Origin of the sequence: Rhizobium sp. AC27/96 (assembly GCF_001692325.1) — a bacterium.
Lineage (GTDB): Bacteria > Pseudomonadota > Alphaproteobacteria > Rhizobiales > Rhizobiaceae > Rhizobium.
In genome coordinates this window covers 1-53974 of the sequence record NZ_LXKN01000073.1, presented here as the reverse complement: position 1 = coordinate 53974, position 53974 = coordinate 1, and the positions used below count along the sequence as shown (strand labels likewise).

Here is a 53974-nt window from a genome sequence, read left to right as displayed (position 1 = left end):
CTGTGTCGGCCTCCTCCTGGCCGCCCTTTTCGCCAGCCAACTGTCCCGAATTGGGCGTATGATGGCGCTGGCAGCCATCGGTGCGGCGGTCTTCGCCACGGTATTGGCAATCGCGCCGCAATGCCTGCGCAACCCGCTTGCCGATCTCGATCCGATGCTGGTGGATCTTTGGCTGAGCAAGGTGACGGAGGCGCAGTCGATCTTTTCGGTCTTCCGCACGCAGCCCGATACTTTCGCCGCGTTCTACGCGACCGGTTTTCTTGCGATGATTGTCTGCTCGTTCCGCATGCTGCGTGGCGACAGGGTTCGCTTGCATGCGGTGCTGATGGCCTTGATTGCCGTCAACTGGGCGATCACGCTGGTGCAGGTCCGTGGCGCGGAGTTTTCCAATCTGCTGGCCATTCCGCCGTTGGCACTGCTGCTGGCGGAGCTGCGCCGGATATCGGCGGCCGATAGCGAAGATGTGGGAGCAGCCTTCTTCTATGTGGTTACGGCATTGATGTCAGTGCCGGTTGTGTGGGCTGTCGGCGGTACGCTTGCTCACAAAGGCGTCGTCAACAGCTTCAGCGTCGCCGCTCCGGCCAAGGCAGAAGAGACGGCGGATTGCGCGTCGCGAGAAGCGCTGGCGCCGATTGCGGGTCTTCAACCCGGGGTCATAGCCGCCGCATCGAATATGGGAGCGCCGCTCCTGCGCTTCACGCCGCATCGCACCCTCTCCGGCCCTTATCACCGCGATCCGGATGGGATGCTGGCCGAGCTGCATATCGGCCTTGCAAAGCCCGTGGAGGCGGAAGCGCTTCTGCGTGAGGCGCATGTGACGCTGGTCGGCTTCTGCAAGGGCGATCCGCAGGTGGAGCTGTTGTCCGAGCGGAACCCTCAGGGCCTCTATGCCCAGCTCAGTGCCGGCCGCGTGCCGACCTATCTGGAGCCCATTCCCGCATCGACGAAATCGGATGTGCAGTTCTTCTATTTCAAGCCGCAGGAGTGATGCCCAGCACTTTCGGGAAAGTGCGCAGCGGTTTGCCGTCCGGAGTTGCTTGGGAATAATGGCCTCGGGTGCCGGCGCGATCTAGGCGCGGCGGCCGTGTTCCGTGCTGTCGATGGCAACGAGATAGCCGATGAAGCCGAGATTGTAGCCGCCCAAGGCGATAAACAAGGTCGTCAGCGGTGGCGGGACGAGGGACAGGACGACGGCTGCCATGAAGGCGATGCTCAACAGCGCCACGCCGAGCATTGCAGCAATCGTCGAGCGCTGCAGGCCGGCGGCAATTCCGATGATCGTGGCGGTCACGAATATCATCGATCCATATCCTCTTTACCAAGAACCAGTTTGCACAGGTTTACGCGTGGATGGCTAAGAAAGGCTTTGTCGACAGGGTTAACGTTTGCTGAAGCGCTACTGTTCCGCGCGTCTCATGAGAACGCGCGAAGGATGCAGCAGCCTCTAAATCTGCGCATAATCGCTGGTTTCAAACGATTCCGATTGAAGGGGTTATGCGCTAGGCTCCGCATTTCCGGCAACATCGGTTAGAAAAAGTCATGAGCAGCTTTTTTGAGAATGATTCGCCGTCGAACCTGACGGAATATTCCGTCTCGGAATTGTCCGGGTCGATCAAGCGCACGGTTGAGACTGCGTTCGACCAGGTGCGCGTGCGCGGCGAAATCTCCGGCTATCGCGGACCGCATTCCTCTGGTCATGCCTATTTCTCGCTGAAGGACGACAGGTCCCGCATCGATGCGGTGATCTGGAAAGGCACATTTTCCAAGCTGAAGTTCCGTCCCGAGGAAGGGATGGAGGTCATCGCCACGGGCAAGGTGACAACCTTCCCCGGCTCCTCGAAATATCAGATCGTCATCGAGACGCTGGAGCCGGCCGGCGCCGGCGCGCTGATGGCGCTCCTGGAGGAACGTAAGCGCAAGCTTGGTGCCGAAGGTCTTTTCGATCCCGAGCGCAAGCGCCGGCTTCCCTTCATGCCAAAGGTGATCGGCGTCGTCACTTCGCCGACCGGCGCCGTCATCCGCGATATCCTGCACCGTATCTCCGATCGTTTTCCCGTGCATGTGCTGGTCTGGCCAGTGAAGGTACAGGGCGAGGGCTCCGGCGATGAAGTGGCAAATGCCATTCGCGGCTTCAATGAATTCGCTGTGGATGGTCCGATCCCGCGCCCGGACGTGCTGATCGTCGCGCGCGGCGGCGGCAGCCTGGAGGACCTCTGGAGTTTCAATGACGAGGCTGTCGTCCGTGCCGCTGCCGCAAGCGAGATCCCGCTGATCTCGGCAGTCGGTCATGAGACCGACTGGACGTTGATCGACTATGCCGCCGACGTGCGCGCGCCGACGCCGACGGGCGCGGCCGAAATGGCTGTGCCGGTGAAGGCCGAACTGGAAGCCCAGCTCGCCAGTCTCTCTGCCCGCCTGCAGGGCGGAGTCAGCAGGCAGATGGACCAGCGGCGCCAATCGGTGCGGGCGCTGCTGCGTGCGCTGCCTTCGCTTGACCAGATCCTCGCCTTGCCGCGCCGCCGCTTCGATGAGGCCGCCGCAGGCCTCGGCCGTGGTCTGGAACTGAATACGTTGAACAAGCGCCGCTCCTTTGAGCGCATGGCCTCGCAGCTGCGGCCGGATATCCTGTCGAACCGCATCGCCGAGCGGCGTCAGCAGCTCAACGAGCGCATGACGCGGGCCGAACGCACCATCGAGCGCATGATCGATCGTTCCCGCGCCCGCATAGACCGCGCGGACGCCGTCTTCGCCACGCTGCCGTCGCGCCTGGAGGCGCAGACCGGCCGCGCTCGTGATCGTCTGGGCAATCTCACCCGCCAGGCCGATACGGCAATCCGCCATCAGCTCACTCGCGCCCGCAGCGAACTTGTCGCGCAGGAGCGCATCCTGCAGTCGCTCTCCTACAAGAATGTCCTGAAGCGCGGCTATGCCGTGGTGCGAGATGAGGATGACCGGCCGGTTTCCCTTGCTGCCGCGCTTAACGCGGGTGCCGCGATCTCGATCGAATTTGCCGACGGCCGCATTGGTGCGGTCACGGGCGATGATGCCGCAACACCATCGCCAGCCGGTGGTGCACCGTCGCCGAAAAAGCGCAGCACAAAGCCGGCTGAAGGAGCTGCTCCGCCAAAACAGGGAAGCCTGTTCTGATGCGTATTCTGCTGGTTCTTGCTCATCCGTTGGAAGATAGCTTTGCCGCGTCAGTGGCAAAGCTTGCAGAGGAGACACTCGCTGCCGGAGGACATCAGGTCGATCTGCTCGATCTCTACCGCGAGGGCTTTGATCCGCGCCTCTCCGAAGCCGAGCGGCGCGGCTATTTCGACCAGCCCTATGACACGTCTGATGTCGACGATATCGTCACGCGGCTGCGGGCGGCCGAGGGGCTGATACTGGTCTTTCCGCAATGGTGGTTCAATTTCCCGGCCATTCTCAAGGGCTTCTTCGACCGCGCCTTTGCGCCCGGTGTCGCCTTCACCCACGATGCCGCCGGCGGCCGCATCGTGCCGAAGCTCACCAACATCCGCCTGTTCTGGGCACTGACCACGACGGGTTCGCCCTGGTGGATCGTGCATCTTTACATGGGCAATCCGGTGCGGCGCTTGCTGAAGCGCGGTATCGCCGCCTTCTGCGCCAAGCGGCTCAATTTCCGCATGCTGGCGCTCCACGACATGGACCGCGTCACCGATACCGCCCGCAAGGCGCATCTCGCCCGCATCAGGAAAGCGCTGGCGACGATCTGATGTCGCGGTTTCCGTCAAGAAATTTGCCGCGGTAGGGGATACCGCGGCACGATCGCATTCGAATGCCCGGGCCTCCTCAGGCCCATTCGCCCTTGCGCAAAACAGGGACGCGCGAACCATCCGGCTTGATGCCGTCGACATCGACCTTGTCGGAGCCGATCATCCAGTCGATATGGATCAGGCTGGAGTTGCCGCCCTGCGCCTTGATCTGTTCCTGGGAAAGCGACGCTCCGTCGAGGAAGCACTTCGAATAGCACTGGCCAAGCGCAATGTGGCAGGAGGCGTTTTCGTCGAACAGCGTGTTGTAGAACAGGATGCCGCTTGCCGAGATCGGCGAGGAATGCGGCACCAGCGCCACTTCGCCGAGCCGGCGCGCGCCTTCATCGGTGTCGAGCACCTTGTTCAGCACTTCCTCGCCACGCGTCGCCTTGGCCTCGACGATCCGGCCGCCTTCGAAGCGCACCTGGATATTGTCGATCAGCGTGCCCTGATGCGAGAGCGGCTTGGTCGATGAAACATGGCCCTCGACGCGCAGCGCATGCGGCGTGGTGAACACTTCTTCCGTCGGGATGTTCGGATTGCAGGTGATGCCATTCTTGGCCGTCGAGGCACCGCCATGCCATTCATGACCATCGGCAAGGCCGACCTTCAGGTCGGTGCCCGGACCCTGGAAATGCAGGGTGGCGAAGCGTTGGCCATTCATCCATGTCGAGCGCTTGCGCAGATTGGCATTGTGCTCGGCCCAGGCGGCAATCGGATCTTCAACATCGACGCGCGAGGCGGAGAAGATCGCCTTGGCGAGCTTGGCGACGGCGATCGCTTCCGGATCGTTCGGGAAAACCAGCTTCGCCCAGGAGGGGTTCGGATAGGAAACGATGTTCCAGTTGATGTCGAAATTCGAGATCTTTTCCAGTGCCGGCTTGTAAGCCGCCGAATTGGCGCGATTGGCACGGGCTACCTTGGCCGGGTCCTGATTGGAGAGCAGCATCGGGTTGTCACCGGCAATCGCAAGCCGCGCGGTGTTGTTGGAGAAAGCCTTGGCCATGCCCTCGTAAAGCCAGTTAGCGGCACGATCGAAGCTGGCATCATGACCATATTCGTAGCGGGCAAGCGTCGTCTCTTCATCCGCATAGAAGGTGGAGACGAGACCTGCGCCGACCTTGTAGGCCTCGCGCGAGATCAGGCGCACCAGCGGCATCGCCGCGACCGGCGCGGTGATCAGCAGGTCCTGACCAGACTGCAGCTGCAACCCGACCTTGACGGCCACCTCCGCAAGCTTCTCCAGCTTGGCGTGATCGACGGGATGATGGTTCTGGGAGGCTGATGTCATGGTGGGACCTGCTTGGCTGATATCGAACGATGGTCTGAAGACTTAGACCGCTTTGCGGCGAAATTGAAGGCGGTTTGTCAGTTCGCATGGCCGATCAGGCAATCAGTGAAGCCGCCTTTGCTTTCAAGGCGGTCAATGCGTCCTGTGGGCTGAGCCGCACCTGCAGACCGCGCTGGCCGCCGTTGATATAGACATAGGCTTCGGTCATCGCCTGCGCCTCGATGGCTGTGGGAACAAGTTTTTTCTGGCCGAAGGGGCTGATGCCGCCGACATGGTAACCCGTCAGCCGCTCGGCATCGGCGGGCTTCATCATGCTCGCCGATTTACCGCCGAAGGCCGTAGCCAGCTTCTTCATGCTGACTTCGTGGTCGGAGGGTACAACGACACAGACCGGCTTGCCGTCCACCTCGGCCATCAAGGTCTTGAGCACCCGATGCGGCTCCTCCCCAAGCGCCTCCGCCGCCTGCATGCCGACACGCTCCGCATTCGGATCGTAGTCGTAGGCATGGACGGTGAAGGCGACTTTCGCCTGGGTCAGCACTTGCGTGGCACGGGTTGTTTTTGACATGGGCGTGTCTCTAGGCGGCCTTGCCGAATGCAGCCGCGTAAATATCGGGCTTGAACCCAACGAGCAATTTGCCATCCGCTTCCAGCACCGGGCGCTTGATCATCGAAGGCTGCGCCAGCATCAGGGAGATGGCCTTGTCTTTCGTCAGATCGGTGCGATCCGCCTCCGGCAAGGCCTTGAAGGTCGTGCCGGCGCGGTTGAGCACGATTTCCCAGCCGGCTTCCTTCGTCCAGCGTTCCAGATGGTCGCTGTCGATGCCAACGGCCTTGTAGTCGTGGAAATCATAGGCGATGCCGTGGCTTTCGAGCCAGGTGCGGGCCTTCTTCATCGTGTCGCAGTTCTTGATGCCGTAAATGGTGATCGTCATGGCGAATCCGTCTCTTGCTGTTGGTTAGCGGCATAGCACGCAAGTAAAGTCGGATAAAAGCCGGGCAAGGGGCGAAGCGGTTCGCTGCCGGTTGCGACAACGGCCGATTCTCCTGTAAATATGCATCATGCATATTTATGGCGGTGGATCAGGGCATGGCGACGGATAGGGAAACATTGCGGCTGGAAAACCTCTTCGGCGCCATGAGCCTTGCCCTGGTGGACAAGATGGAAAAGGCCTTTGCCGACGAAACCGGCCATGGGCCGAGTGCGATTGCCGCCATCATTCAGATCGGCACCGAGCCGGGCCTGACGATCGAGACGCTGCGCAGGCTGATCGCGCTCTCCCATTCCGCGACCGTGCGCCTTGTCGACCAATTGGTGGCGTCCGGTCTTGTGCTGCGAGCCGGCGGTGTCGAGGGCGACAAGCGCGCCCGGTCGTTGCAGCTGACCGAGAGCGGGCAGGCACTTTTCGACAAAAGCCTCGCTGCTCGCCGCGCTGTCATTCATCGTGCCTTTAAGGTGTTGGGAGCCGAAGAAACCGAGCAGCTTGGCCGCCTGTTGGAAAAGCTGCTGCCGTCCCTAGTCGATCTTGGCGACGATCAGGATGTGGTCTGTCGCGTCTGCGACCAGGGCGTTTGCGATCAGGAGCGGTGCCCCATCGCCTTCATGGCATAGCGGCCGAACAAGCATCCTTGACATTTACGGAACATCTATGCAGACTGCATACATATATATGAGGGGCGCGGCCTAAAACACTGCCGTCGTCGCTCTAAGCATCGCCTACATCACCTTGATCGGAGGCATGATCGTGACAGGAAAACGCAAAATCTTCACCAGAGCGGCCTTGGCCGGCCGCATGGCCTTCCGGTTCGTTCTGAGCCAGATCTGTTGCTTCGGTACGCTTCTGAGAGAGGCGGCCGCGATCGCCTTCGCCATGCGATGCAAGGTGATCGACGGCCGCTAGGGAAGGGCTAGTCTTCCAGCGTGCCCGGCTTGCGAGTGGCGACACTCGGCTTGTCGCAGCCGATCTTCATCAGGTCGCCACGCCGGCGCACCAGCCGATCGGAGACTCGGGTGACGATGAGGCCGGCTTGCGGCGCACGGACGTCGATAGTCCCATCCGGCATTCCGGGCGCGGTGATGATCGTCGCCAGCAAGTCGCCTTCCGCAACACGCTCGCCAATATTGCGATGGAAGAGCACAGTGCCTGCCTGCGGCGCGCGGATCATCTCGATATTGTCGAGCGGCACGGCCGGTCCGGTGAAGGCCGAGAGATTGACGCTTTCGTCGCGCACGGCGCCTCGGGCGGCAAGGAACCGCCACAACCCTTCGGCATCCCGCTTTGCCATCTCCGGATAGACATCGCGTGTCCCGCGCAACTCGACCGTGACCGAAAGCTTGCCCGGCAACGGTACTTTCTTCTCGCCCGGCACTTCATATTTCCAGGCGAAGCTCACGGCCTCTTCGAAAGCCGAGCTTTCGCCATCCGAAAGCAGCACCGCTTCCATTTTCAAGGCTGCCGCGAGGTCGGCGGCCTCGGGCCAGAAAGCCTCATCGATATAGGCATATTGCAGGGATTCGTCGTCGCAATGCAGGTCGATCACCAGATCCGCACCGAGCGCCATATTAATCAGCTGGCGCTTCAACCGGTCAACGGCGGGATAGCGTTCCAGATTTTCGATCAGCAGGTCGCGGTCGCGCAGCGAGATCAGCGGGAAATCGCGGTTGAAGTTGGTGCGCGAACCCAGATCGAAACGGCCCTGCATCTCGCCGAAATGCGATTGCGCTGCGCCGATCGGGTTCGCATGCGGCACGACGATAATGTCGCTGAGGATAGCACCTTCCGTTTCCGCCTGCCGCAGTCGCTCGCAGAGGAAATGCGCAAGCGCCGTTCCCGGCAGCTCGCCGGCATGGAGCGCAGCCTGGATGTAGATCTTCGGCGCTTCAGGCTTGTTGCCGGAAAAATGCAGTACCGGCAGTCGCCAAGCAATCCCCGGAGTATCGCCCTCGATGACAATTTCGGTGATGTCCATATTGAGGCTTCCTCCTGATTATTATGATTGTCGACCTTACCAAGCGGCAGCCGCATCCTGCAACCATTGCTGCCATCGGCGACATGGGCGGCGATGCCGATGGCTTCGGAGAGGTGTCAGGGGTTGCTGTGTTTGCGCAAGCCGAGACTGAGGATAAGGCTGAGCAGGACGGCGGCGACACCGACGAAGAAGGGTGCGGAGTAACCGAGATGATCGGCAAAGAGGCCGGCGATCGGGCCTGTCGTGCCAAGCGAGATATCGAGGAAGATGGAATAGAGGCCGAGCGCGACGCCACGGTTCTGCGGCGGAATGCGGATCATGGCCTCGTTGCCGAGCGCCGGAAATACAGGCGCGAAGCCGGCACCGGCCAGGGCTGCGCCGATGATGGCGACGGTCGGCGAGGGTGCGAATGCGATTGCGGCAAGGCCGATGATTTCAACGACAAGCGAGATGCGCGTAAGCGGCAGGCCGCCAAACTTCGCCACGGCTTGAGCAAGGCCAAGCCGGACGCCCATGAAGGCAAGGCCGAAGGCGCTGAGTGCAAAGGGGGCGCCCTCCCAACCGCGACTGTGGAAGAACAGTGCGATGAAGGTCATGACCACGCCGAAGCCACTGGAAGCAAGCGCCAGCGCCACGCCGAATGGTGCCACGCGGCTCAGCACCTGGCCGGTGCCGATGCCCTTTTCCTTGACGCCGGCAACAGGTGGCCGCGTTTGCGCCAGCATCAGCCCGGCAATGGCGAGCCCGACGGTAAATATGCCAATGGCGAAGAAGCCATATTGCCCTTGCAGCCAGGCGCCAAAAGGAGCGGCGAGCGCGATGCCGCCATAGGTGGCGATGCCATTCCACGAAATGATCCGCACGGTTTCGCGTGATCCCATCAGGCCGATCGCCCAGGTGATGGCCGCGGTGCTGACCCAGCTTTCGCCGATACCGAGTGTCAGGCGACCGGCAAGCAGGAGTGAAAGGCTGGCCGCCGGAACATGGATCGTGAATGCGGAGGCGAGCGTCAGCATGCCGGAGAGGCCATAGGCCATAAAACCGAGCAGGACCGAACGGCGCGGCCCGTATTGATCGCACAGCCGCCCCACCTGCGCGCGGCTGACGATGGTCGCCACATATTGCGTGCTGATGGCAATGCCGGCCCAGACGACGCCGAAGCCGAGGCCGCTATCGACATAGGTCGGAAGCACCGCAAGCGGCAGGCCGATGGCCAGGTAGCCGAAGAATGTCAGCGCAACAATGGAAAGGAGGCCGAGGGTAGAATTGGACCGGATGGTCTGGGAGGCAGTGTTCACGGGATATCGCCTGCGGGCACCGGAAAGCGCGGTGTCCATGCTGTTTGCCACGAAGGCTCGGGGGGTCGTATCGGATCAAATGGCGGCGATAGCCGAATGGCCGCGCGTCGTCATGGCAAACGAATATCAGGCAAAAGCCAGCAAGGTCAACGAATTGCTGCCTTGCAGCAAAAACCATTGACGGCATGGGATGAATATGCGTGTAGCCGAAAATTCTGTCCTCCGAACGGGGCCGGCGGCCGGCCCCGTTCGGATGAGGCTTACATCGTCAATATGACGCTGGCCGTCGTCCGCCCGGCCTCGAGGTCGGCATGTGCCCGTGCGGCATCCTTCAGCTCGTATTCGGCGCCGATCGGGTTGATCAGCCCGGCCTGCAGATATCCCATCAGGGCCTGGGTGCCCTGGCGATAGAGCTCGGGATCATTGGCATAGGTCAATACACTGGGACGAGACAGGCCGATAGCGCGGGGCGCGGTCAGTTCCTCGATCTGGATCGGCGGGATGGGGCCGGCCGCCTGGCCGAGGCTCGCAACCATTCCGAAGGGGCGGACGGCGGCGAGCGTCTGCGACAGCATGGTGCCGCCGATCCCGTCGATGGCGAGATGCACGCCGCGCCGATCTGCGATCTGACGGGCCTCTTCCACCCAATCTTCCGATGTGTGCAGAAGCACGGTGTCGGCACCGGCCTCATAGGCAAATCCGGCCTTGGCTTCCGAACCGACGGTGGCGATGACATTGGCGCCCAGCCGCTTGGCAAGGCGGGTGACGAGCTGGCCGACGCCGCCGGCTGCCGCATGCACCAACACCCATTCGCCCGCTTTCAGCGGATAGACCTTCTGCAGCACCATATGCGCGGTGAGCCCGCGCAGCATCGAGCTGCCCGCCACCCGTTCGCTGACGCCCTCGGGCAGCTTCACCAGCCGCTGCGCCGATAGCGTGCGCATCTCGGCATAGCTGCCGAGCGGATGGCCGATATAGGCGACGCGGTCGCCCACCTTCAGCTCTGCGACATCGGGGCCGATCGCGTCGACGACACCTGCACCCTCGAAGCCGAGGACACTCTGGCCGGGCGGCAAGGGATAGAGCCCGGAGCGAACATAGATATCGACGAAATTGACGCCTGAAATACTTTGGCGAATTCTTGCCTGGCCGGGGCCTGGCTCTGTCACGGGGAGATCAACGGCTTTCATGGCCTCGGGTCCGCCGGGGCCGGTGATGGCAATCGCTAGGGGCATTAAGAAGTCTCCTTTCCGGAGATCTTTGACCACAAAGTTCCGCCTGAATAAATTCGGTATGAGCTCACCGTATCTGTGCAATAATGCACAGATGATCGACTGGCAGGACTTGCATCATTTCGCCGCCCTGGCGCGGACAGGCTCGCTCTCGGCGGCAGCGCGTGAACTCGGCGTGGATCACGCAACCGTCGGCCGCCGTATTGCCGCGCTGGAACGCTCGCTGGACCTGCGCCTGATCGACCGTCGGCCGCGCACTTCGCCGCTGACGGCGGATGGCCGCGCCATCGCCGAACTGGTGGCGGGCATGGAAGACAATGTCGAAGCGATCCGGCGCTATTCGAAAAGCGCTGTCGCCGGGCTTTCCGCCGCCGTGAAGATCAGCGCGCCACCGTCGATCGCCGCCCATCTTCTGGCTCCCAAAGCCGTCGCCTTTCGGGCCGAGCATCCGGATATCACCTTGACTATCGCGGGCGTTACGCGCCGCGCCGCCCTCAATTACGGAGAAGCCGATATCGCAGTGCGCATGACGCGGCCGGAAGAGAGCGATCTGCTCGTCCGGCGTATCGGTGTCATGCGTTTCGGCCTCTATGCCATCCCGGCTGTGGCGCAAATGCCGGAGGAGGAATGGTCTTTCATCGGCTACGACGCGGCCATGGAGCATCTGACGCAGCAGACCTGGCTTCGCAGCCTGCTGGAGGGCCGTCCGATCGTGTTTCGCGCCACGGATGTTTTCGGCCAGCTCGAGGCGGCCCGTGCGGGCCTCGGCGTCGTCGCGCTTCCCGCCTTTCTGGGAGACGCTGAGGCAGGGTTGACCCGTCTGCCGGTGGCTGTTGCCTCACCGACACGCGATCTATGGCTCGTGACCTATCCGGATCTGCGCCGCTCGCTGGCTATCCGCGCCGTCATGGATTTCGTCACCGATGTCATCGGCAAAAGCTGCCCCTTGCGCGATGGCGCCGAGGCGGCGACCTGAGGCCCGGTTTCTCTGGCTGATTTTCTTGTTGCAGCCTTCTGGCGAATCTCTATCCATAAATGGATGAGCCATCCTTTTGGTCGGTGATCGATGACGAAGCTGGGCAGTTGGTTCGTGATGGACAAGGCGGATCTGGTCGCCGGCATATCCGTTGCCGGCCTCATGCTGCCGGAAGCCGTTGCCTATGCGGGCATTGCCGGCCTGCCGCCGCACCGGGCCATCCTTGCCGGCATTGCCGGATGCTTGATCTACGCCATATTCGGCCGCAGTCGCTTCGCCATCGTCTCCCCAACATCCTCGTCCGCCGCGATTCTTGCCGCAACGCTGGCGGTCGTGCCCGGTGACGCCACGGTGAAGGCCGGACTGGCCACCGTCGCCGTTGCGCTCGCCGGCGTTTTGTTCGTGGTTGCCGCCGTGCTGCGCCTTGGCGGCATCACCGGCTTCATCTCGCGGCCGGTGCTGCGCGGCTTTGCGCTGGGCCTCGCGATCACCATCATCCTGCATCAACTGCCCATCTTGGTAGGCGTGCCCGCGCAGGGCTCCAATATCCTCACCTATGCGGCGTCGCTGTTCGGTGCGGTTCTGCAGTGGAACCCCATTAGCGTTGCGGTCGGCGTCGTCGCGCTTGTGGCATTGCTGCTGCTCAAGAGGCTGCCGGGCGTTCCCGCCGCCTTCCTCGTGCTTGTTGCCGGCATTCTCGCCTCCTACCTGTTCGGCCTCGAGGCACATGGCGTCAAGCTGGTGGGATCGATCGAGATCCTGCCGCAATGGCCGTCGCTGCCGGATGCCGGCTGGGCCGCCTATTCACGGCTGGTGCAGTTTACCGTGCCTCTTGTGCTTATTCTCTTTGCCGAATCCTGGGGTACCATGCGGGCGCTGGCGTTGCGCTATGGCGAGACGCTGAAGGTCAACCGCGAGCTCGGCGCGCTCGGCGCCGCCAATATCGCCAGCGCCCTCGTGCAGGGCATGCCTGTCGGCGCCGGCTTTTCGGCAGGCTTCGCCAGCGAGGCGGCAGGTGCCAAGACGCGGGCAACCACCGTCTTTGCCGCCATCGGCCTTGCGATCCTCATTGCCTGCGCAAGTCCGCTGGTGGCGCTGCTGCCCGAGCCGGTGCTGGCCGCAGTCGTCATCGCCGCGCTGACGCATGCGCTCGATCCCAGCCCGATCCTGCATTTGCGGCGGCTGCACCGCGATTTTTACGTCGCGCTCGGTGCTGCGGCAGGGGTGTTGGCTTTCGGCGTACTGAACGGCATGCTGCTGGCGATCGCGCTATCGCTCGCCGCCATGATGCATCGATTGGCCTCGCCCTATGTCGCCCGTCTCGGGCGCCTCGGCAGCAGTCACAACTTCGTCGATGTGGTCAGACATGGTGATGCATCCGAGATACCGGGCATCGCCATCTGGCGGCCGGGCGAAACGCTGTTTTTCGGCAATGCCGACACAATCTTCAGCGAGATATTGTCGCGCAGCCGCGGCGAGGCGGGGCTGCGGGCCGCTATTCTCAGCCTGGAGGAAAGTTCCGATATCGATAGCACGGCGATGGATGCCCTGATGGAGTTTGACGGCGCCATGCAGCGCGCCGGCATCCGCGTGCAATTCGCCCGCGTCCATGATCGCGTGCGCGACCTCATGGCCCTGGCTGGCGTCACCGATCTCGACAGCCGCTGCAGCTTCAGTGTCGATGATGCTGTGGCGGTGGTGCTGGCATCCACAGGAAACGCCGAAATCTCTCCAAAAGCCTAGACGCCAGACCTAGAATAGTGACCAATGCCACACATGGCCATGTTCGCCCTCTCCCTGGAAGCTGTTCACCAGCGTAAACGTCTTAACGGTCCACACTATCGGCTTTTCCAGCATCACTTCTGGCAGGGCACGCCGACAATAAAACAGTGTCATGTGTGGCGCAAAGTTGTCGAGGACGTCACTGTCGAAGCCCAAGCTTTGCATAGCAGTTGCCAGTTCCTGGCGTAATATTTTTAGGCCAATATTTCCCTGCCTGCACCAAAGCACGTATTGGCGGCTGTTGCCGTTGCTGAAGGTGGCGACGCGATCGAATATCAGCTCAAATGATGGCAAGTGGATCGTAGATGCTGCCTGCATCGCGGCGAAAATGGCCTCTTCGCGAGAGCGTGAAGCGATGTCGATCGGATAGATGCTCGCGTGATAAAGATCGTGCTGTCTCGGCTCACGCGACAATCCGTTTCGTCGACTTTGGTCCCACGTCAAGCTAGCCGTTAAGTTAGCGATTTCAGGGTCCGGAAGCGCTGCAAAATAGAGGGCCTGCCCACGCCTCGGCACCACTTTAGTTCTCTGTATTCTTGGCGGTTCGCCAAGATCGAACGAGAATTGTCCGCTAGGATGCATGGCACTATTCAAAGCCAGTTGGCTTTGCCTCTCATCAATTTGGGATCGTCCATACTCTAGCGTCGACAGTATTTGATATCAAGAACAAATGAAGAACATTTGCCAAGCTGCCGCACACTCACCGTCACAGCATCTCTCATCTGAAAAGACGATCGAATAAAACACCCGCTTGACCTGTTCATCATCCGCCAGGGGTGTTTTCGCCTTTTTCAAAGGAATGGTCTCAAATGTTGACGAAAGCCATCTTCTCGATTGCCTTGCTTGCCCTCATCGGTCTCGGTATTTCAGCTTGCTCCACGTCGGATCAGCATGGGTCCGGTGGTGGCATGACGCTGAATTCGCCTCCGACCGGCGGTGGATATTGATCCCTTAAGTACAAACTAGGATTGGGGCGCCGTCTTGGTAGCGGCGGCGTTTTCCTCAACAGTAAAAAGCAGGCGACAGCGGCCCTGCGCAAGAATCGGGTTGAATTCCCCGCCCTGCGGTACGATTTTCATGGCAAGTGGAAACACGGAGCTTCCGTCATGAACGAGACAAGGCAAGATTATCTGATCTTCGAAACCGCGGGCGGTTTTTGCGGTATTGCTTGGAGCGATCTCGGTGTCATACGCTTCCAGCTGCCGACGAAAGATGCCGGCGCGACCGAGCGGCTGCTTCTGCGCCGCGTCCCCAATGCGCATCCCGGCACGCCGACGCCGGAGGTTGCCGAGGTCGTCGCCAAGGTGAAGCGGTATTTTGCGGGCGAAGAAATCGATTTTTCCGGCGTCAGGCTCGATCTTGGCGAGCAGGATGCGTTTTTTAAGCAGATATACGATGCCGCGCGGCAGATCGGCTGGGGCCACACCACGACCTATGGCACACTCGCCAAGCAGCTTGGCGCCGGGCCGGAGGCCGCCCGCGATGTCGGCCAGGCCATGGCAAAGAACCCGGTCGCACTGATCATCCCCTGTCATCGCGTTCTGGCGGCAGGCGGCAAGATCGGCGGCTTTTCAGCGCCCGGCGGCTCGAACGCCAAGGCCCACATGCTGGAGCTGGAGGGCGTTCAATTGGCGCCGCCAAAGCCGGTGCAGCACTCGCTGGGATTCTAGGCGGCAGTATTGCGCCGGACGTGTCCCGTCAGTCCTTCGCCAGCCGGCGGGCGCGAGAAAACAGCAGCGTTTCCTTGTCGTTGAGGCGCACCGGTTTCGGGTCTCCGTAGCCGGCTTTCTCTGCGACGCGGATCGAGGCCGTATTGTCGGGCGCGATCAGACAGACGCTGTGGTCGAAGCGTGGCTGCTCGTCGAGCCAGGCGGTGGCCGCCGTCAGGGCTTCTGTGGCAAGTCCCTTGCCATGCGCCCATGCTGAGAAGGCCCACCCCGCCTCCGGAATGCTCTTGATGGATGGTTCCATGATGCGATGGAAATCGGCAAAGCCGAGATCGCCGACATAACGGCCGGATGATTTCTCGCGGACCGCCCAATATCCATGCCCCAGAAGCGGCCAGAGGCCGTGATAGGACAGCATCCGCATCCAGGATTCCCGTGATGTCGATACCAGATTGCCGAAGATGTGCTTCACGACAAGCGGGTCACTCCACATGGCCGCAAGCGGTTCGAAGTCATCAAGCGTATGGCCCGTCAGAAGCAATCGCTCGGTTTCGAGTGTCGGCGGAGATGTGGCTGGTTTCATGCGGGCTACTCTTTCCGGTTAGCTCGGGGAGTTTTGCTGCAGGCGTTCGGCGAGAGCATCCAGGTCCGGCAGGAACCAGACTTCGCGCCCCTTGTTGGCTTCATAGACGAAATCCCGCAAGGCATTGCTGCCGGCGACCCATCGGGAGATATCGCCGATGACGACGAGTTGAGAGCGATAGTTGACGAATTTCTGGATAATGCCGCCGGCAATGCGGTTCGAGAGCTGGAAGAAATCCTCGTTCAGCCGCGATACCGGAACGACCACGAGGGTGGCCTCGGCGTCCCATGCCGCGCTGATCCAGTCGTTCACGTCTCTTTCGCTTGTGAGAAGCGTGCCGCTGTCGTCGCCGATAATGACCTTGCGGCCGGAGAAGTCCTTGATTGTAAACATGCTGTTCGACTTTGCCTGCCGTTATAAAGATCAGTGCCTGCCATCGGGCCGTGTGGCCGGGGCGTGATAGCTATCATCTAGGGCACTCGGAGCCTAGAGCCTAGATTTAAGGCTCTGGCGCGGATGAGACGCCGTCGATCCGGCCCGGAGCTGCAGGAAACTAGGCGCGATCGTCAGGCTCGAAGGATGTTGGAAGCCCCTTGCCGGGCAGCCGCAATATGGCGGCGACCAAAGTGTCGGGGTCCTCGCCCGGATCGAACTGCCCGTCGATCATCAGGAGCGCCAGGCCGTGAGTTAATGACCATAGGAACAGCGCCGCTGTGCCGATCTCTTCGGGCGGCATGCGCTTGGACAGGCCGGTTTTCAGAACCTCATAAGCCTCGGAGCGCAATGCACGTATTCTATCATCGGCGGCAAAAGCTCCCCTGAACCCTTCACCGAACATCAGCCGATAGAGGCCGGGGTTTTTGCGTGCGAAGGCGACATAGGCCATGCCCGCGGGTCCCAATTGCCCCTTCGCATTGCTGGGGGCGGCTTGCAAACACTCCGCCAGCTCGGCAAATCCTCGTTCGGCAAGCGCTACCGCTATGTCGTCCAGTCCGGAAAAATGATGATAGGCAGCGGGTGCCGAGACGCCGACGCGGCGGGCTATTTCCCGAATGCTGAGTGCCGTCGGCCCTCCTTCTTCGAGCAGGGTGCGTCCGGCTTCGAGGAGGGCGTTTCGCAAATCTCCATGATGATAGCGCGCCGGCGGCGTGCCGGCCCTTGTTGTCGTCAACGCGTTTTTCCCTCCATCTTTACGCCGTTAAGATTATCGGCTAATTCTCTTCGGGCTGCAATCCTGCCGTTACGGAGTTCCGGCGATGCCTCATATTCCGGCCTATGTCTATGGTCTGTTTCTGCTGCTGCTCTGGATGGGCGTCTCGCGATGCCTGCCCCGCACGATCCGCGTCGAACGTCTCGTCATAATGCCTGTGATCATGACCATACTGAGTGTCCGCGGCTTTGAGGGACTTTTCTCGCAAGCGAGCGTGCTCGATTTGGCGTTTGCCGCGGCGGGCCTATGCGTCGGCATGACGATCGGCTGGCGGCATGTCAGCGCCTGGAAAATTGGGGTCGACAGGGCGAGGAGATCGCTTTCCCTTCCTGGCGATATCATGATGCTCGTTATCATCCTGACGACTTTCGCGTTTGAATTCCTGCTGCATGTCGGCGCGGAGATGCATGCGGCCTGGTTTTCGGCGCCGGTTGTCCCGCCTCTTGCCGCTGCAGTATGGGTTGGCTTCACCGGCATGTCGCTCGGCCGGAGCCTGCACCTGCTGTCGCGCTACGTGAACGTGCCCGAGCCGTCTGCGGATCAATGGGGCTAGGCGCCCACCGCCATCGCCCTTACCGGCCGAGCCTGTCGGCTACGAGGTCCACCAGCGCGCGCAGGCGCGGCATGCGGCGCATGTCGCGATGATAGCCGATCCACGTATCGCGGCCCGGCGGCGGCTCGCCGAGGTCGACGAGTTCCACGCCCGGTGTGGCATCACCCAATGGACGAGGGAGAACAGCGACGCCAACCCCGGCGGCGCAGAGGCGGGCCTGAACCTCTCTGTTGTTGCTTCGGCTGATCACCGAGGCTCTCGGCAGCTTTTGCTCAATCCAGGCCACGTCAGGCATGCCGCCGAAGGCGGTGTCCATAAGTACGAGATTGGAGCCTGCGCCATCGCCCGCAACCGGATGTACCTCGCCCTTCCTGATGTAGACCCCATAGGGAATATGCAGCAGCCGGCGTGAGACGACCTCGGGCTCATCGAAAGCCTTGATCCGGAACACCAGGTCGGCTTCCCGCCTCGGCAGGCTGTAGAGGCGAGCATCGGTCAGAAGCTCGGTGACGACCTTGGGGTGGCGGCTTGCGAACTCCGCCAGCACCGGCGCCAGCATGGTGACACCGAACCAGTCCGAACACGAAATCCGCAACAGCCCGCTGAGCGCGGTTTCGGCTCCGGCGAGTTCCCGCCCGATGGCGATCGCTTCCTCTTCCATCCGTTCGGCATGGGCAAGCACGGCCTGTCCCTCGTCTGTCAGTACAAAGCCGTCGCTGGTGCGCTGAAACAGCCTTTGCCCCACGGCGTCTTCGAGCGCCCTCAGCCGCCGCCCCATCGTCGGTTGGGTTTGCCCCAGTGTGCGCGCCGCCGCGCCGAGGGTACCCTCCCGCGCGATGGCGAGAAAAATGCGAAGGTCACTCCACTCCATGGCTTCAATCCAAACAAAAATGCATGAAGAGCGAACAATACTTATGATTTCCATGCAAACAAGAGAAGAGCATCCTTGCAGTCAGATTAGAAAGGTTGCTCCCATGAAAGCTCTTATTGTCGAACATGCCCAGGGTCCGTTCACGATCAAGGATGTTCCCACGCCCACGCCAGGCCCCGGTGAGGTCCTGGTCAAGATCCACGCAAGCGGCGTGAACCCGCTCGATACGAAAATCTGGGCGGATGCAGCCGCCCACGCCCATCACCCCTTGCCGGCCATTCTCGGTATAGATCTGGCCGGCACCGTCGAGGCGGTCGGTCCCGGCGTCAAAGCCTTCTCCATCGGAGACGAAGTCTATGGCATGACCGGTGGTGTCGGTGGCGTGCAGGGATCCCTGGCAGAATATGCTGCCGTCGATGCCAGATTGATCGCAAACAAGCCTGCAAATCTCTCGATGCGCGAGGCGGCCGCACTTCCGCTGGCGGTCATCACCGCCTGGGAGGGCATGGTCGACCGTGTCGATGTCAGGGAAGGCGAGACTGCATTGGTGATCGGCGCTGCCGGCGGGGTAGGGCATGTCGCTCTTCAACTCGCCAGCGCCCGCGGAGCCATAATTTTCGGTGTCGATCGGGCCGAAGCTGCCGACTATCTGCGATCGATCGGCGCAACGCCCGTCGACCGCAACACCGCTGTCGGCGATTATGTTCGCGATCTGACCGGCGGCCGGGGTTTCGATGTCGTCTATGATTGCGTCGGCGCGCTGGACGACGCATTTCTCGCGGTACGCCGTTTTGGCCGGGTCACCAGTTCGCTGGGTTGGAGCGCGCATTCCCTTGCGCCACTTTCCTTCCGCGCAGCCACCTATGGCGGCGTCTTCACCTTGCTGCCGCTTCTGACCGGTGAGGGTCGCGAGGCGCATGGACGAATTCTGAGTGAAGCGGCAAGACTCGCCGAGGCAGGCAAGCTCATGCCACGCCTCGATGAGCGTCGCTTTTCGCTGGATCAGGCTGGCAACGCCCACGCACTAGTCCGTGAAGGATCGGCGCGCGGAAAAATCGTTGTTGAGATAGAGGCGGCGAATCCCGGCTGAAGAGGGCCCGGCTATTCGAAAGAGGCCGTTACCCGATCCATTGCCAATTTCATCTCGCGATAATGCTCGGTCAGCCTCGCGAGATCGAAAGCCCTGTTGAGGCCGCTTGGATTGGGCAGCACCCAGACTGAGGCGCCCGCAAATCCATCCGGCTGATGGCCCCACTCGATTTGCGGGCGAAGGCTGATCGCCGCATAGGCGGCCTTGCCCAGAAATGCGAGGTTGGCGGGAGCGAGCCTTCCGATCTTCTCTTCCAGTATGGGAGCGGCGGTGACGTAATCGTGCTTCGTAAGCTCGCTGGCGCTTTTTGTCGGGCGTGAGACCGCCGATGTCAGCCCCAGCCCATATTGCAGCATCTCGCGCTCTTCCTCCGCCCGCAGCAGGCGAGGGGTAAATCCGGCGAGATGCAGGACCCGCCAGAAGCGGTTGCTCCGGTTCGAGAAGTTGTGCCCGTCGCGATGGGCTGTGAGGGCCGGGTTCAAGCCGCAAAAAACCACGGAAAGGCCGGGCGCAAGAATTTCCGATAGTCCGGCGACCGGCGCCGTGATCCCGGTCTTGCCATCTATGTCGTCAGCTATGGAATTATCCTGCATCTCAGATCTTCCTGCGGGGGCAAGGCGGCTTCCCCTTCAGTAGCAGATTATTGGCGCAAATCGCCCATCGCGTATAGCGGCCGAATTTCCATCTCGCTCGGTCCCGGCATCTATCGACGTAGTGAACCGCTGTGGGCGCCAATGGCTGCGATGATTTCATCCCAATCCCCGGGATGAATCTCATGGCCGCCGCCCTCCAGACGCACAAGTTCCGCACCTTCGACGGTTGCCGCCAGCAATTCGCCGTGCTCGACAGGGAAGATCGGGTCCGCCGTTCCGTGGATGACGAGAAGTGGCGGCGCCAATTCGGCCAGCCTATCCTTCCATGCGTCGCCTCCCTTCAGCATGAAGTGATTGGTGGCGCTGACGAAATTCCTGGCGCGCTTGACGTCCCGCTCCACAAGAGTGCGGGCAGCCGTCTCGTCATGGGGGTGCCCCGTGCTCGCAATCATCCGCGCATCCCTGACGATGAAGTCGATGACCTGATCATTGTCGGTCCAATCGACGCTCTCGCCTGCCGATGCATGCTGCATATAGGCATCGCTGGTCTGCGGCAGAGAGGAGGTGTCGATGCCGACCGGCGTCGTTGACATCAGCGTCAGCGTTCTCACACGCGTTGGATGGGCGAGTGTTCCGATCTGCGCGATCATCCCGCCCAGCGACATGCCGATCACATCGGCGCTGTCGATGCCGTAAGCGTCGAGCACATGAATTGCATCCTCGGCCATATCGTCCATGGTGTAAGGTGGGCTGCCCGGTTCGTAGAAGGTCGAAAGGCCGGTGTCGCGATTGTCATAGCGGATGACATAGCGGCCCTGGGCGGCAAGCTCACGGCAGAACGCCTCCGGCCACCACAGCATCGAGGCCATGGCACCCATGATCAGCAGGGTAGGTTGGTGGGCCGGGTCGCCAAAAGCCTGCGTGGCGATCTCAACGCCGTCAGCCATGATGATGCGCTCATTCATTTCAATGCTCCTCCCCCGCTGAATCTGATTGCATTTTGCAATCGGTTTGCTTATTACATAACCGATAGCATTTTGCAATCGGTTTTCCGAGGGTATGATAGACGCGACGAACGCTGAGGTTGCGCCACGAGCGTGACCATGGAATTTATGGGGCTGTCGGAGACTTGTCGTCATTCGCGGCATCATGCTCGCCAACCCATGAAGCCGCCGCGGACGCGATGAAAACGAAGGCCCGTCGAAGGACCGAAACAAACCAGGTGAGGGTGGAGATGTTGAATCGTGCCGACTTCTATGATGCGGAATTGAAAAGACACAATGCGCATCTGCGCGCGGCCGCCGGTGTTGGAATAGGTGATCGCGTGCTCGACATCGGTTGCGGGGCGGGGCAATCGACGCGCGAAGCGGCCAGTGTCGCGGCGGAAGGCGAGGCGGTCGGAGTGGATACGTCCCCGGATATGCTCGAGGTGGCGCGACAACGTTCCGATGAATCGGGCCTGCGAAATATTAGGTTTGAGCTGGGTGATGCCCAGCACCACGCATTTCCCGCTGCCAGCTTCGACCTCTGCATCAGCCGCTTCGGGGTGATGTTCTTTGCCGATCCCGCAGCGGCCTTTGCCAATATCGCCGGCGCGATACGCCCGGGCGGGCGAATCGCTTGGATGGTATGGCAGAGCCAGGAGCAAAACGCGTGGTCTGGCGCCATCCGGCAAGCGCTGGCCCCGGGAACCGCGATTTCCACGAATGCCCTCACGCCGTTTTCACTTGGCGATCCGGCCATTGCTACAGGGCTCCTGAACGCCGCCGGTTTTGTTTCGGTCGATTTTATCGACGTCCGCGAACCTGTCTTCTATGGCCCGGACGTCGACACGGCGTTTGACGCGCTCATCAACCTTTATCTGGTGAAGGACGCGCTCGCACGAACCGGCGAAGCACCCGGCGCGGCAATGCAGCGGCTGCGTGATTTGCTAAAAGCACATATGACTCCGGAGGGCGTATTCTTCGACTCCCGCTCCTGGATTATCACCGCTCGACGGGGATAGGGTAAAAGGCCGGAGCAATATCCGGCTGCCGTCGTTATCATTTGATTATTTGGATATGCTAACGCTTTGTTATTGCCATGCTTTGGAACCAATGATGCGCGAGATCGTTGATATATAACTTTGTTACGACGGTGACGTCGTGCCCGGCCGGCTGGGTAAGCGGCGCTCTTGAGGAATAGCTCATCATGAAGATTTCGTCCGGATTTCGTTCAGTCGCGGTTGCCGCCATCGCCGCCGCAGGAATTAGCTTTGCCAGCGTCGCGCATGCCGAAAGCGGCACGATCCGTTTTTCCGTCTATAAGGCCGCCTTCTTCGTCGGCGGCTCCGGAGGCGAGGGCACGCTGACCTTCCGCGGTCACCGCTATCCCGTGTCGATCGGCGGTATCTCGGGTGGTCTCGCCTTCGGTGCCTCCAAGACCTATTTCCAGGGCACCGTGCGCAATATTCGCCGCGCTCAGGATGTATCGGGGATCTACGGTGCGGCCGGTGGCGGTGGCGCGGTCGGCAAGGGAGCCCAGATGATTGTCATGACCAATGACAAGGGCGCTCAGCTCGAGTTGACGGGCCGCCAGGTAGGCCTGCAGGTCAATGCTGATATCAGCGGTCTGAGCATCAAGGTCAAGTAAAGGCGTCACTCCAGTCGCCAATTCCCCGGATGAGCCCGATTTGCCGAATTCGGCAAATCGGGCACTTCTGGGAAAGTCGCGTTTGGGGATGCTGCTCGCCCTTTATTCCCACTCGATCGTGCCCGGCGGCTTCGAGGTGACGTCGTAGACCACGCGGTTGATGCCGCGGACTTCATTGATGATGCGGGTCGCGGCGCGGCCGAGAAATTCCATATCGTAATGATAGAAATCCGCCGTCATGCCGTCGACCGATGTCACGGCGCGCAGTGCGCAGACGAATTCGTAGGTACGGCCATCGCCCATGACGCCGACGGTCTGGACCGGCAAGAGCACGGCGAAAGCCTGCCAGATGGCGTCGTAGAGGCCAGCCTTGCGGATTTCGTCGAGATAGATGGCGTCGGCTTCGCGCAGGATCTCCAGCTTTTCGCGGGTGATGCCGCCCGGGCAGCGGATGGCAAGGCCCGGACCCGGGAAGGGATGACGGCCGATGAAGCTATCGGGCAGGCCGAGCTCCTTGCCGAGCGCGCGCACTTCGTCCTTGAAGAGTTCGCGCAGCGGCTCGACGAGCTGCATCTTCATGCGCTCCGGCAGGCCGCCGACATTGTGGTGCGACTTGATGGTGACCGAGGGGCCGCCGGTGAAAGAAACGCTCTCGATCACGTCGGGATAAAGCGTGCCCTGGCCGAGGAAATCGGCGCCGCCAAGCTTCTTGGCTTCCTCTTCGAAGGTCTCGATGAACAGACGGCCGATGATCTTGCGCTTGGTCTCGGGGTCGCTGACCCCTTCCAGCTCGCCGATGAAGCGGTCGGAAGCGTCGACATGCAGCAGATGCAGATTATAGTGCTCGCTGAACATGGCGACGACATTGGCCGCCTCGTCCTTGCGCATCAGGCCATGGTCGACGAGGATGCAGGTCAGCTGATCGCCGACGGCTTCGTGGATCAGCAATGCGGCTACAGAGGAATCAACGCCGCCTGACAGAGCGCAGATGACGCGCTTGTCGCCGACCTGATCGCGGATCGCCTGTACGGCCTTGGCGCGATAAGCCGACATCGACCAGTCGCCCTTGATGCCTGCGATATTGTGAATGAAGTTGCCGATGAGCTTGGCGCCATCGGGCGTATGCACGACTTCCGGATGGAACTGCACGCCGTAATATTTGCGCTTCTCGTCGGCGATGAAGGCGTAAGGTGCGTTCGAGGAAGTGGCGACGACTTCGAAGCCATCGGGTAGCGCGGTGACGCGGTCGCCATGGCTCATCCAGACCTGATGGCGCGAGCCGGAGGACCAGAGGCCTTCGAACAGCGCGCAATCCTTGTTGACGTCGAGGAAGGCGCGGCCGAATTCGCGGTGATGTCCGCTCTCCACCTTGCCGCCGAGCTGCATGCACATGGTCTGCTGGCCGTAGCAGATGCCGAATACGGGGATACCGCTGTCGAAGATGATCTGCGGCGCTCGCGGCGAGCCTTCATCCACGGTCGAGGCCGGGCTGCCGGAGAGGATCACGGCCTTCGGCTGCAACCGCTTGAAACCGGCGTCTGCGGATTGGAAGGGGACGATTTCGCAGTAGACGCCCGCCTCGCGCACACGCCGTGCGATGAGCTGCGTCACCTGGCTGCCAAAATCGACGATGAGAACGGTGTCTGGATGTGCTGTCTGGGTCATGGCGAGCCTTTAATGAAAAGCGCTTTCGCTGGCAATCGGGCAAATCACGCCAGAGCCGATTTTATTGTCCCGATTGTCCTCACATAGGGCGGTTTTGATCCGTTAAAACCAGAATACGCCATCTTCCAGTGCGGTAAACAGCCCGTCGACGGCTTCGGAAAGCTTGCGGTCGATCACATGCAGATATTCCGTCCAGTCGGAAATGCGCTGCAATTCGACCTGCCCATCGGAAATCCCACGCAGGCCGATCAACGGCCGGCCGTATGTCTGGCAGGCGCGCAGCACGGCGAAGGTTTCCATATCGACCATGTCGGTGCCGATGCGCTGATAGGCTTCCGCGCCGGAAACGATATTGCCGCCGGTCGAAAGGCTCGCTTCGGCAATCGCGGGAATGCGCAGGGGCAGTTCGAGCGTGGCTGGCAGGTCGAGGAAGGGCGTGCGCCCCTTCTCGAAGCCGAGCGGCGAGGCATCCATATCGCGGTAGGAGACGGAGCTGACCTGATAGACTTCCGTTTGCTCCAGCTTGGCGGAGCCGGCCGAGCCGAGCGAAACCACGAGATCGGGCAGGTCGTCATGGGCTTCGAGCTGGGCGAAGGCGCGGGTCAGCGCGATTGCCGCCTCGACGGGCCCGACGCCGGTCATCAGCGGATCGATGCGCGAGCGCAGGAAGGGGCCGTATTCCGCGTCCGCGGCCATGACGAACAGGATCGATTTGCCCGAGACGCGCTTCAATTCGAATTTCATCCGCTAATTCCCTCTCTGCCCCGGATGACCATCATCGTTCCGGTCATCGAGGCAATCAGCTTGGCCGGTCCGTCGCCGATCGCATAGCCGCGGCCGTCGGCGACGATGATCGTCGTTCCAGGCTTGGTGACATCGCCACGAAACAGGAAACGTTCGCCGCGTCCCGGCGACATCAGGTTGATCTTGAATTCGATTGTCAAAATAGATGCGGAGGGATCAATGACGCTGTAGGCAGCAAACCCGCAGGCCGAATCCAGCGCGGCGGCGATGATACCGGCATGCAGAATGCCGTGCTGCTGTGTCAGCTTCACGTCGAAGGGCAGCTCGATCTCGACGGCACCATGTTCGACGCGTGTCAGTTCCGCGCCGATGGTCGCCATCGCTGCCTGCCGCTCGAAGCTTGTTCTGATGCGGGCCCGAAAGTCGCCGCTGTCTGCCTCTGTCATGCCGTTCCCCTTCGCGGGTGCGAAATTGGCATGGAGAGGCGGTTTGGACAAGGGTCAAGACTTGGAAAAGAAGCACCTCTGACGGGTCTATTGCTGACGTCGAATTTCCTCCGTCGCCGGGGCATGCTATCCGGAACAGGAAAACTTGCTGCAAGGAGCATCGATGACCACGATTCTGCAATCGGTGGCGGCATACGAGAGCTGGATGAAGGCGCAGCTCGGCAGCGATCTGGTCGAGGCGGGCCTGGCGAAAAAGCACAAGCTGATGAAGAGGGACAGCTTTTCCTTCCTGCGCGGAACCTATTGGCGCTGGGCCGAAATCATCTTCGATATTTGCCCTACTCTCGCGAGCGCGCCGCAGGTACTGGCAATCGGCGACACGCATCTGGAAAATTTCGGCACCTGGCGCGATGAAGAGGGGCGGCTGGTCTGGGGCGCCAATGATTTCGACGAGGCGGCCGTCATGCCTTATGCCCTCGATCTCGTGCGGCTGGCGACGAGCGCAATGCTGGCGAGAGGCAGTGTCAGTCCGACACCGCGCGCCATCGCCGCTGCTATCCTTGCGGGCTATCGCCGCGGCTTGCAGCAACCATCATCAGTCATTCTGGAGCGTGACTACAAATGGCTGCGCAATGAGGTGCTGCTCTCGAATACCGAGCGCAAGGCCTTCTGGGAGAAGTATCGCAGCCTGCCGTCGGCGAAAGATCCTGTGCCGGAACCCTATCTGAAGGCGCTGCGCCGGGCGTTGCCGGATCCGATGACCGCATTCGAAGCCAGGCCGCGCACGGCCGGCACCGGCAGTCTCGGCCGTCCGCGCTTCGTCGCCTATGTCGAATGGCGCGGCGGCCCGGTCCTGCGTGAGGTCAAGGCGCTGCTGCAGTCGGGCTGGTCGCTCAAGCATAATCCGTCGGACGAGGCTGTTCATACCGGTGTTATCGCAGCCGGCCGGGCGCGTTCGCCCGATCCACGCTATCAGGTGAGCGGAAAACTGCTGGTCCGGCGCCTGTCGCCCAACAGCCGCAAGATCGAAGTCGATGGCGACGCCGAGATGCTGCTGTCGACTGAGATGCTGGATCTCATGGGTTTCGAGATCGCCAACTGCCACGCGGGCGATGCCTCGCGCATATCGGCTATTCTCGCCGATCTCGATACGCGCGGGGCGGATTGGTTGCGGACAGCGGCCAAGGCGGCCGCTGTCGCTGTCAATGCGGAGCAGGCTGAGTACACCAGGAAAGGCTAGCTCAGCGGTAGCCCATCGGCCTAGTGCCCGGCGGCTTCGAGGATCAGATGGGCGATCGTATCGGGGTGGGAGATCAGCGCAAGATGGCTTGCCTTCACTTCGATGGTCTTGGCACCCATGCGCTTGGCCATGAAACGTTCGAGGTCAGGATTGATCGTCCGGTCTTCGGTGGAGACCGCATACCAGCTCGGCTTTGAATGCCATGCGGCCTGGGTCGTCTTGCCAGCGAGGAGTTCCTTGTGGAACGGCTGCTGCACGGCATAGAGCACCTTGGCCTTGGCCTCGGGCAGATCGCCGGCGAAGTCGCGCAGGAAGGCTTCCTCGCTCAGGCGGCCTTCGTCACCATCAAAGACGATGCCGGCGGATGCCGGCGGCGTCGGATAGGTCTTGGCAAGCGCCGTGTAATCTTCGCCAGCATCGGGTGCGCGGGCCGCAACATAAACCAGCGAAGAAACCTTCGGGTGCATGCCTGCCTCGGTGACGATCATGCCCGAGAATGAATGACCGACGAGCACGGTCGGGCCGTCCTGGCGATCGAGAACGCGCTGGGTCGAGGCGACGGCGTCCGGCAGCGTGGTCAGCGGGTTCTGCACTGCGGTGCAGTTCAGCCCCTTGGCCTGCAATCGCGCGATAACCTCCGACCAGCAGGAACCATCGGCAAAAAGCCCATGCACCAGCACGACGTTGCGCGCCTTTTGTGGTGCGGAGACGGCCGCGCCGGTGCCAGTGGCGCTAGTGGCGGCCATGCCGCGGGTGGAAACGAGAGAAGCGGCGGCACCGGCGACAAGTGCGGCCGAGAAATTCCGTCTGGTTATCATCATGGTCCTGATCCTTTGCGTGGGAGGGGCGAAATCGACGGCAAAGGGCCTTCCGGCCGAGATGCTGGGCGACTGGTCTCTCGGGATGTTATTCTGGTGGGAAGCTCATTCCGTCCGAAGCGTTCGGGTGAAATGGGCTCTGCTTGCATTCTGATTTGGCGCTCCGGCCACTCTGCGTATGCAGAAGATGGTCGTGTGAGTATTTTTGTATTCTCGTCGTTGATAATGGTCAATGATTGGATGCGTAACAGTTGCGTGATGACATTTTTGCATGCAAGATGTCGTAGTGGTAGCGCTATTGCATACAAAGTGGCACCGAAATGCCCTGAGGTGGAAAATGACCAATGAACTCGAGGATGCCGCCGATGACCGCGAGTTGCTGTCTGACCGTATCCGCAATGCCTTGGCGGATGAGATCGCAACCGGACGCCTGGAGGCTGGCGCTGCCCTTGATGAACAGCATCTTGCCGATCGCTTCGGTGCTTCCCGCACGCCGGTTCGCGAGGCGCTACGGCAATTGGCGGTGAGCGGTCTGGTCGAGGTGCGGCCACGCCGCGGGGTCGTCGTTGCCCGCATGACGCCGGAACGCATCATGGAGATGTTCGAGACGGTCGCGGAGATCGAGGCCTTGTGCGTGCGGCTCGCCACCTATCGCATGACGCCGCTTGAGCGCAGCCATCTGATCGAGCTGCACGATGCATCAGAGGCGATCGTCAGGAAGGGTGACTTCGATGCCTATGATGCGTTCAACCGCGCCTTTCACGAGGCGATCTATCGTGCGACGCATAACAGCTTTCTGGCCGAACAGGCGATTGCCATTCATAGCCGCCTGACCGCCTTCCGCCGGGCTCAGTTACGTCAGCACGAGCGCCTGGATCGTTCGCGTGCGGAGCATGAGGCCATCATGCAGGCGATTGCCGAAGGCGATGGCGAGCTGGCGTCGCGGCGCATGCGAGCACACATGCTGAATGCGGCGACGGCGCTACGCCGCTTCATAGAGGCCAGCAAGCCGGTCTGAGCCAGGATCCAATCAACCGCGGGCGATGCGGACGATATGCTGATCCCAGGCGACGTCGCTATGCTCGCCCAGGAAGTCGCCCTGATAGGAGGACACGGCAAAGCCATGGCTGGCTGGGGCGATGCCGGCCGCATCGGGCACGTTTTCTACCTTCAGCACCCTGCCGGTTCTGGCATCCAGCGTCACCGATGTCCCCTCGACCGGCGACGTCACACCCACGAGGTTTTCGGCACGGTTGACGGCGATGGCACCGACATAGTTGCCGAGCGCGCGAGTGGTGTCATCGGGCAGGGAGACGAAGGTCAGATCCTCGCCCCTGGCGAAATGGCCGACGAGCGGCGGCAGATCGTTGCGATGGCCCTCATACTGGCAGGCGAACCAGACCCGGCCGCTCGCATCGATATCGACATGCCGCGTCGATACCTGCGCATATTGTGCCGGCAGGACATGTTTCTCGATCAGCCGGCCGCTTGCCGCATCGATCAGCGTCAACGATGGTTCCATATGGTCGAGATTGAGCTTGGTGCGGCCGAAATCCGGATGCGTTTCGATACCGCCATTGGCGACGATCAGGTACTTGCCGTCATCAGAAACGGTCATGTCATGTGGCCCGACGCCATAGGTCTCATATTCGCCGATGCGGGCAAAGCGGTTGCGCGCATCATAGAGCCCGATGATGCCGCGATTGTCGTCGAAGTCGTTCTCGCTGGCATAAAGCAGCCTGCCATCCGGCGAAAACGTGCCGTGCCCATAGAAATGCCGGCCTTCTTTGGCGGTGATGACGATCGGTTCGGCCTTGTTCCAGGGATCGAAGATCATCGCATAGGTGCCGGGCCGGCGGGCGAAGGCGACGGTCTTGCCCGTCGCCTTCGAAAAGGCCATGCCATGAGCGCGGGCGGGCAGGGCCACCTGATCGACGATCCGGCCCTTCTCGGTCACCGTCGCCACGGCAAAGGAGCCGTCGGCGGCGCGAATGCCCGAGGCGTAGACCGCATCTGCGCGCTCGAGGGCCATCAGGGCGCCGGGCTTGAGCGCCGCTAGGAAGGTCAGCCCAGCAGCCTTGACGAAAGCTCTCCGATCGATCAGCCCGCTGCGCATCCCGGTCAGTCCCCGTCGGCGAAGGAGAAGCCGGCGGAAAGGCCGATGGCGCCGCCATACTCGTCGCTGAAGGCGGTGGTGAGATCGCGGCTGACGGCAAGCAGCTTGTCGATCTTGGCGCGCTCCGCATCGTTGCCGAGAGCCGTCTCGATGTTGGAATTGATCGTCGGTGCGGTCGTCGCAAGCTCGTTCAGCAATCCGTCGATCTTGGCGGCGGCGTCACGCTTGTTCGCCGGCAGCAGGCTTGCCATGTCGGCTTTTTCCCAAAGGGTCTTGAGGCCTTCGATGTTGCCGGTGAACGAGGTCCAGGTGTTGCCGGAACGCCAGTAAATCGCCATCTTCGGCCGCGCCGATGCGGGGTCGCCCTTGTAGAAGGTCTCCAGCCGCTGATCGCGGACATTGGCCGCACCATGCACGAGGATGCCGAGGAGCGCCGTGACCGCTTCCTTGTTGTCCATGAAATCGTCGCTGGACTTGCCCGGAAACTTCCAGGATTTCTGCACGCCATCGGGTGCATCCCATTCGTCGGCGATTTCCTTGGCCGTGTTCTCGATATTGCCGGCGACCGCCGCGCCATAGCGGCAACGGAAGCCCTGCTTCTGGGTGGCGAGAACGTCCGAACCGGTGCCGTAGAGGACATATTCCAGCGCCGTCATGCTCATCAGCGCGACGCTCTTGCCGGCGACGGCCTCGACCGTCGTATCCTTCTCGTCGGCCTTGGCGATCAGCGCCTGCACCTGCTTGAGGCCGACGCCCTTGCGGTCCGGGTAGAACAGGATGTGCTCGAAGCGGTTCTTGTCGATGATTGGGCCGGTATCGACGATTTCGATGCGCGACCAGCTCTTTACCGTGTCGCCGAAAGCGGATTGGGCGCCGGTAAGCGTCGTGGCGGAGGGGTCGGCGCAAAGCGCCTTCATCGCCACGGTCAGCTTCGAGGCGGAATCATGCATGGCGCGATAGCCCGGACGAATGACGTCATCCACCGCCTTCTGCAGGGTTGCCGGCACCGCGGCTTCATTCAGGCCGGCGCCGTTGGTCGTCGCGTCCTGCGCCTGGGCGGGCAAGGCGGCGGCGGTGAGGAGAAGGCTAGCTGCGAGACGTTTCCAGTGGCGCATCAAAGTGACTCCAGAAAGTTGATGAGGGCTTGCCGATCGTCCTTCGAAAGGTCGGCGAATGCGGTACGGGCTTTTTCCGCCTCTCCTCCATGCCAGAGGATGGCTTCGGTCAATGTGCGGGCGCGGCCGTCATGCAGATAAGCCTGCCGACCGCTTACGGTTTGTGTGAGGCCTATACCCCAGAGCGGTGGCGTGCGCCAATCGCTGCCGGACGCGACGCCCACCTGCTGGCCGTCGGAAAGGCCTTCACCCATATCGTGCAGCAGGAAATCGGAATAGGGCCAGATCAGCTGGAAGGCCTGCGGAGAGCCCTTGCCGTCGCCGCCCTTGATGTCGTCGCGAGTGACGAATTTCGGCGTGTGACATGAGGCGCAGCCGGAGCGATAGAACATCTCCTTGCCGTGCAGCACATCGGGAAAGCTTGCCTTTCGGCGGGCGGGAACGGCAAGATTTTCGGAATAGAAAGTGACGAGGGCAAGGATCGGATCCGGCGCCTCCGTATCGCCCAGGCGCTTCTGTACGCCGTTCGGCATGGCAAGGCATTGCGGTTCCTTCGCCGTGCAGTCGCCATAAGGGTTCGGCCGATCCGGCGTGGAAATGCCGATATCGACCGAGAAAGCATCCGCCACCTGGTCGCGCACGGTTGCGTTCTGGGCCTTCCAGCCAAAGCGGCCAAGCGCGATCTTACCCGTGCGGTGATCGCGGACGATCGCGGGCTTGCCGCGAATGCCGGTGCCGTTCTTGCCGTCCGGGTCGGCATTGGTGAGAATGTCGGCCTCCGGAATGGCCTCGATCAGCCCGAGGCCGATCATCGGCGGCGCGATGCGCGGCGAGAATGTCGTCGCAGGGTCGAGCGGCCCATAGGCGAGATCGCTCACGCCGTAATGCGGCTTGCGCAGCGTCACGGTCTCGCCGCCGGCAAGCGTCACGGTCTGCTCGCTATAGCTCACCGTCACCTTGCCTTCGGCGGCAAGCCCCGGCACGGCGAGGTCCTGCAGCTGTTTGCCATAGGTCGAATCGGGGAAGTTGAGCGCGCTGAAATCCTTGGTTGCCTGCTCCTCCTCCGGCGTGGCGGCGGGCCGAGCCAGACGCAGCACCATCGAGGTTGCGGCCGCTCCACCGGCGTCCGGCGGATGACCGCGGCCGTCGCGGATGTGGCAGCTCTGACAGGAGCGGGCATTGAACAGCGGCCCTAGCCCGTCGGAGGCCTGTGTCGAGGAGGGAGCGGAGACCCAGAGCTTGCGGAAGAGGGCGTTGCCGAGATGGAAATCCTGCCCTTGTTCCTGGCTCAAATTGGCCGAGGGCTGCGAGAAGATATCGCGATTGACGGGATCGATCGACGTCGAGGCACCGCCCTGCATCGCCTCATAGGCTTCGGCCTTGAGGAAATTGGCGGTCGCGCGGGTCACGTCGTGCACCCGCTTCAGCTGTTCGGCGGAGAGATCGGTGCGGACAGTCGGAAAATCGAGAATGGCCGCGCCGGCCAAAGTGATGGAGAAAACCAAAAAACCCGCAGCTAGGGCGGGCAGCAGGGCGCGGTTGGCCGGGATGCTTGTCATGGGTATCGGGGTGGCAGCGCGGTGTCGCGCTGCCACCATCCCTCATTACTTCTTGGTGAAGACAGCGTTCGGGTTGTCCAGGCTGTCCGAACCTTCGAGCTTGATCGTGCCGAGGTCGAGGGCAGCGATGACGCGCTGGATGCTCTTCGTCTGGTCGAGGAGGCCATCGATGGCCTTCTGAACCGTCGCATTGCCTTCCTTATTGCCTTCGCCGATCATCTGGTCGTACTTCTCGACCGTCTCGCCGCGATGCACCAGGGCCTTCATGGCTGTCAGGGTAGCGTTGAGCTTGCCCTGCATTTCCTTGTCGAGCGCCGGATCCTTTGCCTTCACCAGATCATGCAGGGACGGGCCCTTCAGCTTGGTGCCGTCGACGCGGGTGTAGTTGCCGGTATAGGCAGCCGCGATACCGAGGGCATCGCCATTGTGCTCGTTATAGGTGTTGTCGGAGAAGCAATCCTGCTCTTCTTCCGGATCGTGCAGCAGCAGGCCGAGCTTCATGCGCTCGCCGGCAAGTTCACCGTAGGAGAGCGAGCCCATGCCGGTCAGGATGGCGGTGAGGCCAGCCTTCGGATCGGCTTCGACATGCTTGGTGGCTTCGCCGTCCGGCGTCCACTTCTCCGTCATGTCCTTGAGGTCGGCAACGAGCAGCGTCGAAGCGGATTTCAGATATTCGGCACGGCGATCGCAATTGCCATGCGTGCAATTCTTGAGGTCGTAGTCGGTTGCCGGGCGTTCGCCGGCACCCGGTCCGGTGCCGTGCAGGTCCTGGCCCCAGAGCAGGAATTCGATGGCATGGTAGCCGGTCGCGACGTTGGCTTCGACACCGCCAGCCTGATGCAGCGTGCCGGAGAGGAATTCCGGCGTCAGATGCGAAGCGTCGACATCCTTGCCGTTGATCTTGATCGTCTTGTTGGCGATGACATTGGCGACATAGAGCGCGTTCTCATCGCTTTCCGTGCCGTAGGAAGCGTCGACATAGTCGATCAGGCCTTCATCCAGCGGCCATGAGTTTACCTTGCCTTCCCAATCGTCGACGATCGAGTTGCCGAAGCGATAGGCTTCGGTCTGGGCATAGGGAACACGAGCCTTGATCCACGCGGCACGCGCTGCCTTCAGCGTCTTGTCGCTGGGGTTGGCGAGCAGGGCGTCGATCGCCTTGTCAAGCGCCTGTGCCGTGGTCAGCGAGTCCTGATACTTGGCGTGAGCCACGTCCGCATAGTGCTTGAGGACAGCTGCCGGCTCGGGAGCGGCGGCAAGGGCGGGCAGGCCGGATGCGGTAGTCGTAGCAAAGGCAACCGCAAGCACGGCGCCAAAATTGATCTTGAGTTTCATGTTCCCTCTCCTAATGACAGCGGGGGCACCGTCAAAAACTTGGCGTTTTGTGTCATGTATGAAAAATAAACTTGTGTCAAACGCTCTAGTTTAGAATGATTTTAAGGCCGATTATTATTAGTTCCGGCGTATGAATGGAATGGATTTGCTTGAAAAAGCGGCAGATACAGGTCAAAAAACAGGCAAATAGATTTCAGCCGAGTTTCGAAGATCTTCCATGCATCGCCATTTCAAGCATTTCCTTCACCGTCATGAGCCGAAAGGCCACTGGCACGGGCATCTGAAGTCGGGTGTCGGTGCGGTTACGGGCATGACCGCCGTCGGCGCCCTGGCGATTGCGACCGGCATTCCCCTGTTGATCGCGCCCTTCGGTGCGACGGCCGTATTGATCTTCGGCCAGCCGAAGAGCCCGCTGGCGCAACCGGCCAATGTACTTGGCGGCTATCTGCTGGCGGCCCTTGTCGGCAGCCTGGCCATGGCGCTGCTGCCGGGTCTGTGGTGGGCCGCCGCCATCGCGGTTGGTCTCGCCATTGCCGCGATGCTGATTTTGAGAGTGACGCATCCGCCGGCCGGCGCCGTGCCGCTGGTGGCACTGGGGTCGCATCTGTCGGCGTGGACGCTGTTCACGGTGGTCGGCCTCGGTGGCCTGCTGCTGATCGCCATCGCCGTGCTTCATCATCTCATTCCGCCACGGCAGCAATATCCGCTGCGGGCGGATTGAGAGCAAATCAGGCTTTTCGCTGCAGGCGGCAGAAGAAGAAGCCGTCCGTATCCGTGGAGGCGGGCGTCAGCGTAATGGTCTTGCCGTCGGACGAGAGCGGCCGCGGCGTGTCCTTGCCGAACAGCTTTTCCCAGGAGTTCAGCGCGTCCACCACCTCGAAGTCCGGATTTTGGGCTGCGAAACGGTTGACTTGCGCCTCGTTTTCCTCAGGCAGGACAGAGCAGGTTACATAGAAGAGCGAGCCGCCGGGACGAACGAATTCACCGGCCTGGGCCAATGCTTCCTGTTGCTGGCTGGTGCGCTCGTCGAGATTCTTCTGCGTCAGCCGCCACTTCGTGTCAGGCCTGCGGCGCCATGTGCCCGTGCCGGTGCAGGGCGCATCGACCAGAACCTTGTCGAACTTGCCGCGCAGGGCCAGCAGAGCATTGCGTTCGTCATGGACCTGCACGTTACGGGTGCCCGCCCGCTTCAACCGCTCAATGATCGGCGCCAGCCGCCGGCGGTCGCTATCATAGGCGTGGACCTGACCCTTGTTGTGCATGGCAGCCGACATGGCGAGCGTCTTGCCGCCGCCGCCGGCGCAATAGTCGAGCACCTGATCACCCTCTTCGGGCAGAACGAGATCGGCAACGATCTGCGATCCCTCGTCCTGCACCTCGAACCAGCCCTTCTGAAAGGAAAGCTCTGCAGTGACGTTCGGCAGGCGGGATGCGCCTTCGCCGGCGGGAATGCGGATGCCGAAACGGGCGATCTTCGATGCCTGTGCTCCGGCACGATCGAGCGCCTTCACCACCTTGGCGCGGTCGGCTTTCAAGGCATTGGCGCGAAGGTCAAGCGTCGGGCGTTCGGAAAGGGCTTGTGCCTCAGAAAGCCAGTCTTTGCCAAAGGCGCGCTCGAAGGAAGGCTCGACCCATTCGGGAATGTCGCCTTGGATGTATCGGGGCGCATCGTCGAGTTTGCGGCCGGCAAAGGCGGCCAGCGCCTCGGCGCTCGGTGCCTCGGGGGCGAATTTATCGCCATCGAGTTCGGCCGCCAGCGCTTCCGGCGTCAGGCCCCATTGGCGAAAGAGAACTGCATGAGCAAGCGCGGAGGGGCTATCGTCACCCATCAGCCAGGCATGGGATAGCCGCATGCGCAGCGCGTCGTAGACGATATTGCCGATCGCGGCGCGGTCGCCGGAGCCGGCGAAGCGATGGGCAAGGCCCCAATCCTTCAGGGCGTCAGCCACCGGTCGCTTGCGCGCTTCGATATCGGCAAGAACTTCGATGGCCCCCTGTAATCGGCCGCCCAGACGCATTCACACTCTCCTGCTTGCGCGCCGTCCCAAACTCGACTGAGTTTACCGGGAAACGTCACGCTCTACCAAAATCGCTGACACCTCATCAATCCGCGCGAATAATGCACATGGCGGCGGATTATTAAGACGTCCCAACCGCGTGGTAGCCGCGATTGACGGAGAGAGCAAGCGTCGCGCCGAAATGCACTGCGCTTCCGGCCATATCGAGCGATTACTTCGAGGCGACGACTTCGTAACAGACGTTGGCGGTGCCGGAGGCGACCATGCCGATATCCTGCGCAGCGGCGCGGGAGAGATCGAGGACGCGGCCGCGAATAAACGGACCACGGTCGTTGATGCGAACGACGACGCTACGACCATTGTGCTTGTTGATGACGCGCAGACGCGTGCCGAAAGCAAGCGAGCGATGAGCTGCAGTAAGATTCTTGGAACTCATACGTTCCCCGGAAGCAGTTCGGGAGCTTCCCCCGTACCATGAAGCGCCTCCGCATCCAGTCGAGGCTATTGCCTGAGTCGAAAGAAGAGCAAAGGAGGCGGATATAGTTGCGGCGATTGCCAAAGAACGTTTGAATTTCGTCAAACCGAGTTTTCCCTCAAGCTATTGAACTTGCGCCTTGGTGGGCGGCGGGGGCTTAAATCCGGCCAAAAATGGCGAAAAAGTGCCTTTTTCGATCACGGAATGTTACAGTCTGTAACATTTGCGGATCGCAGCAAATACTGTGACTATTCAGTGGATTTGCTGAGTTACGGAAAAAACCTAATAAAATCAGTTAAAAATGGAACGATTATTCTCACTGTCGTGCTGCAATGCAACAGATCACGAAATCAGGAAAAATAATTTTGCTGCTTTGCCATAATCGCTGCCCCATTTGAGCCAATTTAGAGGTCGTTAACCTTAAATGGGGAGAAAATTGAACTATGGTAGCCGGCCAAGTAGGAATTTTCATGCGATTGAACTTGGTTGTAGGGCGGGATTTCTAAACCCGCCAACGCCCCGAAGACCAGAGCTCGGCAAGCGACATGCGGTATTCGGGATAGCGAAATGCAAAGCCGAGCGCGCGTAGTTTCGCGTTCGAGACACGCTTGTTTTCGCCATAGAAGGAGCGCGCCATCGGGGTCAGTTCGGCCGTCTCGAAAGGCTGTTCGGGTGGCGGCTCGATGCCCATGAGCCGGGCGGCCTCTGCCACCACGTCCTGCGGCGGCGCCGGCTCATCGTCGGTGACATTATATATGCCGCCAAGCTTGCGATCGGACAGGAAGCGCGCGCAGCTGCCGATATCCTCGACACGGATGCGGTTGAAAACCTGGTTTGCCTTGATGAGACGCCGCGCGGTGCTCTTGTCGAGATTGCTGAAGGCGTTGCGGCCAGGGCCATAGATGCCGGAAAGCCTGAGCACAGCGACGGGCAGGTTCAGCCTGATGCCGACGCGCAGCCAGCCATCCTCCGCCTCGACCCGCTCGACGGAGCGCGCCGCGATCGGATGCAGCGACGTCTCTTCGTTGATCCAGGCGCCCTTATGGTCGCCATAGACGCCGACTGTCGAGAGATAGCAGACCCATTCCAGCTTCGGCATTAGTGCGCGCAGATTGAGCTGAGCCAGCCGCAGCAACGGGTCGCCAATCTTGCCGGGAGAGATAGACTGTACGAGATGCGTTGCGGATGCCATCGCCTCAGCCAGAGCCGGGTCCAGCGTTTCGCCGTCGAAAACGAAGGCTTCGATGCCTTCCTTGGTCAGCAGTTCTGCCTTGTCGGCGGAGCGGGTCGTGCCGGTGACGCGAATGCCGGGGCCGGCGAAAGCCTTGGCGATGGCCGTTCCCGAATAGCCGCAGCCGAAAATCATCACATGCATCACGCAACTCCCGCCATTTTCCATTCCGCGCGAACTTCTTCGTCCGGCTCATCATCTCTTTCTGCCGCAAATATCAGGAACTCGCCAGCCGTCATCAACCGGGATAGTGCCCAGACAGCCATGCCTCGCACGGTGGGCGAGGGGTCCTTCGCCAGATCGCGGCAGGCGGCGATCAGGCTGGATTCGCCCGAATTGCCGGCGGCGATGAGCACATTGCGGATGAAACGATCACGACCGATGCGCTTCACCGGTGAGCCGCTGAAAAAGCTGCGAAAGGCTGCGTCGTCCAATGTGAGCAGAAAGGCGATCGACGGCTCCTTCAGGTCTTCGCGGGCGACCAGCTTCATCTCCGAGGCAGCACTTGCGAACTTGTTCCAGGGACAGGCGGCAAGACAGTCATCGCAGCCATAGATGCGGTTGCCGATCAAAGGCCGAAGCTGCGGGTCGATCGGCCCCTTATGCTCGATGGTCAGATAGGAAATGCAGCGGCGGGCATCGAGCTGGTAGGGCGCCGGGAAAGCAGCGGTCGGACAGGCATCCAGGCAGGCGCGGCAGGAGCCGCAATGATCGGGCTCAGGCTGATCCGGCTCTAGGTCGGCCGTTGTGAACATCGAGCCGAGAAACAGCCAGGAACCGAAGCTGCGGTTGACGAGATTGGTGTGCTTGCCCTGCCAGCCAAGGCCGGCCGCACCGGCGAGCGGCTTTTCCATGACCGGCGCGGTATCGACGAAGACCTTGACGTCCTCTTTCGAGCGCGCCGCAAAGCGCGTGGCGATCTCTTTCAGCCGCCCCTTGATGACATCGTGATAGTCGCGGTTCCGGGCATAGACGGAGATTGCCGCCTTGTCCTTCTTCTCCAGAATGCCGCGCGGATCTTCGTCTGGACCGTAATTGAGGCCGAAGACGACGATGGAACGGGTCTCGCTCCAGAGCACGCGCGGATCGCCGCGCCGCTCTCGCGTCTCTTCCATCCAGCTCATGGTGCCGTGGTGGCCCTGTTCCAGAAACTGGTCGAGCCTGACGGCAGCCTCGGGAATGGCGTCCGGCCGGGTGATGCGGCAGAGATCGAAGCCCTGGGCGTGCGCCTCGTCGCGCAGAAAGGCGGTCAGCGCGCTTCGCCGCTTGTCGGCTTTCTCCGCTTGGCGATCATCGGGCATATCCAGCCCTCGTTAGAGCATTTCCAGGAAAAGTGCGTAGCGATTTTCCGTTCGCAATGCGTAAAAACAAAGAGATAGAGCGCTTTCGCGATTCGGAGAAAAGCGAAAATGCTCTAGAAATCCAGATCGGCGTAGTGCGAAACCGGAGTGACCCCGCGCACGCGCTCCGCCAGGATCGGCCGGAAGGAGGGGCGCGACTTCAGCCGCTGATACCATTCCTTGGCGATCGGAGATTCCGTCCAGTCGATCTCGCCGAGATAGTCGAGAACGGAAACCGAGGCCGCCGCCGCCAGATCGGCATAGCTCAGCCGCTCACCGGCAAGCCATTGCCGGGAGCCAGCCAGCCAGGACAGATACTTCATGTGCTGGCGGATATTGCCGCGCGCCATGCGCATCACCTTGGAATCGGGTGCGCCGCCGCCCTGCTCGGCGGTCATCTGCAGCTTGAACACGCGCTCGCGTGTCAGCGGCCGCGTCACGTCCTGCTCCATCTTCTGCATGAACCATTCCGTCAGCCGGCGAATTTCGGCGCGCTGGAACGGATCTTCGGCCAGAAGCCGGCGGTCCCGCTTCAGGACCCCGTGCGTCTCGTCGAGATATTCGGAAATGACAGACGCGCCACACAGCGCCCGCATGCTGTCATCGACATAGACGGGCAGGGTTCCGGCTGGGTTGAGCGCCAGGAAATCGCGGCGCTTTTCCCATGTCTGCTCCTCAATCAGCTCCGTCTGATAGCCATATTCGGTCAGGATCAGACGAACGAACCGTGATGAAGATGACATTGGGTGGTGATACAGCGTCGGCATTGATACTCAGGTGTTTCCAATTGGTGCTACGGCGTTTTTCGGGTCGCGGTCGCGCGGCCCTAGTCATTTGTCATGGGTTGAAGCTATAGGAGCTTGGCCTAGTTTGCACAAGCGAATCGGGCCGCCCTGCCGTTTGACAAAGGACACGATATGGCTGAACAAATTATTATCGCGCTGGTTTTGGGTCTTGTGGAGGGGCTTACGGAGTTCATTCCCGTCTCTTCCACGGGCCATCTGATATTGCTCGGACATTTTCTCGGCTTCGAGGAAGCGGCCACTTTCGACGTTCTCATCCAGCTCGGTGCGATTCTCGCCATCCTGCTTGTCTATTTCAATCGGCTCGTTCAGATCGCCAAGGCGCTGCCCGTCAGCGTCAAGGCTCGTCACTTCGTGCTTGCCATTCTCTTCGGCTTCCTACCGGCCGCCGTCATCGGCGCGCTTGCGCATGATTTCATCAAGACGGTGCTGTTCGACTCGCCGAAGGTGATCTGTATCTCGCTGATCCTCGGCGGCATCGTCCTGCTCGTCGTCGACAAGATTCAGTTCAAGCCCAAATATACCAGTGCCTATGAGTTTTCCTGGCCGATGGCAGTAAAGATCGGCTTCTTCCAGTGCCTGGCGATGATCCCGGGAACGTCGCGTTCCGGCTCCACCATCGTCGGTGCCCTGCTGCTCGGGGCAGACAAGCGCTCGGCCGCCGAGTTTTCCTTCTTCCTCGCCATGCCCACCATGGCTGGCGCTTTTGCACTGGATCTCTGGAAGAGCCGGCATGATCTCAGCATGGATCAGGGCCTGCTGATCGTCATCGGTTTCGTCACCGCCTTCATCTCGGCGCTGCTCGTCGTCCGGGTATTGCTGGATTTCGTTTCGCGCCGCGGCTATGCCCCCTTCGCATGGTGGCGCATTGCCGTCGGCACTGTCGGTTTGATCGCACTCTACTTCGGCTGAGACGGATCGTCCGACGACCCAATCACAGATAAAATGAAGGCCGGTGAAAACCGGCCTTTTTCATGCTCGATCAGTTCGAGGGGGAGGCGTCGATAGAGCCTGTCGTGCAAGGGTCGACGCCGTAGGTCGGCGCACATTCGCCCTTTACCGAGGCGATGCTGCCGCGGGCCATGAAAGAGCCTGCGAGAATCACCAGTGCCGCGCACGCAAACAAAAGCGCGATAGACTTGCCCATCGAAGAATGCCTTTCCGCAGAAGTGTGAAGCGCGCCACGAACCGGTTCATTGTGCAAGCTTGTGACGCGCGGCTTTGTTAGTCAGTGAAATGAGCAATAGCAATAAATGTTCATCTTAAATTTGACGTTAATGCTACTATTTCCGGACTGCGTCTTTTAGGCAACGTTGGGCTGTGAACGAAGGAGCCTTGCCCGCGTCTCGAAGTCTAGTTTTGTGCTCCATGAGCAACAAAAAGCGCCGCTCGGGGAGGCCCGGCGGCGCCTGTATTTCAATGACTCGGCGAATCGTTAGGCGGCTTTGCCGGAACCGGTGAACTGGCCCTGCGGGCGATAACGCACCAGATAGGACGGAAGCACGGAGACGAGGAGCGTCGGCAGTAGGCCGATACCCTTCAGTGTGCGCCCTTCGGCCTCAGCCTGCTTGGAAACGACGTTGTCGCTCTTCAGCAGCGTCACCTGGTCGGAAGTGATCGGCGGCGTGATGAGCGGCACCAGCGAAGCGAGCGAGCCGATTGTCGAGGCGATGCCGAACGGGATGGAAACGAGCGGCTTCTTCCGGTTGATGACGGAGAGCGTGGTCTCGAGACATTCGCGGAAGGAAAGCACTTCCGGGCCGCCGAGCTCATAGGTCGTGCCGGCCTTCAGCTTGCCGTCGACGCTGCGAGCTGCCGCCTCTGCGATATCCTCGACATAGACGGGCTGGAATTTCGTCTTGCCACCGCCGATCAATGGCAGGAAGGGAGCCGTGCGCGACATGTCGGCGAACTTGTTGAAGAAGCCATCTTCCGGTCCGAACACGATCGAAGGCCGCAGGATCACGACGTCGGGCTTGATCGATAGAATGGCAGCCTCGGCGCGAGCCTTGGTGCGGGCATAGGCGGAGGCCGAATTGGCATCGGCGCCGAGGGCGGAAACATGCGTCAGCGAAGCGCCGACGCCGCGTGCGGCCTCGGCAATGGCCTTGGCGCCGAATTCCTGCACGGCGTCGAAGGTGTTGCGGCCGCTTTGAGCCAGGATGCCGACGCAATTGACGACATGCTGCGCGCCTTCGACGGCACGGTCGATCGAGTTGCGGTAACGCACATTGGCCTGGACGATGGAAATCTGGCCGAGATTGCCGGCGGGCACCAGGAAACCGGCAAGATCAGGGCGGCGCACGGCGACACGAATGCGATATCCGCGCTTGGCAAGCGCACGCACGACATGCCGCCCGATGAAGCCTGATCCTCCGAACACGGTAACGAGCGGCGGGAGGTTGGACAGGGTCATGGCAGGCTCCTCGAAAGGCTTTGGATTGGGCTTATCTTGTTTCGTCTTAGCCGATCCGAACGCCGAGGTGAAGTGCTATCACGCTGCATCGCAGCGTCGCATTTCGAAGGGATCAGATCCCCTCGACGACGACCATTTCCGCATCCGCTACTTCGTGGCGGATTTTGGCGGCCGCCTGGTATTCTGGCGAATTGTAGCAATCGACAGCGTGCTGCAGCGACGGAAATTCGATGACGACATTGCGGCCGCGGGCCTGTCCCTCAAGCGGGGTGAAAGCACCGCCGCGAGCAAGAAAGTTCGCGCCATATTTCTCGAAGGCCGGCTTGGCGGTGGCAACATAGTCCTTGTAGCGCTCGAGGTCGCGAACATCGACGCGCGCAATCCAGTATCCCTTTGGCATATCTGCCTCCCTGTTTCCTGCAATGATCTACAGTGCGGCAGCGATCTCGGCGAGTATGGCGCGTGCCGCCTCCTTCGGGTCGACTGCCTTGACGATCGGCCTGGCGACGACGAGGTGGCTCGAACCGGCCTTGATGGCATCGGCCGGCGTCATCACGCGCTTCTGGTCGCCCTTGTCGCTGCCCGCCGGACGGATGCCGGGGGTCACCAGCGCCATGTCAGGCCCGATGATCTTGCGGACTGCGGAGGATTCCTCCGCCGAGCAGACGATCCCGCCCATGCCGGCAAGATGCGCCTGTTCAGCGCGGCGCAGCACCAGCGTATGCGGATCATATTCGTAGCCGGCGGAGATCAGGTCCTCTTCGTCCATCGAGGTCAGCACGGTGACGCCGAGCAGGCAGAGATCCGATCCCTTAGCTGCGGCGACCGCTGCCTTCATCGCTTTCGGATAGGCGTGCAGCGTCAGCATCGACATGCCCATCTTGACGATGTTCTCGACCCCGGAGGCCACTGTGTTGTCGATGTCGAGCAGCTTCATGTCGAGGAAGATCTTCTTGCCGTCGGCGGCAAGATCGCGGGCGAATTCGAGGCCGCCGGCAAATGCGAGCTGGTAGCCGATCTTGTAATAGAGAATATCGTCGCCGAGGGCGCCGACCACTTTCTCGGCCTCCTGAAGGTTTGGAACATCCAGTCCAACGATCAAGCGGTCGCGTGCGGTCATCTCAAGCCCATCCCATCCAGTCTTCCATGGGTGTCCAGTCGCATGAGACGGCGCGCTTCGCAAGATCGAAACAGAAAAGATTGCCGCCGCCCGGAGGCTGATCGCCCTGCCGTGCGATCGGTTTTCCCTCCAGGTGGCATTTCAGCAGCGTGCCGACGCCGCCATGCCCGACAAAGGCAATCGGCACCTGTGGATCGTGCCTGGAAAGAACGGCCTCGACATTGGAGACGATCCTTGTCTGCGCATCGATGGCGCGCTCCCAGCCTTTGAAGCTTTCATGGGGATGGGCGAAGAACCAATCCGCCGCCTTCTCGAATTCCGGCGGAGCCAGGAAGCCGGTGGCGCTGCGGTCGTTTTCGTGTGTGGCCTCGATGATTTCGACCGTCGCACCGCTCGCTGCCGCGAGAATTTCCGCCGTTTCTATCGCCTTGCGCTCGCCGCTGGAGATGATCAAGCCAAGCTTCTGCGCCCAGGAATGCGTTGCCGCCAACCGTGCTCTTGCGGCGCCGATTTCGGAAAGTCCCCATTGCGGCACCGGAACGTCAGGATCGATGCGCACCTGCGGGTGCGTGATATAGAGGGCGTACATGGATTGATTGCCTCAGCCGCGGCTATAGACCCAGAGTTGGGCCGGCGGAATGTTCCGGACGATGAAGTCGAAGTGGCGGATGTGGTAGCGATCCGGCCGCGCGATGATCGGCGACACCGGCCCGTAGGAGATCTGTATCACTGGCCGGCCGGCCGGCATGCGGTCCAACAGGCTTTCCAGTAGCGCCACGCGCGCCTTCATCGGGAAATTAAGCAAGGGGATGCCGGACACGACGGAATCGAACGTTTGGCCACGTAGCACGCCGAGCGTCGTGTCGAGATCGAAGGCGTCACCATTGATGAAGTGGACGCCGGGATAGAGCTTGCCGAGGTGATTATAGAAATCGGTGGAATATTCGATGGCGACGAGGTTCTGCGGCTCTACGCCGCGCGCAAGGATCGCCTTGGTGATCGCGCCTGTGCCCGGTCCGAGCTCCAGTACGGGCAAGCCGGATTGGATGTCGATGACGCTCGCCATCTTGCGGGCCGTGATCGACGACGTCGGGGCGATCGAGCCGACAGTCTTCGGCCCTTGCATCATGCCCTTGAAGAAACGGATTTCCTCGTCGAATTTCTTGCCCAGCCGTTCCTTGAGACGCAGCGCCATGCTCTCCCCCACCAGTATGTTTCGGTTACGACTTACATATCGCTCACAGCGAATCTTGCAATGCGATGGCGCAATAACAAGAGAAAATGTCGCAATCCACAAAGGACAAAAGAAAAGCGCCCTTTGCGTCGGAGAAACGCATGAAAGGGCGCTTTGGTTTCTCTAGACGCGCATCGGCATCAGAACATAAAGCGCATCGTCGCCTGCCGTGTCGCGAATGAGCGTCGGCGAGCCGGCATCGGCAAGCAGGAATATGGCGGACTCACCCGAAAGCTGCGCGGTGATGTCGAGCAGGTATTTGGCGTTGAAGCCGATTTCCATCGCATCCATCTCGTAGCCGACAGCCACTTCTTCGGTCGCACTTCCCGAATCCGGGTTGTTGACCGTCAGCAGCAGCTGGCCGTCCGAGAGCGCAAGCTTGACCGCGCGGCCGCGTTCCGAGGAGATAGTCGACACACGGTCGACGGCCTGGGCGAAGGACTGGCAATCGACCCGCATTTCCTTGTCGTTATTTGTGGGTATGACGCGCTGATAGTCGGGGAAGGTGCCGTCGATCAGCTTCGACGTCATGACGATGGAGCCGATCGTCAGGCGGATCTTCGCATCGGAAACCTCGACGGTGACGATCGTATCCGGCGAATCCACCAGTTTCTGCAGCTCGCCAACCGTCTTGCGCGGGATGATGATTCCCGGCATGCCTTCGGAGCCCGAGGGCGCCGTAACATCGGCGCGGGCAAGGCGGTGGCCGTCGGTTGCAACGGCCCGAAGCTTCAGGTCGCCGTCGCTTTCGATCGTGTGGAAGAAGATGCCGTTGAGGTAATAGCGCGTCTCCTCGGTGGAGATCGCAAACTGCGTGCGGTCGATCAACATCTTCAGATCCGCCGCCTTCAGCTTGAAGGAGTGGCTGAAGCTGCCTGCGGTCAGATCCGGAAAATCGGATTCCGGCAGGCACTGCAGCGAGAATTTAGAGCGGCCAGAAGCAACCGTCATCGAGCTGCCGTCGGGATTGGTGGCCAGAAGCACTTCCGATCCGTCCGAGAGCTTGCGCACGATGTCGTAGAGCAGATGCGCGGGAACGGTGGTGGCGCCGGCCTGCTCGACATTGGCGGGCGTTGCTTCGGTGATTTCGAGATCGAGGTCGGTCGCCTTCATGTCGAGGCTCGTGCCATCGGCTTTCAGCAACACGTTCGATAGGATCGGGATCGTGTTGCGACGCTCGACCACGCGATGGACGTGGTTCAGCGACTTCAGGAGGTTCGACCGCTCAATTGTAATACGCATGGATGCTACCGCTTTCGACCGTGACTTGCCGGGCAGCCCGAGGCGCCCGAGCGACATGTTTTCGGACGAGGCCCGAAAGATTGGACAGGCAACTTGGCAGACTTCTCCATCCGAATGCAAGAGGCATGGACCAATTGCCAAGCGCCAATTCGACATTTCGTCGACAATGCTCCACAGGAATTGCACCGCTCTTGTCGTCAGCCCGCGCCTCGCCCATAAAGGCTGTGAATCCGAAGCGAATTCAGGACAGGCATGAACGAAGACCAATCAGGCGGCGGGACACGCAGTTTCCGCCTGCACAACAGCAACATTCCGGCCCGTCCCCTCGAACCGGCGCTCTATCTCGTGGCCACCCCCATCGGCAATCTCGGCGATATCACGCTGAGGGCATTGGAGACGCTTGCGGGCGCCGACGTTCTCGCCTGCGAGGACACCCGCGTTACCCGCGTCCTGCTCGATCGTTATGGCATCCAGAACAGGCCCTATGCCTATCATGAGTACAATGCCGATGAGGCAGGACCTCGCCTGCTGCAGGCGCTGGAGGCCGGCCGTTCGGTGGCGCTGGTTTCCGATGCCGGCACGCCGCTGGTCTCCGACCCCGGCTATCGGCTGGCGGTGCAGGCGATTGAGGCTGGATACAAGGTCGTCCCCATTCCCGGCGCCTCCGCACCGCTTGCGGCGCTCGTCGGCTCCGGCCTGCCCAATGATGCATTCTTCTTTGCCGGTTTCCTGCCGGCCAAGGACAAGGGCAAGCGGGACCGGCTGGCGGAGCTTGCCGGCATTCCCGCGACCCTCATTTTCTTTGAATCGCCGCATCGCATCGCCGCTACGCTTGCCGCCGCCGCCGATGTGCTCGGAGCAGAACGCCCCGCCGCCGTCTGCCGCGAGCTCACCAAGACCTTCGAGGAATTCCGCCGCGGCACGCTCGCCGAACTCGCCGCCTTCTATAGCGAGGTCGATAACGTCAAGGGTGAGATCGTCTGGCTCGTCGGGCCGCCGGCCGAAAGCGTGACAGCCGAAGCTGATATCGACGCCATTCTTGCCGACCTAGCAGGCACGATGCCGACAGCAAAGGCGGCAGCGGAAGCCGCCCGACTGACCGGCCTGCCACGCAAGGAGCTTTATCAGCGACTGCTCGACATGAAGGAGAGCCATGGCTGAGACAGGCGAGAGGCTGAAGCGGCGGAAGGCGTGGCGGCGCGGCCATGTGGCCGAATATCTGGCCGCCGCCTTCCTGCTGCTCAAGGGCTATCGCATCCTGGCCATCCGCCACCGCACCAAGCTCGGCGAGATCGATATCGTCGCCCGCAAGGGGGATCTTGCCGTCTTCGTCGAGGTCAAATCGAGGCGTGGGGCGCAAGAGGCGATCGACGCGGTTTCCTTTTCCTCGCAGAAGCGCATCCGCGCCGCCAGCGACCTGTGGCTGGCGCGGCAGCCCGATTTTGCCCTTCTGTCGCAGCGCTATGATATCGTCGCCATGCTGCCCGGGCGGTGGCCGCAGCATTTTCCGGATGCGTTTTGAGATCGGCGTTACAGAAACGTCACAAAATCAGCCTATTGCCGGGCCGATATGCGCTCGCAATCCCCCGCCGGCGCTTCCCATCTCGTTTCGACAGGCTTCATCATGATCCGCAGCACCGTTTTCGCCTCCGCCATCCCCTCGCAAGAAGAGCGTAAAAGCTTCGTCTCGCTGGAAAAATCTCCTGCCGTTCATGCCTCCATCCTGGCATCGCTTGCCTGCATGAACACGGTGCGGGTCGGCGGCGCTGAAGCCAAGGTCGCGGCCCTGTCCTTCCCCTTCAACGTTGCTGCCTGGAACCTCGAGCGCTGCCTGTTTCCTGAGGAGACTGCGACGAAGCTGCAAGCAACAGAAGCGCCGCTGGTCCTGCTTTCCGAGATGGACGACGGCATGGCGCGCACGGAGCAGCGTGATCCCACAGCCGTCGTCGCCGGCGAACTCGGCATGAACTATGCCTATGGCGTCGAATTCCTGGAGCTCAGCCTCGGCTCGGAAATCGAGCGTTCCTACTGCCGCGACGATTTCAACGAGAAGGGCTTTCATGGCAACGCCCTGATGGCGTCTGTCGCCTTGAAGGACGCTTTCCTGTTCCGTCTTCCGGGCGAAGCCGTCTGGTTCAACGACAGTAATGAGCAGCCGCGCATCGGTGACCGCTGTGCTGTCGGTGCCATCGTCGAGACCGAAGCCGGGCCTTTCGTCGCCGTGTCGGTCCATCTCGAAAGTGTGGCGACCGCCGCCTATCGCGAGCGGCAGACGGCGGCTCTGATCGAAGCCGTCGAAGCCTTCGCGCCCGGTCTGCCGATCCTGATCGGCGGCGATCTCAATACAGGCAACCACACCGGCGGCGATTTCTCGACCGATACTCTGTTCGCCATGGCGGAAGGCCGCGGCTTTGAGTGCCATGGCGGCCCGCTCGACCAGACGAGTACGCGCCCGAGCCTGATCACCCGCTTCCCCGATCGCGCCATGAAGCTCGACTGGTTCCTGAGCCGGGGTCTGAAGATCAGCGAAAGCCACCTTGTTTCCTCCCTCAATGAAGAGGGCAAGCCGCTGTCCGATCACGACATGATTGTTTGCACAATCGAAGGTTTTTCGGCCTGATCGCTGCAACCGTTAAAATGCGAAGTTTTTCCTGAACCTCGCCGTTACCTCTTTCATGCGAAGAAGTCTTAGACGCGCATGGAATTGGGGGATTGCATGGTCTTGAAATTGATGTTGGCGAGCATGGCGGCCTTTGCCGCGCGTGCGGTGCCTGTTGTCGTGGCGATGCCACCATCGAAGAATTTCGTCGCCGATGCCGCGGGCGCGATGGAAATGAAGCCATCGCCGATCGAGCCGTCGTGGATACTGGCGGGTGAACCTGTGGCCCGCATCGCCGAGCATTCCCGCGGGCAGGATGACGCCGCGCTGACGGCGCTGTGGGATTGCACAGCAGGCGAGTTCCGCTGGTATTTCGGCTGGGACGAAACGGTAATGATCCTCGAAGGCGAGGTGCATATCACCACGGAAGATGGCGTCGAACGCACGCTGACCGCAGGAGATGTCGCCTATTTCGCAGGCGGCACCTGGGCGACATGGCGCATCGATCGCTATCTGCGCAAGGTCGCCTTTTTGCGCAAGCCGTTCCCGAAGCCTTTGACCATGGCCTATCGACTGCGTGATCTCGTCAGGCAGGGCGGCGGCACCCAGGGTCTCGCCGCCTGAGCGCGGCGACCTCTACCGGAAGCCCTTGAATAGCCGTTGCGTTTGAAGGCGGGCCGACCTACATCTGTCGGCAAATTCGAGCGAGGGCTGACTATGGCGAAGATTAAGAATGTCGCGGTCCAGATGGACCATGTCCGGGGCATCAACATTGCGGGCGACTCGACCTTCGCCATGAGCCTCGAGGCACAGAACCGCGGCTACAAACTCTTTCACTACACGCCCGAGCGGCTGAGCATGCGCGACGGCGAGGTCTATGCCTCCGTCGAGCCGATGATCCTGCGCGATGTCAAGGGTGACCACTTCGAGCTCGGCGAGCCCGAGCGCGTCGATCTCTCGACCATGGACGTGGTGCTGCTGCGCCAGGACCCGCCCTTCGACATGGCCTATATCACCTCGACGCATCTGCTCGAGCGCATCCACCCAAAGACACTCGTCGTCAACGATCCCGCCTGGGTGCGCAACTCGCCGGAAAAGATCTTCGTCACCGAATTTGCCGATCTCATGCCGAAGACGCTGATCACCCGGGACGCCGGCGAGATCCGCCGCTTCCGTGAGGAGATGGGCGATATCATCCTGAAGCCGCTCTACGGCAATGGCGGCGCCGGCGTCTTCCATTCGACGCGTGACGACCGCAACCTCTCCTCGCTGCTGGAAATGTTCGGCCAGCTCTTCCGCGAGCCTTTCATCGCCCAGCAATACCTGCCTGACGTGCGCAAGGGCGACAAGCGCATCATCCTCGTCGATGGCGAGGCTGTCGGCGCGATCAACCGCGTGCCGGCCGAGCATGATGCCCGCTCCAATATGCATGTCGGCGGCCGCGCCGAAGCCACCGAGCTGACGGCGCGCGAGCAGGAAATCTGCGCCCGCATCGGCCCGGCTCTGAAGGCCCGCGGCTTCCTTCTCGTCGGCATTGATGTCATCGGCGACTACATGACCGAGATCAACGTCACGTCGCCGACCGGCATCCGCGAAGTGAAGCGCTTCGGCGGTGCCGACATCGCCAGCCTGCTCTGGGATGCGATCGAATCCAAGCGGGCCTGATGGCTGTTTTCGCCGGGGATCGGTGAGAGGTCGTTTTCTCTCGCCGCAACACGAATTATATCGCTATGCCCATGCGGCGGCAGGTCAGGATCACCGCTGACTGCCCGGTCGAGCTGTCATCCGCGATGACGATCGGCACGAAGCCGAAAAGCGGCTTCACGTTGACCATCATGCTGACGTAAGGCCGCTTGTTTACAACGCCGCCATAGCCGCCCATGGCGGTGATCGTGCCGCAGACGCTGACATGGCCCTTGCTGTTCTTGGAAGCCGCCATAGGCCCGAAAAGCAGAAGGCCCTCGTAAGGAAGCTGCTCGCGCAAACCCTTTTCCACCGCAGCCGTTTCCTTGGCGCTCAATGGATAGGGAACTCCCTTTTCCAGATTATCCCCGCCATCGATCGACTGGCAGCCGCCGAGAAAGACAGCCATCAGAAGAGATAGCGATATCGCAAGTCTCATAATTTTCCTCCAATTGTAAAAACCGCCCCTTTGTTCTTTTATTGTTCTTGTTTCATTTCATTTTTTCTGCCACGTTGCAACCCATGGTCTGCGGTGAAGAATTAATAGCGGCAAACGAGTTGGGCGAGGGCAAGGCATGGTGGCACGCGTCAGTACGGTTGCGTTTCAGGGTATCGAAGGCGTGCCCGTCGAAGTTCAGGTGATGATCGCGCCCGGCAAGGTGCTGATGCACATCGTCGGCCTGCCGGACAAGGCGGTGGCCGAAAGTCGCGAGCGGGTGCAGGCCGCACTTCACGCTTCCGGCCTCGCCCTGCCGCCGAAGAAGGTCACGGTCAATCTCGCACCGGCCGATCTGCCGAAGGAAGGTGACCTTATACGGTATCTTTCTACGGTATTCATGGCATAGTATGCTGTTATTTCAGGGGATTTTCAGAAAATTGGATTGAATACATTTTTCGATCGGTTTTCCGGGAGCCGGGAGCTTCCTATTTCATGTCGAAAATCCGGCATTATGTAGCCAGTGCAACAAGACTGCGAATAAGGTCAGAAGCTATCTCCTGAGGGCACCTAGGAAGCTTACTGCCGTTGTCGGCCCCACGGAAATCGACAAACAGAGGCGGCGTCCTCGGAGAGCATCGCGGCTTTCTCGGTGCGCAAACGTGTTGCACTCTTGGATGACGTAAGTCGAAAGGTCTGCGCGCTGCTCCCGCCTCCGTCTCGCCACCCAGGCATACTTTCACTGTGTTCGGCCGTCGACGTCATCGCAGCGGTCGCTCGTTCCGCGCTTGCGCCACGAGGCGAGCGGCGATGGAGGCATAAGCGGTACTGGGCTGATCCCATGAGCTTCAATCAATGACTTTAAGTCGGATCGAATAGAGTCGCCTGATGGATTGTCAGCTTGGTTTAGAATCTCTGTGATGGAGCGTATGATGTCAGCGTCTTCCGGGTGGTTCAAAACGACGGCGTAACCTTTGAGAAGGTACTCTTCACGATGAATCTTATTGATGTATCTCTTGATCGTTTTAGTGTTCCTATGACCAAGAATTTCCGAAGCTATCTCCAAAATCGACCGAAAATCGATCGCGCTTGGATTTTGCGCTTTTTGCTTAAGATATAAGTCTCGAACGATGTCCTCTGCCCCTGCTGCCCTAAGCCTGTGTGGGCTGCCTGGAATACCGAGCTTCCGAAAGATTTTGCGGAGTTCCTTTCCTATGGAATCCGGCAGAAAGGCATTCAAAGTCTCGTAAGACAAAAATACGTGATCGCTCGCTACGCGACCCTTTCCAAGGCCATCCAACACTTGCCGATGCCGGTATTCCCATATGTAGTCGAGAATTTCGATCACGAGTTCGATCGGGATGGCCAAGTGGCGGACCTTACCCCCTTTTTCAATTACATTTATGAAAATAAAGCGACGCCCTGTATCCCTAAAATCTTGCAACAGTCGGATGAGTTCTTCACGGAGCGCTCGATCCTGGCCGCGTTCGCCTGCCATAAGTGCTAAGCCGGGGAGTTCCCTTGTGAGTGAGCTGCTTATTTCAAATTCTTCGAGGATTCCCGCGCGAACGGCTGCGACACACAAGTCCGCAACCCCGCCTGACCGTGCTGTTGCATAGCGCTGCAATTTTGCCGCGAGATGAAAAGTGGCGGCCCGATTTTCATCGTCTCGTTCCAATGCCTCCTGGATAACCATTTTGGACTGTTTGGCATCAGGAGTCGGTCTCCCATGTCTCAGCCTTTCCTTCTCCTTCCTCCGCTCAAGTTTGCTAGAGGAGTCTTGGCCGGTCTCGAATTTGCGGATACCAAAATCAACAGGCCGCCGCCGATACGGGAGAGGCCATCGATATGGAGTGACGTCGGGGGATATGATTGATGGAGCAGGTTCCGGCTCCACGACGCCGGTCAACAACCCGACGTGGTTCTGTAGCACGGAATACAATGAGTAAATGATGTCCCGCTTGTCCAACAACGTTCGTCGATAAATCACTTCAACGTCGGAAGGCCTTAAAAGAACAATGTTGCTATCTCGCTGGCCACCAGTTTCAAGGTATTCGGTCACCACAGTTTGATCGACGGACCACCAGTCGATTCCCCTATCTCTCAAATAGTCGCAAAACGCGGTCGCTTCATATGCTTCCTTTCTGACCGTTCTTACGCTCATCCCGGCGCGGCGCCGATGAGCGAGAAATGCTGCTACGATCAGAGGAACGCCACTATCCACAGTCGTCGGAATGGGATGTTGGGGCGCTGGAAATCTATCGATTTCGAAATCATCGTCGGTAAACAGCACTTTTGGCATCTACCAATCCCTATAAAGGGCCACGACATTCGATCTTTGCCCAATTGGCTTGCGGCCAGCTAAAACGAGCTCATCAACGAGCGACCTTATCACTGACTCCATCTCTACGATTTGTGTCGCGAGAACACGGTTTTGCTGTACGAGTTGGTCGTTTTCCCTTTGCAGCTCTTTAAGCGGATCCTGGTTGAAGAATCGCAACAGTTCCGCGAGTTCATCGACCAGGGTGGGATACGGACCACCCGGCGAGTCGATGGTTTTGCTGCTCCATGCGCGGAACTTTCCTTCCTCCTCCCACCCTCGAAACTCCTCCAGTGTCAGTGGACGCCAGATTTTGCTTCGTGGATTGCGTTTAAGAACTTTCTTTATTCTCCGCAGCTCTTCCAGCTTCGTTTGAAACGAGGCCTCCACGGTTGTCGAACGCATTTCAGGGGCCAGTTTCTTTGTGGGGAGGGTGGAGACCGGTTTCACGTCTTTCTGCTTCCTTTCATTGGAACTCCGAGCGGGCCGACGCTATGACATTTAAACTCTCCTTCGACGCCTCCCTCACGAAGGGGTCGGTAGACTTTGAAGCTTCGGAGACCTTCTCGTAGGCTGCGTCCCAGTATGGCATCAGGATATTGAGCCTAATGGCGTTAGGACACCCGAAGCAGGTCTCGCGGGTGGCGTAGGAGTAGTCGGGTCCAGTGGCATGCTCAACTGAGAGGCCATCTTCGGCAGCGGCGTCCAAACATCCGGCCACTGACTTGTCACCTAGACTTGACCCGCACTTACACAAATTGCCGCCCTCGGGATGGGTCGTAAGGTGTCGGCCCTCAACGAATTCGCTCAACACGCCATTTATCACTGCGCCTTCTGATGACGAAAGGATGTCGATTTGTCGGGCCAGAGCTTCTTCAAACTCTCTGAACATAGAGGCACCGCCGCCGGCGGCTTTAATTTTTCCACTATGAACCTCCAGAATGAGATCCTTCATGAACTGTAACTCGGCGTCGCGCATGTCGAGTCCTCTCTCCAGAGCTGCCTTGAGTGGGCCGTCATTTACCTGCCTGGCGTTTCGGGTATCGTTCAACCGCATGGCAGCAGCGTGCTGCATCTTCGTGTAGCTGGCCGTCGTATTCATGTCGCGCTGTTGCAGTTGATAGTTCAACGACGGCAAGTCAGGAAAAAAATACCGCCACTGATGCGTGGTTGCGAAAAATTTGCGAAATTGGTTTGCCGTGAATTTCCAGATCGTTCCGTCGGGGAGGGGCGGAACTTTGCAGCTCGCAGCGAACAGTTCCAAGGCCTCGTTGACATCAAACCCTACAGGGCCAGAGCTCTCGAAAAATTCGACTAGCCATTCTCGCGATCCAAAATTGCCAACAGCGTGTTGATTTCCGGTAGGAACTGACCCGTTGGTGGCAGATATTTCCATTGAGAATTGACCCATGTTTGAACCTTGCCCTGCGTGTTTTCAGCGAGGGCTACGGAGTGATCGACATGGCGTTACTGAGCGTGATCCGACGCTGGCATTT

60 protein-coding genes and 1 pseudogene (1 of these 61 cut by a window edge) are annotated in these 53974 nt (G+C 60.8%); 23 read left to right on the top strand and 38 right to left on the bottom strand.

Annotated elements, in window-relative coordinates; translation table 11 throughout:
* On the top strand, positions 1–988 hold the 3' portion of the coding sequence (locus A6U86_RS32510) for a hypothetical protein (protein WP_068400693.1). Its footprint begins 848 nt before the window's first position; 988 of the gene's 1836 nt are visible here — the last part of the coding sequence; its start codon lies off the left edge, out of view; the stop codon is at positions 986–988.
* 81 nt (positions 989–1069) lie between these two features.
* On the opposite strand, the gene A6U86_RS32505 is transcribed toward A6U86_RS32510, so the two are convergent.
* Positions 1070–1300: a homogentisate export protein gene (locus A6U86_RS32505; protein WP_068400691.1), complete on the bottom strand. Its 231-nt coding sequence runs from the start codon at positions 1298–1300 to the stop codon at positions 1070–1072.
* Between the two features lie 239 nt (positions 1301–1539).
* Between A6U86_RS32505 and xseA the strand changes: the two genes are divergently transcribed.
* Positions 1540–3147 (top strand): exodeoxyribonuclease VII large subunit, encoded by a 1608-nt coding sequence (gene xseA / locus A6U86_RS32500; protein WP_068400685.1) that lies wholly within the window; start codon positions 1540–1542, stop codon positions 3145–3147.
* Positions 3147–3737 carry an NAD(P)H-dependent oxidoreductase gene (locus A6U86_RS32495; RefSeq protein ID WP_068400682.1) on the top strand — a complete coding sequence of 197 codons (591 nt, stop codon included), beginning with the start codon at positions 3147–3149 and terminating at the stop codon, positions 3735–3737. Before xseA ends, A6U86_RS32495 begins: the two co-directional genes overlap by 1 nt.
* 76 nt (positions 3738–3813) lie before the next feature.
* Here A6U86_RS32495 and A6U86_RS32490 read toward each other — a convergent pair whose 3' ends face one another.
* The 3 genes from A6U86_RS32490 to A6U86_RS32480 all read right to left on the bottom strand — a co-directional run bounded on the left by A6U86_RS32490 (position 3814) and on the right by A6U86_RS32480 (position 6002).
* Complete coding sequence (locus A6U86_RS32490; RefSeq protein WP_068400680.1) at positions 3814–5067, bottom strand: aminopeptidase; 1254 nt, start codon at positions 5065–5067, stop codon at positions 3814–3816.
* Between the two features lie 94 nt (positions 5068–5161).
* Positions 5162–5635, bottom strand: a complete 474-nt coding sequence (ybaK, locus tag A6U86_RS32485) for a Cys-tRNA(Pro) deacylase (RefSeq protein ID WP_068400677.1) — start codon at positions 5633–5635, stop codon at positions 5162–5164.
* 10 nt (positions 5636–5645) lie between these two features.
* Positions 5646–6002, bottom strand: coding sequence for an ArsC family reductase (locus A6U86_RS32480; protein ID WP_068400675.1), 357 nt, complete (start codon positions 6000–6002; stop codon positions 5646–5648).
* A 155-nt stretch (positions 6003–6157) separates the two neighbouring features.
* Between A6U86_RS32480 and A6U86_RS32475 the strand changes: the two genes are divergently transcribed.
* Both A6U86_RS32475 and A6U86_RS35510 read left to right on the top strand, forming a co-directional pair.
* Positions 6158–6679, top strand: a complete 522-nt coding sequence (locus tag A6U86_RS32475; RefSeq protein ID WP_068401149.1) for a MarR family winged helix-turn-helix transcriptional regulator — start codon at positions 6158–6160, stop codon at positions 6677–6679.
* Between the two features lie 133 nt (positions 6680–6812).
* On the top strand, positions 6813–6968 hold the full coding sequence (locus A6U86_RS35510) for a hypothetical protein (RefSeq protein ID WP_158008796.1): 156 nt from the start codon (positions 6813–6815) through the stop codon (positions 6966–6968).
* Between the two features lie 7 nt (positions 6969–6975).
* Here the strand turns inward: A6U86_RS35510 and A6U86_RS32470 are convergent, their stop codons facing one another.
* From A6U86_RS32470 to A6U86_RS32460, 3 genes are all read right to left on the bottom strand, one after another.
* Positions 6976–8037 carry a succinylglutamate desuccinylase/aspartoacylase family protein gene (locus A6U86_RS32470; protein ID WP_068400672.1) on the bottom strand — a complete coding sequence of 354 codons (1062 nt, stop codon included), beginning with the start codon at positions 8035–8037 and terminating at the stop codon, positions 6976–6978.
* A gap of 116 nt (positions 8038–8153) precedes the next feature.
* Positions 8154–9335: an MFS transporter gene (locus A6U86_RS32465; protein WP_068401146.1), complete on the bottom strand. Its 1182-nt coding sequence runs from the start codon at positions 9333–9335 to the stop codon at positions 8154–8156.
* A 260-nt stretch (positions 9336–9595) separates the two neighbouring features.
* Positions 9596–10570, bottom strand: coding sequence for a quinone oxidoreductase (locus tag A6U86_RS32460; protein ID WP_068400669.1), 975 nt, complete (start codon positions 10568–10570; stop codon positions 9596–9598).
* A gap of 91 nt (positions 10571–10661) precedes the next feature.
* On the opposite strand from A6U86_RS32460, the gene A6U86_RS32455 reads away from it, so the two are divergent.
* Positions 10662–11543, top strand: a complete 882-nt coding sequence (locus tag A6U86_RS32455) for a LysR family transcriptional regulator (protein ID WP_068400666.1) — start codon at positions 10662–10664, stop codon at positions 11541–11543.
* Positions 11544–11633: 90 nt separating this feature from the next.
* Positions 11634–13286: a SulP family inorganic anion transporter gene (locus tag A6U86_RS32450; protein WP_083197062.1), complete on the top strand. Its 1653-nt coding sequence runs from the start codon at positions 11634–11636 to the stop codon at positions 13284–13286.
* Between the two features lie 9 nt (positions 13287–13295).
* Here the strand turns inward: A6U86_RS32450 and A6U86_RS32445 are convergent, their stop codons facing one another.
* Positions 13296–13907, bottom strand: coding sequence for a 2'-5' RNA ligase family protein (locus A6U86_RS32445; protein WP_068400664.1), 612 nt, complete (start codon positions 13905–13907; stop codon positions 13296–13298).
* 227 nt (positions 13908–14134) lie between these two features.
* Here A6U86_RS32445 and A6U86_RS35505 point away from each other — a divergent pair, with 227 nt between their 5' ends.
* Together A6U86_RS35505 and A6U86_RS32440 are read left to right on the top strand one after the other, a co-directional pair.
* Positions 14135–14272 (top strand): hypothetical protein, encoded by a 138-nt coding sequence (locus tag A6U86_RS35505; RefSeq protein ID WP_158008794.1) that lies wholly within the window; start codon positions 14135–14137, stop codon positions 14270–14272.
* Positions 14273–14431: 159 nt separating this feature from the next.
* Positions 14432–14995, top strand: a complete 564-nt coding sequence (locus A6U86_RS32440) for a methylated-DNA--[protein]-cysteine S-methyltransferase (protein ID WP_068401141.1) — start codon at positions 14432–14434, stop codon at positions 14993–14995.
* 28 nt (positions 14996–15023) lie between these two features.
* On the opposite strand, the gene A6U86_RS32435 is transcribed toward A6U86_RS32440, so the two are convergent.
* From A6U86_RS32435 to A6U86_RS32425, 3 genes are all read right to left on the bottom strand, one after another.
* Complete coding sequence (locus A6U86_RS32435) at positions 15024–15575, bottom strand: GNAT family N-acetyltransferase (RefSeq protein ID WP_068400662.1); 552 nt, start codon at positions 15573–15575, stop codon at positions 15024–15026.
* Positions 15576–15593: 18 nt separating this feature from the next.
* A complete protein-coding gene (locus A6U86_RS32430; protein ID WP_068400659.1) occupies positions 15594–15968 on the bottom strand; it encodes a DUF4180 domain-containing protein in 375 nt (124 codons plus the stop codon).
* A gap of 160 nt (positions 15969–16128) precedes the next feature.
* Positions 16129–16746, bottom strand: a complete 618-nt coding sequence (locus tag A6U86_RS32425) for a TetR/AcrR family transcriptional regulator (RefSeq protein ID WP_068400655.1) — start codon at positions 16744–16746, stop codon at positions 16129–16131.
* A 43-nt stretch (positions 16747–16789) separates the two neighbouring features.
* On the opposite strand from A6U86_RS32425, the gene A6U86_RS32420 reads away from it, so the two are divergent.
* Positions 16790–17338: a DUF6622 family protein gene (locus A6U86_RS32420; protein ID WP_343287092.1), complete on the top strand. Its 549-nt coding sequence runs from the start codon at positions 16790–16792 to the stop codon at positions 17336–17338.
* A gap of 19 nt (positions 17339–17357) precedes the next feature.
* Here the strand turns inward: A6U86_RS32420 and A6U86_RS32415 are convergent, their stop codons facing one another.
* Positions 17358–18209, bottom strand: coding sequence for a LysR family transcriptional regulator (locus tag A6U86_RS32415; RefSeq protein ID WP_068400651.1), 852 nt, complete (start codon positions 18207–18209; stop codon positions 17358–17360).
* Positions 18210–18312: 103 nt separating this feature from the next.
* On the opposite strand from A6U86_RS32415, the gene A6U86_RS32410 reads away from it, so the two are divergent.
* Entirely contained in the window at positions 18313–19299 is a 987-nt protein-coding gene (locus tag A6U86_RS32410; protein ID WP_068400648.1) for a zinc-dependent alcohol dehydrogenase family protein, read from the top strand.
* Positions 19300–19310: 11 nt separating this feature from the next.
* Here the strand turns inward: A6U86_RS32410 and mug are convergent, their stop codons facing one another.
* Complete coding sequence (gene mug / locus A6U86_RS32405) at positions 19311–19892, bottom strand: G/U mismatch-specific DNA glycosylase (protein ID WP_068400645.1); 582 nt, start codon at positions 19890–19892, stop codon at positions 19311–19313.
* Between the two features lie 110 nt (positions 19893–20002).
* Positions 20003–20857, bottom strand: a complete 855-nt coding sequence (locus A6U86_RS32400) for an alpha/beta fold hydrolase (protein WP_068400643.1) — start codon at positions 20855–20857, stop codon at positions 20003–20005.
* Positions 20858–21126: 269 nt separating this feature from the next.
* Here A6U86_RS32400 and A6U86_RS32395 point away from each other — a divergent pair, with 269 nt between their 5' ends.
* Together A6U86_RS32395 and A6U86_RS32390 are read left to right on the top strand one after the other, a co-directional pair.
* Positions 21127–21897: a class I SAM-dependent methyltransferase gene (locus A6U86_RS32395; RefSeq protein WP_068401138.1), complete on the top strand. Its 771-nt coding sequence runs from the start codon at positions 21127–21129 to the stop codon at positions 21895–21897.
* A 185-nt stretch (positions 21898–22082) separates the two neighbouring features.
* Positions 22083–22523 (top strand): hypothetical protein, encoded by a 441-nt coding sequence (locus A6U86_RS32390; RefSeq protein WP_068400642.1) that lies wholly within the window; start codon positions 22083–22085, stop codon positions 22521–22523.
* Positions 22524–22625: 102 nt separating this feature from the next.
* Here the strand turns inward: A6U86_RS32390 and guaA are convergent, their stop codons facing one another.
* The 3 genes from guaA to A6U86_RS32375 form a co-directional block, all read right to left on the bottom strand.
* A complete protein-coding gene (guaA, locus tag A6U86_RS32385) occupies positions 22626–24188 on the bottom strand; it encodes a glutamine-hydrolyzing GMP synthase (RefSeq protein WP_068400640.1) in 1563 nt (520 codons plus the stop codon).
* Between the two features lie 102 nt (positions 24189–24290).
* Positions 24291–24932: a 5'-methylthioadenosine/S-adenosylhomocysteine nucleosidase gene (locus tag A6U86_RS32380; RefSeq protein ID WP_068400638.1), complete on the bottom strand. Its 642-nt coding sequence runs from the start codon at positions 24930–24932 to the stop codon at positions 24291–24293.
* Complete coding sequence (locus A6U86_RS32375) at positions 24929–25378, bottom strand: PaaI family thioesterase (protein WP_037197294.1); 450 nt, start codon at positions 25376–25378, stop codon at positions 24929–24931. Before A6U86_RS32375 ends, A6U86_RS32380 begins: the two co-directional genes overlap by 4 nt.
* 163 nt (positions 25379–25541) lie before the next feature.
* Between A6U86_RS32375 and A6U86_RS32370 the strand changes: the two genes are divergently transcribed.
* Positions 25542–26618 (top strand): DUF2252 family protein, encoded by a 1077-nt coding sequence (locus A6U86_RS32370; RefSeq protein ID WP_068400635.1) that lies wholly within the window; start codon positions 25542–25544, stop codon positions 26616–26618.
* A gap of 20 nt (positions 26619–26638) precedes the next feature.
* On the opposite strand, the gene A6U86_RS32365 is transcribed toward A6U86_RS32370, so the two are convergent.
* Positions 26639–27439, bottom strand: coding sequence for an alpha/beta fold hydrolase (locus A6U86_RS32365; protein WP_068400634.1), 801 nt, complete (start codon positions 27437–27439; stop codon positions 26639–26641).
* Positions 27440–27773: 334 nt separating this feature from the next.
* On the opposite strand from A6U86_RS32365, the gene A6U86_RS32360 reads away from it, so the two are divergent.
* The gene (locus tag A6U86_RS32360) at positions 27774–28454 is read left to right on the top strand and encodes a GntR family transcriptional regulator (protein ID WP_068400632.1); all 681 of its coding nucleotides are present in this window, start codon (positions 27774–27776) and stop codon (positions 28452–28454) included.
* Between the two features lie 12 nt (positions 28455–28466).
* Here A6U86_RS32360 and A6U86_RS32355 read toward each other — a convergent pair whose 3' ends face one another.
* Genes A6U86_RS32355 through A6U86_RS32340 form a run of 4 tightly spaced genes read right to left on the bottom strand, consistent with a single transcriptional unit; the run spans position 28467 to position 33561 of the window.
* On the bottom strand, positions 28467–29552 hold the full coding sequence (locus A6U86_RS32355) for a DUF1513 domain-containing protein (RefSeq protein ID WP_068400629.1): 1086 nt from the start codon (positions 29550–29552) through the stop codon (positions 28467–28469).
* Positions 29553–29557: 5 nt separating this feature from the next.
* Positions 29558–30667: an imelysin family protein gene (locus A6U86_RS32350; RefSeq protein WP_068400626.1), complete on the bottom strand. Its 1110-nt coding sequence runs from the start codon at positions 30665–30667 to the stop codon at positions 29558–29560.
* A complete protein-coding gene (locus tag A6U86_RS32345) occupies positions 30667–32226 on the bottom strand; it encodes a di-heme oxidoredictase family protein (RefSeq protein ID WP_068401135.1) in 1560 nt (519 codons plus the stop codon). The genes A6U86_RS32350 and A6U86_RS32345 overlap by 1 nt, the downstream gene beginning before the upstream one ends.
* Positions 32227–32271: 45 nt before the next feature.
* Entirely contained in the window at positions 32272–33561 is a 1290-nt protein-coding gene (locus A6U86_RS32340; RefSeq protein WP_068400624.1) for an imelysin family protein, read from the bottom strand.
* Between the two features lie 217 nt (positions 33562–33778).
* On the opposite strand from A6U86_RS32340, the gene A6U86_RS32335 reads away from it, so the two are divergent.
* Positions 33779–34282 carry an HPP family protein gene (locus tag A6U86_RS32335; protein WP_068400622.1) on the top strand — a complete coding sequence of 168 codons (504 nt, stop codon included), beginning with the start codon at positions 33779–33781 and terminating at the stop codon, positions 34280–34282.
* 7 nt (positions 34283–34289) lie between these two features.
* Here A6U86_RS32335 and A6U86_RS32330 read toward each other — a convergent pair whose 3' ends face one another.
* The 5 genes from A6U86_RS32330 to A6U86_RS32310 form a co-directional block, all read right to left on the bottom strand.
* Entirely contained in the window at positions 34290–35579 is a 1290-nt protein-coding gene (locus A6U86_RS32330) for an RsmB/NOP family class I SAM-dependent RNA methyltransferase (protein ID WP_068400620.1), read from the bottom strand.
* A gap of 211 nt (positions 35580–35790) precedes the next feature.
* Complete coding sequence (locus A6U86_RS32325) at positions 35791–36159, bottom strand: septal ring lytic transglycosylase RlpA family protein (RefSeq protein ID WP_068400618.1); 369 nt, start codon at positions 36157–36159, stop codon at positions 35791–35793.
* 397 nt (positions 36160–36556) lie between these two features.
* Positions 36557–37429 carry an SDR family oxidoreductase gene (locus A6U86_RS32320; RefSeq protein ID WP_068400616.1) on the bottom strand — a complete coding sequence of 291 codons (873 nt, stop codon included), beginning with the start codon at positions 37427–37429 and terminating at the stop codon, positions 36557–36559.
* Complete coding sequence (gene queG / locus A6U86_RS32315) at positions 37429–38586, bottom strand: tRNA epoxyqueuosine(34) reductase QueG (protein ID WP_068400613.1); 1158 nt, start codon at positions 38584–38586, stop codon at positions 37429–37431. The genes A6U86_RS32320 and queG overlap by 1 nt, the downstream gene beginning before the upstream one ends.
* Before the next feature lie 113 nt (positions 38587–38699).
* A complete protein-coding gene (locus A6U86_RS32310; RefSeq protein WP_047628468.1) occupies positions 38700–39392 on the bottom strand; it encodes a glutathione S-transferase family protein in 693 nt (230 codons plus the stop codon).
* A gap of 150 nt (positions 39393–39542) precedes the next feature.
* Here A6U86_RS32310 and A6U86_RS32305 point away from each other — a divergent pair, with 150 nt between their 5' ends.
* Positions 39543–40340, top strand: a complete 798-nt coding sequence (locus tag A6U86_RS32305) for an undecaprenyl-diphosphate phosphatase (protein WP_068400606.1) — start codon at positions 39543–39545, stop codon at positions 40338–40340.
* 70 nt (positions 40341–40410) lie between these two features.
* On the opposite strand, the gene A6U86_RS35755 is transcribed toward A6U86_RS32305, so the two are convergent.
* From A6U86_RS35755 to dnaN, 7 genes are all read right to left on the bottom strand, one after another.
* Positions 40411–40575, bottom strand: coding sequence for a hypothetical protein (locus A6U86_RS35755; protein ID WP_174069955.1), 165 nt, complete (start codon positions 40573–40575; stop codon positions 40411–40413).
* Between the two features lie 288 nt (positions 40576–40863).
* On the bottom strand, positions 40864–41844 hold the full coding sequence (locus tag A6U86_RS32300) for a complex I NDUFA9 subunit family protein (RefSeq protein WP_068400601.1): 981 nt from the start codon (positions 41842–41844) through the stop codon (positions 40864–40866).
* A gap of 112 nt (positions 41845–41956) precedes the next feature.
* Positions 41957–42244 (bottom strand): DUF1330 domain-containing protein, encoded by a 288-nt coding sequence (locus A6U86_RS32295; protein WP_034514066.1) that lies wholly within the window; start codon positions 42242–42244, stop codon positions 41957–41959.
* 27 nt (positions 42245–42271) lie between these two features.
* Positions 42272–42964 (bottom strand): orotidine-5'-phosphate decarboxylase, encoded by a 693-nt coding sequence (pyrF, locus tag A6U86_RS32290; RefSeq protein ID WP_068400597.1) that lies wholly within the window; start codon positions 42962–42964, stop codon positions 42272–42274.
* A 1-nt stretch (position 42965) separates the two neighbouring features.
* A complete protein-coding gene (locus A6U86_RS32285; RefSeq protein ID WP_068400595.1) occupies positions 42966–43553 on the bottom strand; it encodes a histidine phosphatase family protein in 588 nt (195 codons plus the stop codon).
* 12 nt (positions 43554–43565) lie between these two features.
* Complete coding sequence (gene pmtA / locus A6U86_RS32280) at positions 43566–44159, bottom strand: phospholipid N-methyltransferase PmtA (protein ID WP_068401132.1); 594 nt, start codon at positions 44157–44159, stop codon at positions 43566–43568.
* A gap of 162 nt (positions 44160–44321) precedes the next feature.
* A complete protein-coding gene (dnaN, locus tag A6U86_RS32275) occupies positions 44322–45440 on the bottom strand; it encodes a DNA polymerase III subunit beta (RefSeq protein ID WP_068401129.1) in 1119 nt (372 codons plus the stop codon).
* A gap of 252 nt (positions 45441–45692) precedes the next feature.
* Here dnaN and rsmI point away from each other — a divergent pair, with 252 nt between their 5' ends.
* The 5 genes from rsmI (at position 45693) to gshB (ending at position 49704) form a co-directional block, all read left to right on the top strand.
* A complete protein-coding gene (gene rsmI / locus A6U86_RS32270; protein ID WP_068400593.1) occupies positions 45693–46601 on the top strand; it encodes a 16S rRNA (cytidine(1402)-2'-O)-methyltransferase in 909 nt (302 codons plus the stop codon).
* Complete coding sequence (locus A6U86_RS32265; RefSeq protein ID WP_068400592.1) at positions 46594–46962, top strand: YraN family protein; 369 nt, start codon at positions 46594–46596, stop codon at positions 46960–46962. Before rsmI ends, A6U86_RS32265 begins: the two co-directional genes overlap by 8 nt.
* A gap of 102 nt (positions 46963–47064) precedes the next feature.
* On the top strand, positions 47065–48060 hold the full coding sequence (locus A6U86_RS32260) for an endonuclease/exonuclease/phosphatase family protein (protein ID WP_068401126.1): 996 nt from the start codon (positions 47065–47067) through the stop codon (positions 48058–48060).
* 96 nt (positions 48061–48156) lie between these two features.
* Positions 48157–48663 carry a cupin domain-containing protein gene (locus A6U86_RS32255; RefSeq protein WP_198929122.1) on the top strand — a complete coding sequence of 169 codons (507 nt, stop codon included), beginning with the start codon at positions 48157–48159 and terminating at the stop codon, positions 48661–48663.
* Positions 48664–48756: 93 nt separating this feature from the next.
* A complete protein-coding gene (gene gshB / locus A6U86_RS32250) occupies positions 48757–49704 on the top strand; it encodes a glutathione synthase (protein ID WP_068400589.1) in 948 nt (315 codons plus the stop codon).
* 55 nt (positions 49705–49759) lie between these two features.
* On the opposite strand, the gene A6U86_RS32245 is transcribed toward gshB, so the two are convergent.
* Positions 49760–50161, bottom strand: a complete 402-nt coding sequence (locus A6U86_RS32245) for a hypothetical protein (RefSeq protein WP_141683864.1) — start codon at positions 50159–50161, stop codon at positions 49760–49762.
* 136 nt (positions 50162–50297) lie between these two features.
* Here A6U86_RS32245 and A6U86_RS32240 point away from each other — a divergent pair.
* Positions 50298–50528, top strand: a pseudogene (locus A6U86_RS32240) (magnesium chelatase domain-containing protein); the annotation flags it as partial.
* Between the two features lie 369 nt (positions 50529–50897).
* Here A6U86_RS32240 and A6U86_RS32235 read toward each other — a convergent pair.
* The 3 genes from A6U86_RS32235 to A6U86_RS32225 are packed head-to-tail and all read right to left on the bottom strand — an operon-like array spanning position 50898 to position 53874.
* Positions 50898–52460, bottom strand: coding sequence for a site-specific integrase (locus tag A6U86_RS32235; RefSeq protein WP_068400586.1), 1563 nt, complete (start codon positions 52458–52460; stop codon positions 50898–50900).
* Positions 52461–52928 carry a hypothetical protein gene (locus tag A6U86_RS32230; RefSeq protein ID WP_068400585.1) on the bottom strand — a complete coding sequence of 156 codons (468 nt, stop codon included), beginning with the start codon at positions 52926–52928 and terminating at the stop codon, positions 52461–52463.
* A gap of 16 nt (positions 52929–52944) precedes the next feature.
* A complete protein-coding gene (locus A6U86_RS32225) occupies positions 52945–53874 on the bottom strand; it encodes a hypothetical protein (protein WP_141683863.1) in 930 nt (309 codons plus the stop codon).
* Positions 53875–53974: the final 100 nt, after the last annotated feature.

What these genes read in the sequence shown, in the direction of transcription:
- A6U86_RS32505 (WP_068400691.1), bottom strand. Translation starts at nt 1,300, where the DNA reads ATGATATTCGTGACCGCCACGATCATCGGAATTGCCGCCGGCCTGCAG.
- xseA (WP_068400685.1), top strand. Translation starts at nt 1,540, where the DNA reads ATGAGCAGCTTTTTTGAGAATGATTCGCCGTCGAACCTGACGGAATAT.
- A6U86_RS32495 (WP_068400682.1), top strand. Translation starts at nt 3,147, where the DNA reads ATGCGTATTCTGCTGGTTCTTGCTCATCCGTTGGAAGATAGCTTTGCC.
- A6U86_RS32490 (WP_068400680.1), bottom strand. Translation starts at nt 5,067, where the DNA reads ATGACATCAGCCTCCCAGAACCATCATCCCGTCGATCACGCCAAGCTG.
- ybaK (WP_068400677.1), bottom strand. Translation starts at nt 5,635, where the DNA reads ATGTCAAAAACAACCCGTGCCACGCAAGTGCTGACCCAGGCGAAAGTC.
- A6U86_RS32480 (WP_068400675.1), bottom strand. Translation starts at nt 6,002, where the DNA reads ATGACGATCACCATTTACGGCATCAAGAACTGCGACACGATGAAGAAG.
- A6U86_RS32475 (WP_068401149.1), top strand. Translation starts at nt 6,158, where the DNA reads ATGGCGACGGATAGGGAAACATTGCGGCTGGAAAACCTCTTCGGCGCC.
- A6U86_RS32470 (WP_068400672.1), bottom strand. Translation starts at nt 8,037, where the DNA reads ATGGACATCACCGAAATTGTCATCGAGGGCGATACTCCGGGGATTGCT.
- A6U86_RS32460 (WP_068400669.1), bottom strand. Translation starts at nt 10,570, where the DNA reads ATGCCCCTAGCGATTGCCATCACCGGCCCCGGCGGACCCGAGGCCATG.
- A6U86_RS32455 (WP_068400666.1), top strand. Translation starts at nt 10,662, where the DNA reads ATGATCGACTGGCAGGACTTGCATCATTTCGCCGCCCTGGCGCGGACA.
- A6U86_RS32450 (WP_083197062.1), top strand. Translation starts at nt 11,634, where the DNA reads ATGACGAAGCTGGGCAGTTGGTTCGTGATGGACAAGGCGGATCTGGTC.
- A6U86_RS32445 (WP_068400664.1), bottom strand. Translation starts at nt 13,907, where the DNA reads ATGCATCCTAGCGGACAATTCTCGTTCGATCTTGGCGAACCGCCAAGA.
- A6U86_RS35505 (WP_158008794.1), top strand. Translation starts at nt 14,135, where the DNA reads ATGTTGACGAAAGCCATCTTCTCGATTGCCTTGCTTGCCCTCATCGGT.
- A6U86_RS32440 (WP_068401141.1), top strand. Translation starts at nt 14,432, where the DNA reads ATGAACGAGACAAGGCAAGATTATCTGATCTTCGAAACCGCGGGCGGT.
- A6U86_RS32435 (WP_068400662.1), bottom strand. Translation starts at nt 15,575, where the DNA reads ATGAAACCAGCCACATCTCCGCCGACACTCGAAACCGAGCGATTGCTT.
- A6U86_RS32430 (WP_068400659.1), bottom strand. Translation starts at nt 15,968, where the DNA reads ATGTTTACAATCAAGGACTTCTCCGGCCGCAAGGTCATTATCGGCGAC.
- A6U86_RS32415 (WP_068400651.1), bottom strand. Translation starts at nt 18,209, where the DNA reads ATGGAGTGGAGTGACCTTCGCATTTTTCTCGCCATCGCGCGGGAGGGT.
- A6U86_RS32410 (WP_068400648.1), top strand. Translation starts at nt 18,313, where the DNA reads ATGAAAGCTCTTATTGTCGAACATGCCCAGGGTCCGTTCACGATCAAG.
- mug (WP_068400645.1), bottom strand. Translation starts at nt 19,892, where the DNA reads ATGCAGGATAATTCCATAGCTGACGACATAGATGGCAAGACCGGGATC.
- A6U86_RS32400 (WP_068400643.1), bottom strand. Translation starts at nt 20,857, where the DNA reads ATGAATGAGCGCATCATCATGGCTGACGGCGTTGAGATCGCCACGCAG.
- A6U86_RS32395 (WP_068401138.1), top strand. Translation starts at nt 21,127, where the DNA reads ATGTTGAATCGTGCCGACTTCTATGATGCGGAATTGAAAAGACACAAT.
- A6U86_RS32390 (WP_068400642.1), top strand. Translation starts at nt 22,083, where the DNA reads ATGAAGATTTCGTCCGGATTTCGTTCAGTCGCGGTTGCCGCCATCGCC.
- guaA (WP_068400640.1), bottom strand. Translation starts at nt 24,188, where the DNA reads ATGACCCAGACAGCACATCCAGACACCGTTCTCATCGTCGATTTTGGC.
- A6U86_RS32380 (WP_068400638.1), bottom strand. Translation starts at nt 24,932, where the DNA reads ATGAAATTCGAATTGAAGCGCGTCTCGGGCAAATCGATCCTGTTCGTC.
- A6U86_RS32375 (WP_037197294.1), bottom strand. Translation starts at nt 25,378, where the DNA reads ATGACAGAGGCAGACAGCGGCGACTTTCGGGCCCGCATCAGAACAAGC.
- A6U86_RS32370 (WP_068400635.1), top strand. Translation starts at nt 25,542, where the DNA reads ATGACCACGATTCTGCAATCGGTGGCGGCATACGAGAGCTGGATGAAG.
- A6U86_RS32365 (WP_068400634.1), bottom strand. Translation starts at nt 27,439, where the DNA reads ATGATGATAACCAGACGGAATTTCTCGGCCGCACTTGTCGCCGGTGCC.
- A6U86_RS32360 (WP_068400632.1), top strand. Translation starts at nt 27,774, where the DNA reads ATGACCAATGAACTCGAGGATGCCGCCGATGACCGCGAGTTGCTGTCT.
- A6U86_RS32355 (WP_068400629.1), bottom strand. Translation starts at nt 29,552, where the DNA reads ATGCGCAGCGGGCTGATCGATCGGAGAGCTTTCGTCAAGGCTGCTGGG.
- A6U86_RS32350 (WP_068400626.1), bottom strand. Translation starts at nt 30,667, where the DNA reads ATGCGCCACTGGAAACGTCTCGCAGCTAGCCTTCTCCTCACCGCCGCC.
- A6U86_RS32345 (WP_068401135.1), bottom strand. Translation starts at nt 32,226, where the DNA reads ATGACAAGCATCCCGGCCAACCGCGCCCTGCTGCCCGCCCTAGCTGCG.
- A6U86_RS32340 (WP_068400624.1), bottom strand. Translation starts at nt 33,561, where the DNA reads ATGAAACTCAAGATCAATTTTGGCGCCGTGCTTGCGGTTGCCTTTGCT.
- A6U86_RS32335 (WP_068400622.1), top strand. Translation starts at nt 33,779, where the DNA reads ATGCATCGCCATTTCAAGCATTTCCTTCACCGTCATGAGCCGAAAGGC.
- A6U86_RS32330 (WP_068400620.1), bottom strand. Translation starts at nt 35,579, where the DNA reads ATGCGTCTGGGCGGCCGATTACAGGGGGCCATCGAAGTTCTTGCCGAT.
- A6U86_RS32320 (WP_068400616.1), bottom strand. Translation starts at nt 37,429, where the DNA reads ATGCATGTGATGATTTTCGGCTGCGGCTATTCGGGAACGGCCATCGCC.
- queG (WP_068400613.1), bottom strand. Translation starts at nt 38,586, where the DNA reads ATGCCCGATGATCGCCAAGCGGAGAAAGCCGACAAGCGGCGAAGCGCG.
- A6U86_RS32310 (WP_047628468.1), bottom strand. Translation starts at nt 39,392, where the DNA reads ATGCCGACGCTGTATCACCACCCAATGTCATCTTCATCACGGTTCGTT.
- A6U86_RS32305 (WP_068400606.1), top strand. Translation starts at nt 39,543, where the DNA reads ATGGCTGAACAAATTATTATCGCGCTGGTTTTGGGTCTTGTGGAGGGG.
- A6U86_RS35755 (WP_174069955.1), bottom strand. Translation starts at nt 40,575, where the DNA reads ATGGGCAAGTCTATCGCGCTTTTGTTTGCGTGCGCGGCACTGGTGATT.
- A6U86_RS32300 (WP_068400601.1), bottom strand. Translation starts at nt 41,844, where the DNA reads ATGACCCTGTCCAACCTCCCGCCGCTCGTTACCGTGTTCGGAGGATCA.
- A6U86_RS32295 (WP_034514066.1), bottom strand. Translation starts at nt 42,244, where the DNA reads ATGCCAAAGGGATACTGGATTGCGCGCGTCGATGTTCGCGACCTCGAG.
- pyrF (WP_068400597.1), bottom strand. Translation starts at nt 42,964, where the DNA reads ATGACCGCACGCGACCGCTTGATCGTTGGACTGGATGTTCCAAACCTT.
- A6U86_RS32285 (WP_068400595.1), bottom strand. Translation starts at nt 43,553, where the DNA reads ATGTACGCCCTCTATATCACGCACCCGCAGGTGCGCATCGATCCTGAC.
- pmtA (WP_068401132.1), bottom strand. Translation starts at nt 44,159, where the DNA reads ATGGCGCTGCGTCTCAAGGAACGGCTGGGCAAGAAATTCGACGAGGAA.
- dnaN (WP_068401129.1), bottom strand. Translation starts at nt 45,440, where the DNA reads ATGCGTATTACAATTGAGCGGTCGAACCTCCTGAAGTCGCTGAACCAC.
- rsmI (WP_068400593.1), top strand. Translation starts at nt 45,693, where the DNA reads ATGAACGAAGACCAATCAGGCGGCGGGACACGCAGTTTCCGCCTGCAC.
- A6U86_RS32265 (WP_068400592.1), top strand. Translation starts at nt 46,594, where the DNA reads ATGGCTGAGACAGGCGAGAGGCTGAAGCGGCGGAAGGCGTGGCGGCGC.
- A6U86_RS32260 (WP_068401126.1), top strand. Translation starts at nt 47,065, where the DNA reads ATGATCCGCAGCACCGTTTTCGCCTCCGCCATCCCCTCGCAAGAAGAG.
- A6U86_RS32255 (WP_198929122.1), top strand. Translation starts at nt 48,157, where the DNA reads ATGGTCTTGAAATTGATGTTGGCGAGCATGGCGGCCTTTGCCGCGCGT.
- gshB (WP_068400589.1), top strand. Translation starts at nt 48,757, where the DNA reads ATGGCGAAGATTAAGAATGTCGCGGTCCAGATGGACCATGTCCGGGGC.
- A6U86_RS32245 (WP_141683864.1), bottom strand. Translation starts at nt 50,161, where the DNA reads ATGAGACTTGCGATATCGCTATCTCTTCTGATGGCTGTCTTTCTCGGC.
- A6U86_RS32235 (WP_068400586.1), bottom strand. Translation starts at nt 52,460, where the DNA reads ATGCCAAAAGTGCTGTTTACCGACGATGATTTCGAAATCGATAGATTT.
- A6U86_RS32225 (WP_141683863.1), bottom strand. Translation starts at nt 53,874, where the DNA reads ATGGAAATATCTGCCACCAACGGGTCAGTTCCTACCGGAAATCAACAC.